A 57,671-nucleotide genomic window follows, 5' to 3' on the forward strand; every position below is an offset into this window, starting at 1 on the left:
CTCTACTAAGGGACGTCGCAAACTCATTCCCAAAGATATTCAACCGCGCCTTTGGGGATACATCGCCGCGATCTGCAAAAACAATGCGATGACCGTGTTCGCCGTTGGCGGAATGAGTGACCATATTCACATTCTCTTTCGCCTTCCGCCGGCGTTGTCATTGGTGCGGGCCGTGACGCTCATCAAATCCAACTCGTCCAAATGGATGAGGGAGACGAAAAAGACCTTTGCCTGGCAGAACGGCTACGGCGCGTTCAGCGTGAGCTCATCGAATGTGTCCACGATTCGGTACATCGACCAGCAGGAAGCACACCACAGGAAGAAATCGTTTGAAGACGAGTTTGTTGCCTTGTTGAAGAGACACGGCGTGGATTTTGATTCCAGGTATGTTTTCGATTAGGTCGTCTAGTTCGTGTCGCGCCCTTCGGGGCTCCCCTTCATACCCTTCCCCTACCCCGACCTCACGGTCGGGGCTAGGCTGTGTCGCGCCTTCGGCGCTTTGGGCGATCTTGTAGAAAACGTCCCGCCTGTCCCCGGGTTTCCCAGATTGAGGAACCCTGGTCAAAAGACTAAGATTTAGACCATGCCTCAAGATCGTGAAAGCGGTGCACGAGCGAGCGAGTACGGATTGGAGAATGCCACGGCGCTTATTAAGCATCTCCGTGGCAAGAACAGAAAGCGCGGAAGCAATGAGTTTGACCTCGACGGGGAACGTGTCACGATTCATTCTTCCCAGTACCGTGAAGGCCGTCCTCAAAGCGTGGGCGTGACTTTGGTCTGCTTAGTCACCGTCAAGTCTGTGCTAGGTGCGTTTCAGGACAATAATGGCTCGTACCAAATTATGAGTCTGCCAGCAGGTGAGTTCAAGAAAGCGTCTCGCTTGACCGCAAGTCATGGTCCGGCCAAAGACCGTGTCGTGATTGTCAAGAGATCGGTCTTTGAAGCGAAGGGCAAGCGGATAGCGGTCGTTCCCGCCAAGCAGTAAAATCCTTCCGCAGGGAGCCATTCCCTCACAGCTGGGTATCAACCCCCGCCGAAGAAATGAAATTGACTATAGATGGAGGGGAATTTTATGGCAGATAGATTTGATGAACTGGTAAACGAGATTAAGCGTGAAAAAGACAAAGAAGAGACCGACGATCAACAAGCGGCGACTCGAGCCGATCAAGAAGGTCAGGAGCGAGAAAAGAATGAGCTGCAGGACACGCTCAACAGGCTGTTTCCACGACTTCTACCGACATTGGAGTCGCCCGTCCTCGGCTATGCGAACAAACAAGCCTTCCTGGATTTTGCACTGAAGGGAATAAAGTTTCGGTTCTATGTACGCGATCAAAGTCGTCCAAACGCTGCGCCAGTCAGGATGTTAGCCTTGGCCCGTCAAGGTGAAACTGACAGAACTCGCGAGCTAGAGTCTTTGCCAGTTCCGAGGGAGAAGACTATATTGCCCGCAACAATTCGTGACTTTGAAGATAAATTTGTTGGTATTCTGTTGCGCGAAAGTCAGGCATAGCCGAGTACCTCACCCTTTCCTGTCCCTCCACACGACCGCGTGCCCTATCCTTTGCGGCCCGCTTCGCCGCATCGTGCATTCAACTGTCCTGGGCCGCCGGGTGCCCCATCTTTTGCGACGCAAGCTTGCGCGGTTTTTGCGCGAGCTTGGTGTTTAGTCGCAAAGGGTGGGATATAAAATCACGTTGTGTTCAAAATCTGCTTTGCGAAGATGGAGTGGTGTTCTGCTTCGCGCACTGAGAAAAAATGCAGTGAGGGCCGACGATGGATTATCTCCCACCCTTTTGCTCCGAAGAAAAACCGCCTTCCTCGCAAAAGGATGGGGCACCCTCGAGTATTCTAGGGAAGAACCTAGGAAGGCTGGGCCGCCCGCCCAATTAGAGCTAGGGGGCGACCAGCTCGGCGAGCTTGGCCGCGACCTGTGCCATCGGATTTTCTGCAGTACTCAGGCCGCTTCGCGAGCCGAGCAGGGGACTGACTTCGCGGAGAGCTTCGTATGTCGTGTTGTGCACGATGGGAACGAGCAGGTCACGTGCTAGGAGCGCCGAAAGCTCTTTGTCGGCAATGCCTTCTGCTCGGAGGCGGCTCAGCAGTGCAGGGGTCACCAGCACGATCCCGACCCGCGATTTCGCCAGTCCCCTATCGATTTCGCGGAGCAACGGCGTGCCGAGGACGACGTCCTTCTCGCTAAACCAGACCTTGACGCCGCGCGACTCGAGTTGATCGTGCAATTCCTTAGCGGCACCTGCCCGGTCGTCCCACGCATGGCAAAGGAAGACGTCCCGAAGGTCAGGCAGGGAAACTCGCTTTTCGACGCTCTCGCGGAATGGCGTGAGTGTCCTCACCTCGGTAGGCGTGTACACCACCGACGAACCGGCTGGCGACCAGCGCGGCCTTGCGTTGCTGACGGACCCGCCGCCGCTGCTCCCCGACGAGGAGTACGACGGGGATGAGTATGACCCGTAGGACGGGGATGAGTACCCGTAGCTGCCATAGCTGCGGCCATAGCGGCTACCACATGCAGGGCATTCCGCCGCAGCGCTCGCTGAGCGATGGCCTCTTACCGGTGCTGTGCATCTTGCCATGTGGCCGATGATACCGGATACCATCGCCGCTCTCAAGCAATACCTCAGGAATTCGAGCCCGGGTGCCCCTTCCTTCGCGATTTTTCCGAAGGGTGGGATTCGGCCGGGTGCCCCATCCTTCGCGGTTTTTTGCGAAGGGTGGGATTCGAGGATGCTCGCATCTTGATTTCGCGCGCTCCGCCTTCGGCTCCGCTCCCGCCTGCGGCAGCGCGGAAGGGAATTCATCTGTTCGTTACCCGGCACTTATTCCTCAGCTCGCACGCTCGCCTCGGAAACGTACCGGGCTACTATCGGCCGTCCCTGGCGGGACTTGGCGTCACCTGGCCTAGAGAGGTTGGTGCGAAACCCAACCTTTGTGCCCCGTAGCCTGCTCTGAGCGAAGCCGAATGGGTGACCTTTGTGGTTAATTCTTTTTTTCTTTCTCCGCGTCTCCGCGGTGCAGCAGAGCTCCGATCACGCGCGATGTCGGCGATGACGCGCGATCCCGGCGATTCTTTACGGCCTTACCGCCTGCTTCATCTCCGTCTTCACCTGCACCGACTGAAGACTCGCGGCGTCCCATCCGCCGCCCAGGGCCTTGATCAAGCCGACGGACGTTATCAATCGCTGCCGAAGAATCTGCGCCGCCAGACGCTGGTTGTCGAGAAGCGTTTGCTCCGCGGTGATCACGTCAAGATAAGTCACCAGGCCGCCGGTGTAGCGATCAGTCGCGATCTGCAGCGCGCGCTGGGCTGCGTCCACCGCTAGCTGTTGCGTGCGCGCGGCGTCGGCCAGAATGCGCAGACCGGATAGCCCATCTTCGACTTCCTGAAAAGATGTGAGAACGCTTTGCCGGTAGTTGGCGACGGCGGCGTCATATCCGCTTTTGGCAAAGTCCAATTGGGCTTTGCGGCGTCCGCCGCTGAATACGGTTTGGGCAACGTTGGCGCCCAGGGCCCAGAATCCGCTGGGCGCGGACAGCAGGTTGGCCAGGCCGATGCTTTCAAAGCCGCCGCTGCCGGAGATTCCGATGCTGGGAAAAAACGCGGCACGCGCCACGCCGATCTGCGCGTTCTGCGCCGCCATTTGCCGCTCCGCCTGGGCCACGTCGGGCCGGCGTTCCAGCACGTCAGACGGCAAGCCCGCGGGGATTACCGGAGGTTCCACGGTAAGCGGCTTCACCGGCACGGTGAACAGCGGCGCCGGCACGCCGACCAGCGCGGCGATGGCGTGTTCGAACTGCGCGCGTTGTTGTCGCAACAGCGTGGCTTGCGTGCGCGTGGCGTTCAACTGGGTTTCCTGCTGGGCCACGTCCAGGCCGGATGCGACTCCGCCTTCATGGCGATTCTGCACCAGCCGGAGCGCTCTCTGCTGGTAGTCAGTGGCGGACTCAACGACGGAAATTTCCACGTCAAGCTCGCGCAAGCTGAAGTAGTCCACCGCCAGCTCAGAGGTGATGAGCAGCCGGACATTTTCCAGCGACGCCGCTTGCGCCTGGTACAACGCGTTTGACGATTCCACCCCACGCCGCACACCGCCGAACACGTCGGCTTCCCAGCTTACATTGAAGGGAATGGTGAACGTATTCTGCGTGGCCGTGCCGGACAAGGGAACGCCGGACGCCGTGGGCTGGTTGGCGGAACTGCGCCCGCGCTGTGCGGCCGCGCCTGCCGTGAGTTGCGGGAACCATCCTGACTGGGTGATGCGGACGGAAGCGCGAGCTTGAGCCAGTTGATTGCGGGCAATTTCAATCGTCTGGTTGGCCTTGATGGCCTGGGCTTCGTAGCCGTTCAACTCGGGTTCGGCGAAGATGGACCACCAGTCGCCCTTGGGAAGCCCGTCCTGCGGGTTGGCCACGCGCCACGGCGGCTCTTCTTTCCACGCCGGCGCCAGCGGCACGTCCGGCCGGTGGTAATTGGGGCCAACCGTGCAACCGCTGATGCCAAGCAGAACGACGGCCGCAAGGAGCAGCCGGGAGCGAAGTTTCTTCACGAACGCGCTCCGCTGCCGGTTTTTACGTTGACCTGCTGGCCTTCTTCGAGCGAGTCTGCGGGATTGGAGATGATCTGGTCGTCGGGCCCGATGCCGCCCAGGATTTCAATGGTCAGTCCGTAATCGCGGCCAATGGTGATGGCCTTGAGGTGGACGCGCTGGTCCGGCCCGACTACAGCCACGCGCGGTCCTTCCGGCCGGAACAGAATGGTGTTCACTGGGATGGAAATCCGCGTGGTCTTCACCGCCACGGCGAAATATACCTGGGCAAACGAGCCCGGCATGAGGCGTCCGTTGGGATTGGGGACATCAATTTCCGTGAGCAAAGTGCGCGTTGCCGGATCAATCACGTCTGCGGTGCGCACCACTTTGCCGGAAAATTTCTGCCCGGGGTATTCGCGCAACTCGATGTGCGCGTCCATGCCTTTGTGAATATAAGGAGCATTGCTCTGTGGCACGCTGACGTATACCCGCAGCGGGTCCACCTGGGCCACATCAAAGAGTCCTTTGCTCACTCCCGCATTGCCTCCGTTGATCAAGGCTCCGGTGTCAACATTGCGCTTGGTGATCACGCCGGAAAATGGCGCGTAAATGTGCTTGAAAGATTCCAACTGTTCAAGACGTCGTACGTTCGCGTCGGCGGCGGCCAGGTTCGCCTGTGCCTGGGTGTATCCGCTGATCTGCTGGTCGGCTTCCTGTTGCGACACGGAATCGGTCTTGCGCAAGTTGATCCAGCGTTCAGCGGAAGACTTTGCCAGCTGCAGTTGCGCCGCGATCTGCTGCCGAGTGGCCTTGGCCTGGGAGAGTTCCTGATCAATTTCCGGGGTATCAATTTCCGCCAGCAGTTCGCCCTTCCTCACTTTGCTGCCAATATCCTTGTACCAGCGCAGCAGGTAGCCATTGGTGCGCGAGTAAATCGAGGCCTCCACGTACGCTTGGAGCTGCGCCGGCAAGGACAGCTCTTCGTTGGCGGGTTCGGTGACCGGTTTGATCAAGGAGACATAAGGTATGGCCAGCTTCTCCGTCTCCCGCGCCAGCACGCGCTTGTCAGAGTAGCGCCGCGCCACGGAAAAAGCGCCAGCCACCACCAGCAGAAGCAATATCGCCAAAACCGCGCCTGTGCGATGAGGCTTGGCCGCGGCGGTCGTGGACGCTGCTGGCGGTTCCGGTTGAGTGAGCTGTGTCATGATTTAAAAATTCCTTCTATCGCGACGCCGGCGCTTCTTGCGTCGCCGCACTGCGCTTTCCTCCGTGCATGATACTGAAAACCACCGGGACAAAAAACAGCGTGGCTACTGTGGCGAAGATCAGGCCGCCGATCACCGCCCGGCCCAGCGGGGCGTTTTGTTCGCCGCCTTCGCCCAGCCCGAGCGCCATGGGCACCATGCCGATGATCATCGCCAACGCGGTCATAATCACCGGACGTATGCGCGTGTATCCGGCTTCCAGCGCGGCGTCCCAGGCGCTGAGCCCCGCGGCCATGCGTTCGCGCGCAAAGGAGATCACCAGAATACTATTGGACGTGGCCACGCCCATACACATCACCGCGCCGGTAAGCGACGGAACATTCATCGTAGTATGCGTCAGCAGCAGGATCCAAACGATCCCCGCCAGCGCTCCCGGCAACGCAGTAATAATGATGAACGGGTCCAGCCAGGATTGGAAGTTGACCACAATCAGCAAGTACACCAGCACAATGGACATGATCAGGCCCATGCCCAGGCCGAAGAACGAGCTGGACATGGTCTCCACTTGTCCGCGCATCACCAGTTGCGTCCCGCGCGGCAGCTTCTTTTCGAACTCCCGCACAATCTGGCGGGTTTCGCGGGCCACTCCGCCCAGGTCGCGGCCTTGCACGCTGGCGTACACGTCCATCACCGGCTGTATGTTGTAATGCGATACCAAAGAAGGCGTCACTCCGGGCTTCACCGTGGCCAGGTTGGCCAGCACCTGTGGCGCGGGGGCGCGCGGCGCGTCCACCGGAGTGTTCATCAGCGCCTGCATGGAGTCCATACGGTATTCCGGTGTCTGCACGGTGACGCTGTACGAAACTCCATTTTCCCGGTTCAGGAAAAACGTGGGCGCTGTCTGGAAACTTCCGCTTAAAGACACCAGCAGGTTCTGCGCGACGTCGCGCTGTTCCAGACCAACCTGTTGCGCGCGCGTGCGGTCCACGTCCAGGCGGATGGCCGGAGCGTTCATCAACTGCTGCACATGCACGTCCGCCGCGCCGGGCACGTGACGCAAGCGGTTGGCGATCTGCTGCGCCAGCAGGTAATTCTGCGCCTGGCTCTTGCCGATGACCTGAATGTCAATCGGTGAAGGCAGGCCAAAGTTCAGGATCTGGCTGACAATGTCCGCGGGCTGGAAGAAAAACTCAACGCCGGGATAGCGTTGCGGCAGCTCTTCCCGCAAATGCTTCACGTACTCCGCCGTGGGGCGATGTTTGTCCTGGTTGAGTGACACCAGAATCTCCGCATCCGACGTGCCAATGGTCCCGCTGGTGCTGTACGAGTTGTTGATGGAACTGTACGCCAGCCCGATGTTGTCCAGGATGGTGACTAGCTCTTCTTTCGGGACCTCCTGGCGAAGCGTGTTTTCGATCTGGTCGCACAGCCGGGCCGTCTCTTCAATGCGCAAGCCGGCGCGCCCGCGGACGTGCATGCGGAAGATCCCGGCATCCACGTCAGGGAAGAAATCCTGGCCCAGGAAAAACACCAGGCCAGTGGACAGCACGCAAAAGCCCAGGAATGACGAAATGAACACCCGCCGGTTTTCCAGGCACGACGCCAGCATTTGGTGATAGCTGTCGCGCAGTCGGTCAAACGCTGTCTCAAAGCGGTGTTGCAGCCGCTTCAAAGAGGCGAACATGCCTTCGCGCTGATATTCGATGGAATCGTGCGTCTCATGTTCGTGCCCGCGCAGCAAGTACATCACCAGCGTGGGTACCAGCGTGCGCGAAAGCAGGTAAGAAGCCAGCATGGCGAAGACCACCGCTTCCGCTAGCGGAACAAACAGGAACTTGGCGACTCCGGTGAGGAAGAACATGGGCACGAAGACAATGCAGATGCAGAGCGTTGAAACAAACGCCGGAACGGCAATTTGCGACGCGCCGTCCAGGATGGCCGTCTTCAGTTCCTTGCCCATGGCCAGGTTGCGGTCAATGTTTTCGATCTCCACCGTGGCATCGTCCACCAGGATGCCCACGGCCAAGGCCAGTCCTCCCAGGGTCATGAGGTTGAACGTTTGTCCCAGCGCGGCCAGTGTGATGATGGAACACAAAATCGAAAGCGGAATGGAAACGGCAATCACCAGCGTGGTGCGCCAGTTTCCCAGGAAAAGCAGGATCATGGCCGCGGTGAGGCAGGCTGCAGTGAGCGCCTCCTTGACCACACCATTGATCGCCGCGCGCACAAACAATGACTGGTCAAACAGCGGCTTGATGGAAAGATCTTCCGGCAGCGTGGTAGCCACGCGCGCCAGGTTTTCTTTCATGTGCGCCACAATGTCCAGCGTGGACGCGCCGCCGTTTTTCATCACCGTAATCAGCGTGCCGCGTACGCCGTCCGCGCGGACCATGTTGGTCTGGGGTGAGAAGCCGTCGCGCACGTGCGCCACGTCATGCAGATACGTGGTGGCGCCGTTCTGGGTCTTGATCGGCAGGTTATTCAACTCGGCAATGGTGCTGGCGCTGCCGTTCATCTCCACCTGGTACTGCGACGACCCCATTTTGAAAGAGCCTGAAGGCAGAATCAGGTTCTGCAGGTTGAGCGCGTTCACCACGTCCACCGCGGTGAGTCCGCGGGCTTGCAACGCCGAGGTGTCTATGTCCACGGCCACCACGCGCTGCTTGCCACCGTACGGGAAAGGAATCGACGCGCCCTGCACGGTGACCATCTGCGGCCGGATGAAGTTCACGGAAAGATCGTTGAGCGCCTGTTCCGGCAGGGTCTTGCTGCTGATGCCCACCTGCATGATGGGCACGCTGGACGCCGAGTAAATAATGATCAGCGGAGGGTTGGTTCCTGCCGGCAGGCTGCGCACCGCCGTTTGCGAAATCGCGGTGACCTGCGCCATGGCCGTCTGCAGATTGCCGCTCGGCTGCAGGAAAATCTTGGTGATGGCGCGCCCGTCCATCGCCTGCGTTTCCGTGTGCTCAATGTCGTTGACGATGGTGGTGAGGCCGCGTTCCGTGTTGCTGACAATGCGGTCCGTCATCTCCTGTGCGGAGAGTCCCTGAAACTGCCAGATTACGCTGATGACCGGAATATTGATTTCAGGAAGGATGTCCACCGAGGTGCGGAAGATCACAATGGGGCTGAGAATGAGAATCAACAGCGCCATTACGACGAAGGTGTACGGGCGCCGCAGCGCCAGAGCAACAATCCACATCGGCTAGGACCCCTTCTGATTTCCCGCTTTTTCCGACGGTTTGCTTCGCAGCGATTCGCGGTCCGGCCGATCGCGAATTGAAACTGCGCCGTTTTCCTGGAACGGCTCACCCTGCATGACCCGTCCAAGGCGGGCTCTCAGCGTCGAAAAAGTTTCAGGATAAGCGCTTATTGTAGCAGCGTGTGGTGCGCTGTTTGCGCGGGTGTTTACACTTCTTAACCAACCTATACCAAAGAACACACCAAGCGTTTGCGCTGGGACTTGTGCGCTGTTGTGTTTCGAGCGGCGCTTTCAGCTTTGACCGTAAACCGGGACCGCCGCTCCGTGTACGACTTTGGCGTCGTCGCTCAAGAGAAACAGAATCACACGCGCGATCTCTTCCGGCTTGGGCCATTTGGAGAAATCGGCGTTGGGCATGGATTTGCGATTGGGTTCGGTATCAATGATAACGGGCAGAATGGAATTCGCGCGAACGCCGGTGCCCTTCAGGTCCTGCGCCAGGCAATCCAGCAGCGCCAGCGCCGCCGCCTTGGACGCCGCGTAGGCTGATCCGCCCGCCCAGTGGTCGTAGGCCGCCTTGGCCGCGATGTTCACAATCGCCCCGCTCTTCTGCTTCAGCATCGCCGGCGCCACCACGCGGGCCAGTGTGTATCCGGCGTTGGCGTTCAGGTTCATCATCAGCTGATAGGTCTTGGGCTCAGTCTCCCATAGGGATTTTCCGCCGGCGTAGCCGCCGATGGTGTTCACCAGAAAGTCCAGGCGTCCGTGGCGCGCTGTGATGCCATCTACCAGGTTGCGCGCGGCGGTCTCGTCGGTGGCGTCGAGCGGAAGGAGCTCCAGATGCGCGTTGGCGCCCACGGCGTCCCGCAGGGCGTCAGCTTCTTCCTTCTTTATATAGGTAGCGATCACCGAGGCGCCTTCATGCAGCAACGCCAGCGTGACCGCGCGTCCCAGGCCGCCGGTACCGCCGGTGACTAACGCTACTTTGTTGGAGAATTGGGGGTTCATCAGGTGTGCCTCCTTGCAGAAGTCAAGCCTCAGCATATATCACGCCAAATTTTTGGGCTTGATTTGCAGGCGACTCACAATCCATACCGCTGCGGTCTTGTATTCCGCCCCTGGGCCATTTAATATAATACTGGATTGGTATTGTATCCAGCTCCTGGTTCCACCTGGACGCTGGAGGAGTAATTTCGTCATGTTCAGACTCAACAAGCTTACCGATTACGGCATCGTGTTAATGGCCCACGTGGCGCGCAGCCCGGAAGATCTGCCGCACACCGCGCGCAGCCTGTCTAAGGCCTCGCGGATCCCGCTGCCCACGGTCGGCAAGCTGCTGCGGCAGCTTTCTGAGCGCGGACTGCTGAGCTCGCATCGCGGGGTCAAAGGCGGCTACAACCTGGCCCGTAAGCCCGAAGCTATCTCCGTGTCAGACATTGTTCTGGCCCTGGAAGGGCCCATCGGATTCACCGAGTGCAGCGTGGTGGCCGGCCTGTGCAACATGGAACGCTCCTGCGCCATCAAGATCAATTCCCAGATTATCGGGGACGCGCTGCGTGACGCGCTCGACCAGGTGATGCTGGCCGACCTGAACCATGAAATGGCGCCGCACCAGCGCCGCAGCAAAAGCAAGAGCAAGTTTGTTTCGATTGAATCCGCGGGTGTCACAGAGGGAGTGCGATGAGCACAACAGACCAGATCAAAGACATAGCCAAGCAGGAATACAAATGGGGCTTCATCACGGACGTGGATGAAGACCGCCTGCCGCCGGGGCTGAATGAAGACGTTGTCCGCGCCATCTCCGCCAAGAAAGAAGAGCCGGAGTTCATGACCGAGTGGCGGCTGAAGTCGTATCGCTATTGGGCCACGCAGGAAACCTCGCACGCTGAGCCCGAGTGGGCCAACGTGAAGTATCCGCCCATTGATTATCAGGGGCTGTCTTATTACTCCGCGCCCAAGCAGAAAAAGCAACTCTCCAGCCTGGAGGAAGTTGATCCCGAAATCCTGAAGACCTACGCCAAGCTGGGCATTCCTCTGCACGAGCAGAAGTTGCTGGCCGGCGTCGCCGTGGACGCGGTATTTGACAGCGTTTCGGTGGCCACCACGTTCAAGGCCAAACTCTCGGAACTGGGCATCATCTTTTGTTCGTTCTCTGAAGCTGTGAAGAACCATCCGGACCTGGTTAAGAAGTACCTGGGCACCGTGGTCCCGTACACTGACAACTTTTTCGCCGCGCTGAACTCCGCCGTTTTCAGTGACGGCTCGTTCGTTTACGTGCCCAAGGGCGTTCGCTGCCCCATGGAGTTGTCCACGTATTTCCGCATCAACGCGCAGAACACCGGACAGTTTGAGCGCACCCTGATCGTCGCCGACGAGGGCGCTTACGTCAGCTACCTGGAAGGCTGCACCGCCCCGGTGCGCGACGAAAATCAGCTCCACGCGGCCGTGGTCGAGCTGATTGCGCATGACAACGCCACCATCAAGTACTCCACGGTGCAGAACTGGTATCCCGGCGACAAGGAAGGCAAAGGCGGGATCTACAACTTTGTCACCAAGCGCGGTAAATGCCTCGGCAAGAATTCCAAAATCTCCTGGACGCAGGTGGAAACCGGATCAGCCATCACCTGGAAATACCCCAGTTGCATCCTGCAGGGCGATAACTCGGTGGGCGAGTTTTACTCCGTGGCGCTGACCAACAACTACCAGCAGGCCGATACAGGCACAAAGATGATCCACATCGGCAAGAACACCACCAGCACTATCGTGTCCAAGGGCATCTCCGCCGGGCACGGGCAGAATACCTATCGCGGCATGGTGAAGATCCTGAAGGGCGCCACCGGCGCGCGCAATTACACGCAATGCGATTCGCTGCTAATCGGCGACAAATGCGGCGCGCACACTTTCCCGTATATCGAAGTCAAGAACTCCACCGCGCGCATGGAGCATGAAGCGTCCACGTCGAAGATCGGTGAAGACCAGATTTTTTACCTGCAGCAGCGCGGCATATCCAAAGAAGAAGCGGTGGCCATGATTATCAACGGCTTCTGCAAGACCGTCTTCCGCGAATTGCCCATGGAATTTGCCGTGGAAGCGCAGAAGTTATTGAGCATCAGCCTTGAGGGGAGCGTCGGATAAACCAATGAGTCTTGTCGAAATCAAAAACCTGCATGCCAGCGTGAATGGCAATGAAATCCTCAAGGGGATCAACCTCACCGTCAATGCCGGTGAAGTGCACTCCATCATGGGTCCCAACGGCTCCGGCAAGAGCACGCTGGCCGGCGTTCTGGCCCGGCGTGAGAGTTATGCCGTCACCCAGGGCTCGGTTACGTTTAACGGCAAAGATCTCTTGGAGATGAAGCCGGAAGACGCTGCCTGCGAAGGCCTGTTTCTGGCGTTCCAGTATCCGGTGGAGATTCCCGGTATCAGCAACGCTTACTTCTTGCGCGCCGCGCTGAACGCAATTCGCAAATCGCGCGGCCAGGAAGAGCTGGACGCCATGGACTTCCTGCCTTTGCTCCGCGAAAAGATGCGCCTGCTGGAGATGGACGAAAAGTTCCTGAACCGTCCGGTGAACGAAGGCTTTTCCGGCGGCGAAAAGAAGCGCAATGAGATCGTGCAGATGGCCGTGCTGGAACCGAAACTCTGCGTGCTGGATGAAACCGATTCCGGCCTGGACATTGACGCCCTCAAGATCGTGGCCAAGGGCGTGAACGCCATGCGCAACAAAGACCGCGCAATGATCGTGGTCACGCACTACCAGCGGTTGCTGAATTACATTGTGCCGGATTACGTCCACGTTTTGGTGAACGGCAAAATCGTTAAATCCGGCGGGCCGGAACTGGCGCTGGAACTGGAAGAGAAGGGCTATAGCTGGACGGAAGCTGAGCCGGCCGGCGCGCGCCGCTAATCGGGGGACATAAGAAGAAGATGAGCAACGCCATGGCAACCCAAGCTCCCGAGAGATATCTGGAGGCCTTTGATCAATTCAACCGCCGCGCCGCCACGCAACTGAGCTGGCTGAAGTCGCTGCGTCAGGAGGGATTTGCCCGTTTCGCGGAGAGCGGCTTTCCCACCACGCATGATGAAGACTGGCGCTTCACCAACATCACCACCCTTGCACAGACGGAATTTCACGCGGCGCATCCTGGCGGCGTCAGCGCGCGCGACCTGGAGCAGTTCGGCACATCCGACTTTGCTTGCCAGTTGGTCTTCGTGAATGGCCGTTTCTTGAGCGAGCTTTCTCGAATTCCGTCGTTGCCGGGCGGAGTCACCATCGGCAGCCTGGCAGAGCAGCTGACCACCGATGCTGCTGAAGTCAAAGAGCATCTGGGACAGTATTTGAACTTCCAGCGTGACGCGTTTGCCGCGCTGAATACCGCTTTCATGGAAGACGGCGCTTACATTCACGTTCCGCGCAGCGTGGCGGTGGAGCAGCCCATCTATTTGCTGTTCGTGACCACCGGCGGGGCTACGCCCACCATGGACCATCCGCGCAACCTGATCGTCGCCGACGAAAACAGCCAGGTCACCGTGGTGGAAGACTACGTCGGGCTGGGCGAAGGCGTTTCTTTGTCCAACACCGTCACCGAACTGGTGGCCGGCGACAGCGCGGTGGTGTCGCACTACATGATCGTGCGCGAAGCCGGCGCGGCCTACAACGTTTCCACGCTGCGTATTCAGCAAGGCCGCAGCAGCAACGTGTCCACCCATTCGCTGTTGATCAACGCCGCGCTGGTGCGCAACAACGTGCATCCGGTGCTGGCCGGAGAAGGCGCGGAATGCCTGATCAACGGCCTGTTCATGGCCAATGGCACGCACATGGACAACTACATGCTCGTGGAGCATGCCAGCCCGCATTGCAATAGCCGGCAGTTTTACAACGGCATTTTGAGCGGCAAAGGACACGGCGTTTTTCACGGACGCATCATCGTCCACAAGGACGCGCAGAAGACTGACGCCAAGCAGACCAACCGCAACCTGCTGCTCTCCGACGACGCGCAGATTGACACCAAGCCGCAGCTGGAAATTTACGCCGACGACGTGAAGTGCACCCACGGCGCCACCATCGGCCAGGTGGACGAGAATGCTCTTTTCTACCTGCGCTCGCGCGGACTGGATGAAGCCTCCGCCAAGCATCTCTTGCTGCTGGCCTTCGCCAACGAATGTCTGGACCGCATGAGCTCCGAGCAGGTGCGCGATCATATGGAACGTCTGGTGACCGGAGCGCTGCCGGAGGCCGCGGCGTACTCGGCCGCTAAGTCCGCCGACGCGCCGAGAAACTGGGAGGAAGTGGGATGAGTACCGTAGTCAAAACGCCTCGTCAGGTCCACGCGGCCGGCGCCTATGACGTGAAAAAGATTCGCGCCGATTTTCCCATCCTCCACCAGGAAGTTCACGGCAAGCCGCTGGTGTATCTGGACAACGCCGCCACCACGCAGAAGCCGCTGGCGGTCATTGAGGCGATTGAGCATTACTATCGCCGCGACAACGCCAACATCCATCGCGGCGTGCACACGCTGTCAGAGCGCGCCACGGAAGCCTACGAGAAGACGCGAGTCGCGGCGCAAAAGCTGATCAACGCCGCCTCTTCCAGCGAAATCATCTTTCTTCGCGGGACCACGGAAGCCATCAACCTGGTGGCCCAGACCTACGGCCGCAAGAACGTCGGCAAGGGCGACGAAGTCCTCATCACCGCCATGGAGCACCACTCCAACATTGTTCCCTGGCAGATGCTGTGTGAAGAAAAAGGCGCCGGGCTGCGTGTGGCTCCCATCAATGACCGCGGCGAGCTGATTCTGGAAGAATTTGAAAAGCTGCTGGGACCAAAAACCAAGATCGTGGCCGTCGGGCATCTTTCCAACGCGCTCGGCACCATCAACCCCATCCAGCAGATTGCGCGCATGGCCCACGCCTACAACGCCGTGGTGCTGGTGGACGGAGCGCAGGCCGCGCCCCGCATGGCGGTTGACGTTCAGGCCTTGGATTGCGATTTCTACGCTATTTCCGGGCACAAGCTTTACGGGCCCACCGGCATCGGCTTTCTCTACGGGAAAACGAAATTGCTGGAGGCCATGCCGCCCTACCAGGGCGGCGGCGACATGATCGCCTCCGTTACTTTCGACAAGACGATTTACAACCGGCTTCCCTACAAATTTGAAGCCGGCACGCCGAACATCGCCGACACCATCGGACTGGGCGCGGCCATCGAATACCTAAACCAACTCGGCCTGGAAAACATTGAGCAGCATGAGTCCGAACTGCTGGGCTACGCCACCGAACAGGTCCAGAAGATTCCCGGCGTCAGCGTGATAGGCACGGCCCGGGAAAAAGCCGGCGTGCTTTCTTTCGTAATTGAAAACATTCACCCACATGACATCGGCACCATTCTGGACCATGAAGGCATCGCCGTACGCACCGGGCACCATTGCGCGCAGCCGGTGATGCAGCGCTTCGGGATTCCGGCCACGGCGCGCGCTTCCTTTGGGCTGTACAACACTCGCGAAGAAGTGGACGCGCTGGTCCGCGGCGTTCGCAAAGTGATTGAGGTGATGGGGTAATGTCTGAACTGCGCGAGCTGTATCAGGAAACAATTCTGGAACACAGCCGCAAGCCCAGGAACTTCGGGATTCTGGAGACGGCCAACCACAAGGCGGAAGGCTACAATCCCTTGTGCGGCGACCATTACACCGTTTTCCTGGACGTGAAAGACGGCGCTATCCAGAACCTGAGTTTTGAAGGATCAGGCTGCGCCATCTCCAAGGCTTCAGCGTCCATGATGACGCAGAGCCTGAAGGGCAAGACCACCGCGGAGGCCGAGGCCCTGTTTACCAAGTTCCATGATCTGGTCACCGGGCAGGGTGATGCGGCGGAAGAGATGGGCAAGCTGGCGGTGTTCGGCGGCGTGTCAGAGTTTCCGTTGCGCGTGAAGTGCGCGACGCTGGCCTGGCACACACTGCGGGCGGCCCTGCGGGGAGAGCAACAAGCTGTCTCCACCGAGTAACGCAAGACCGGTGGAGCGTACGGGTGTATCGTACGGGTTTATCGTAATACGACTTTAGCGAATCCGAACCTCTGACCGAGGCGGTTCTCGGGAGGCATGTTTTGAAGCCGGGCGAAAATCTGGTGCTCACTCGCGATTGCGCGGCCACGCAAATCCCCAGCGGGATTCCGTACCCCGTGCCCTCCGGCACGCGCGTACGGCTGTCGCAGGCCTTGGGCGGCAGTTACACCGTAATGACCGAACAGGGCTACCTTCTACGTATTGACTCCAAGGATGCCGACGCGCTGGGAATCACCGAGGAAACCACCGCCGGAGCCACCGCCGCCGCCCCCTCCGAATTCAGCGAGAAGTTGGTCTGGGACCAGTTGAAAACCGTGTATGACCCCGAGATCCCCGTGAACGTGGTGGACCTTGGGCTGATTTACGAGTGCCAGGTCGCCCCGGTGGAAGGCGGCAACAATATTGACATCAAAATGACCATGACCGCTCCCGGTTGCGGCATGGCGGATGTGCTGAAGTCGGACATCGAGAGGAAACTGGCTTCCTTGCCCGCGGTCAAGGCCGTCAACGTTCAGGTGGTACTCGATCCACCCTGGCATCCCGGAAGGATGTCTGAAGGCGCTCGCCTTCAGTTGGGCTTGGACTTGGATAGTTCTCCATTCCCGCTCTACAGCAGACCTTGATAGACCGCTGCGCCGTGCTGCCGTGCAAGAAGTGTCCCGGAAAAATATAGGCCGTCCTCCTAAATTATTAAAGAATCTGATAATTGACCCCCGTTTTGGCCTATGCCGGTACTTTTTTCCCTCCGTCAAATAAGGCCTATCTACCGCTCAATCAACCACTTACGATAATTCTTAAGAGTTGAAGTGCTTCTTGACTTGAAATTTGTTTGCCCCACAAAACTCGCGTGATATAGTCCACCCTGAACTTTCCGGGGACGGCACCCGTCCAAATTTATGGTGCAAAGACTTCGCCAACTCGTGCTCCTGATGATCCTGGGAATGGTGGTTTTCTCGCCATTCATGCAACTGGATAGCTGGGACGCGTTTCCGGTTGCCACCGGCGACCTGGAGTTGCACCTGATCGGCCTGTTCAGCGTGATCGGCATGATCCTGGTGTTCGTAGGAATCCTCCGGTGCTGCCCTTCACTCCTCCGCTGGAAGTTCACGGCTCCCCTTCTGTTCCTGGCGGCCTCGGCGACCAGTGAACGGTCAGAGTCTGTCCTGCTCGGTGTTTACTCGCCTCTCCGAATCTGATTCTTCCCTTCCCGTAAGCAGTAGTGTGCCCAATAAAAAGATCAAGTTTCTTGCGCCACTCATAGGTCTTTTGACGGGCTCAAGTTTCGCTCTTGCTTGAAATCAGCTTGATGCGAAACCCACAACACATGCACGGAACCATAAGGACAAGGGAATGGACCATGAAATCCACAGAGACGTACGCCACTCCTCCAGACGTGGAATTGGCGGGAGCCGAACCGGCCCTGCTGCTGGACAGTATTGATAGTGTTGAGAACGTTGACACTAACTTAGAATTAGAAAATGACAGCTTGGAGAATGATGATTGCACGGCGCGGTGCGCTCGTTGCCTGCAACCCATTGAAAGTGAAGATGGGCGTTTGGTGCAGGGCTGCTTGAACGGCGACCAGCAGGCCTGGGGCCGGCTGATTGACAAGTACAAGCGCCTGATCTTTTCCATTCCCTTCAAGTACGGGGCCACCGCGGAAGACGCGGCCGACGTGTTCCAGGCCGTCTGCATTGAAGTGTTCAACAGTTTGCCCCAGCTGAAGAACCCTGACTCCCTGCGCTCCTGGCTGATTACCGTAGCGGTGCGTCAGTCGTACCGCTGGAAGCAGAAGCAATCCAACCACGTGGAACTGGATGCCATGGAGCCGGAGTTGGCGGAAGAGATCGCCACGGCGCCGGAAACTATGATGCAGATCCAGCAAGAGCAGATTGTCCGCGACGTCGTGGACCAGCTGCCGCCGCGCTGCGCGGAACTGGTCAAGATGCTGTTCTTTGAACAGCCGCCGCTGCCTTACGCGGAGGTTGCGCGCCGCCTGGGCCTGGCTACCGGCTCCATCGGATTTGTCCGTGGCCGCTGCCTGGTGCGCCTGCGCAAGATCCTGCTGGAAGCCGGGTTCAATGGATTTCGTCCTAGCGCGCTGGCTCGCGATCGCAGGCCCGGGTATTCGGTCCCGGCGGCGGGAAAGCACGCAGAATTCTAGGCGGGAGCGCGCCGGGATCGGGCAGGTTTTACCCGGCGCGCATCTCAGGCACCCTAGAAGCCCAGATTGCATAGGAGCGGGCCCCTAGGCGGTCTGATCTCCGCAACGGCGCCTTTTGTTCAGCAATGATGAACGATTTCGGAAGGAACGCGTTTGTCTTACAGACGCGGACGGGGCTTGGTGTGTAATGCCAGGTCCAGGCGGTAGCATTCCAGCGGGTCCATCTGGCTCAGTTCGCGATGCATGGATTGTACGCGCGAGATTTTTTGCGCCAGGATTGCAATCCGTGTGCGCAGGTCTTCCATGCGGAAAGGCTTGGTCAGGAAGTCATTGGCGCCGGCCCGATAAGCCGACCGGATGCGCTCCGGCTCTCCCTTGGCGGTGAGCAGAATTACGTACGGCTGAGTGTTCAAATCGGCAAACCGGATCCACTGGCAGACTTCCAGCCCGCTCATCTTGGGCATTTCCCAATCCAGAATGCACAGATCAAAGGGCCCGGTCTGAAGCGCCAAGCAAGCTTGCTGGCCATCGCTGGCGGACACCACGTCGCAGCCCCAATAGGCAAGGGACGATTTCAGCAGGCTGCCTGATACGGATTCTTGTTCGGCAATCAGTACTCTCAGCTTCTTCGTCATCATCATCGTCCTTGGCCCTTTCAGTGCGTCCACCTTAGCATGCCAGTTTGAAGTCATAGCGCATGTCGGTGGAAACCTGTATTTCTGATCCCTGAAATTTCGTTCTTATGCAGTAAAGATCATCTGGATTCGGCCAACGCACCCCAGTCACGGCGTTGCTCTTGTAAAGAGCCAGAGCGATCCGCAGCTGTTCCAGGTCCTGCTTCTGCAGGGAATCTCCCAGGTATTCAATGTCCTGGGCGATCTGTGCCGCGGCTTCGAGCCATTTTTGATAGTCATCCATGATCTTCTCTCCAGCTCGGGGGTGAATTATTTACATTCAGCAGCTTGCAAAAACTACTCAACACAGCGGCTTTGCCGGGGGCTTGCCCATCCCGAGTCTGCGGCCTGAACTCCATTACTTGCCATTACTTACTTAGAGCTAAGGCCTTAGAACGTTCAATCCTTGGTCGCTGTCTATAAGAGTGTGAATCCTTTTGCGAAATATAGGTGTGCAACCCTGTGACCATACAGAGCATGGTTTTCCCGATTGCGGTGTGGCTCCTATCTGCCTAACAAGAAAGCACTTTTAGGTGTTGTATGGCGGGCGCCGCAGGCCCGTGGCGAAAGAGTTACTTCAGTAACAATCTATGTGGGTAAAAAACGGCAAGGCAGTGGGGTCTTCCGACCCAGGTGTGCAGCGCCCGGCCATCCAGGACTGGGTAGCCATGCCGATTAAATTAAATTGTGTGCGTGGAACTTCTTTCGGCTCTTGGACAAATTGATTGGGGTCAAGCCCGCGCAAAATCAATGTACCCGCGCTGGGGGTCGGCGCTGATCAATTTCACGCGCAGCCGGTCACCCACATCCACGCCTTGCCCGTGGACCAGCAGTCCTTCCACGTGCGGCTGCAACACGCGGACGAAAGTCCCATGGTCGCCTGTGCCGGTCACAATGGCGTCAAACACTTCACCGATCCTGCGGCTCATGCTCACGGCGGCGATGCGCTTGGTCATGGTCCTCTCCACCTTGCGCGCGGCGTCTTCTTTCTCCGTGCAGTTGCGCGCGTTGGCGGAGAGATCGTCATCGGAGTACGGTCCCGGCCTGCCGGCCAGCACGGACTTGATCAGCCGCTGCGTTATCACATCGGCGAAGCGGCGATTCGGCGCCGTGGAGTGCGTGTAATTTTCCACCGCCAGTCCAAAATGGCCGGGTGAAGGCTCGCCCGGCCGCTCCAGAACGTATTCGCCCGGACCCATAAGCTTGATGACCGCCAGCGAGAGATCAGGAAAATGGTCGGGGTCGGCCGCTTTGCGCGTCTGCAAGAAATCGTTGAGCGACTTGGAGTCCGGCTGCGCCGGCAGCTTCCCGCCTTGCTGTGCCGCCAGCGCGACGATGCGGTCCCATCGCTCCGGCACCTTGACCACCCGCCGTATGGACGAGACGTTCTTTTCTTCCAGCATCAGCGCCACCGCGCCGTTGGCGGCGATCATGAAATCTTCAATCAGCTCGGTCGCGCGGTTTTTCTCCTGCTGCTCCAGAGAGACCACTTCCTGGTTCAGCACCACGGGGTGTACTTCCGCGGTGTCAATGTTCAGCGCGCCGTGCCGGTGCCGCTCGTTTTTTAGGGCCTGGGCGATTTCGTCCTGGAGCCGGAGCTGGGCCTGCAGTTCGGGCGAACTCGCCACCTTGGGTGGCGCCGGACCGCGGTCTTCCAGCCATGCTCCCACGGCGTTGTAAGTGAGCTGGGCCTTGTTGCGCAGCAGAGCGCGATACACGCTGTGGCCGCTGAGCTGCCCGTCAGAGTCGGCCAGAAATTCGGTGACCACTCCCAGCTTGTCGCCGCCTTCGAGCAATGACGTAGCTCCGGTGGAAAGATCTTCCGGCAGCATGGCGAAGTTGCGCACGCCGGTGTACACCGTGGTGGTTTCCTTGGCGGCGTGCAGATCGAGCGGCGTGCCCTGGGCGACGAAGGCATCCACATCGGCAATGCCGATCATCACCTTCACCTTGCCGTCAGGCTGCTTCTCCGCCACTTCAATCTGGTCCAGATCGCGCGAAGTGTCATTATCAATGGACGACCACAACAGGCTGCGCAGATCGCGCACGTCCGCGCCGGCTGCCACCTGCGGAGGCGCGGCTTTGATTTGCGCCAGCTGTTGCAGCGCTGCCGGCGGGAAGTCAGGCTCAAATCCATTGTCCAGCATCACCTGGCGGGCGGCGGCCTGAAGGTCCATGTGCGAGACTTGGGTGTTGTTCATAAAGTTCGGTGAGCGACCTGAAAGACTAACACGGGAGAGCGATGGGAAACGCCGAGTTCGCGCATCTTCTTTTATTGGTCAGTTCTTCGCTGAGATCTGCGTTCATCTCGCCGCGCCGGAAGAGGAGATGACCGCCGCAGCCGGCGCCGCCGGTTTTTCGCGCACCAGAATGGGCAATCGCGGGAAAGAGAATGTGCCGCCGGCGTCGTCAATCACGTTGACCTGGCAGGTGTACAAACCTGGTTTGAGTTGCGCCAGGGGTACATCAAACTGGAACACCGCGGCCTTGCGGTCCGGCGCCGTCAACTCGCGGGCTTCAATCAGCGGCGTTTCATAGGTCTTTATTTTGCCGTTGAAGAACTCAATGCTGGTGAGCACATGGATGGGATTCTTCACCGCGGGGGCTTTGCTCTTGGCGTCAGCCGGTGCAGGCGATTTGTCTTTGGCCGGTTCGTACACTTCATAGAAAAGATAGAGATGCTGGTCTGCCGTAAACACGTGGGCGATGTTGGGGACCAACTCGTTGCCGTCGCGCACCAGCGGATTCCGGGACTTCTTCGCATTGGGCTGGATCTGGCTGGCCAGCACCACGGAACTCATCTTGAGCGGCGCTTTCCTGATGTCCGGGACGGTATAGTCGGTTTCAAACGATCCCATTCTTCCTGACTGGTTTTCCCGCACCACGAATTTGAAATGATATTTGCCCGGGAACAAAAGGAATCCGGTGCTGTACTGCACGTTCTTGCGCCGCACTTCCTGCGATGCGTCGAGTGAAAGTTTCACGGTCTCGCGCACGCTGCCGACGGGGCGCTTCAGTTCGTCCACCACCGCGCCGATGATGTCCAGTGACGCCTTGTCTTTGTCGCCGCCTTTGGTGAACGGAATCTGCGATCCCGGCACCACCAGCGCCACCGGCACGTAAAAGCGCCGGTCGTCGAGGCGGAAGTATGAAGCTGCCATGTACAGCGCCACGTCCGTGCTGGAAAGCTCCGCGGCCAGCTCTTCTTCCATCTGCTGTTCTTTGTCTTCGGCGTTGAAGTGCTGGAAGTCCTTGGGCGCGTAATAGCCTTTGCGGAATTCAATGTTCAAACCCGGACGGTTGATCTTGACCTGTATGCGGCGGTACTTGCCATCTTTCAGCGGATTGCTGCTCTTGAATCCGAGCACGTAGTACGCCGAGGTGTCTCGCTGCACGCGATCGAAAACCGTGCCCAGGTCATTGGTGTCCAGGAAGGCCTTGCCTCCGGTGTCCGCTGCCAGGGTGGTGAGGGTTTCCTGGCTGGCGAAGTTGGCGTCCAACTGGTTCTGTACCGCTGCGCCGGAATACATGGCGGTGCCGCGCAGGCTGGCGGTTGACGCGGAGCCTCCAGGGGGCATGGCTTCCAGGCCGCGTGAGTCCATCGTATAGATGGCCACGTCCGCCTTCACCGCGGCGTTGATGGCCGCGCGCAACGCCGATTCGTTCTCAATCCCCGTCTGCGTCATGCCGCTGGAGAAGTAGATGACCGATTTCTTCTGATTGAACTTGGCCAGCACCTGGCAGATGGACTGCAGAGCCTGCAGCTTGCGGTCGGTGTTGAACTGGTTGTACTCGGTTTCGTCCGGCGTGTAGGCGTTGCCGCTTTCTTCAATGCCGTCGGCGTCGCCGGTGGGCCCGGCGTCCATGCCCTGGCCTTCCGAGTGCGTGAACCGGTTCAGCACGCGCAGAAGGCGGGAGCGGTCGGCAGTGAAGTCCTGGTCCAGGCGCAAAGACGACGCCAGCGACACAATGGCGATCATGTCCGCGGCGGTCATCTTGGTCTGGACGTATTTGCGCGCGGCGTCCACGGAGCGCTGGGTCTCGTCCGGCCCCAGGGAACTGAGATCAAAAAAGAGGACGATCACCCGCTTGTTGTTCAACGCTTCTTCCGCGTCTTTGCGGCTCAGGATGGGTTTGGCCGGGGCTTCGTTTACGGACGTCTGCGCTGGGCCGCCCGTAGTCAGTGGCGCGGTATCAAGACTTTCAAAATCGAAGCTGGAGACCTGCTGCGGCTTGCCGTCTTCCAGCAGGGTGAAGTCTTCTTTCTTGAGTCCCATCACCGGCTGGCCTTGCTTGTCGCGTACGACCACGTTCACCAGAACCAAATCGCTTTCCACCCGGAATTTGAGCAGTCCCTGTGAGCTTCTGGGCGGCTGCGGCTGTTGGGTTGTTGAAGAAGAAGTCTGGGCGCCGGATGGCGCTGCGGCCAGTGCGGCGACTATTCCCGCTGCAACCAGTTGCCGCCAACGCGCGAATTCCGTTCTCAATTCCATAGACCTAGAACCTGTACCGCGCGGAGAGCTGGGCTTTGCGCATGGAGCCCGCGCCCACGACCTGTCCAAAGGTCGGCGAGCCGAAGGTGGAGTCAATCGAGGTGAAGCGAACGATGTTGAAAACGTTGGTCGCCGTCAGCCGCACTTCCAGCGCCTGCATTTCTTTCACCTGAATATTTTTCGAGAGCGACATGTCCGCGCTCACCGTTCCCGGCCCAATGATGATGTTGCGTCCTGCGTCGCCAAAGACGCGGGTTGGCGAAGTGAACGCCGCGGTGTTGAACCATTCTCCAATGGATGGGTTGTTCAACTTGATCGCTTGGCCCGGCGCCAGATCAGGCCGGGTGGCGCCGGTGGTCCCGCGTCCCAGGTCAGACGCGCTGCCAAAGACGCGCGGCGAAAAGGGAAGTCCCGATGCCAGCATCACGTTGCCGCTCACGGCAATTCCGCTGAAAGCTTTTTGCGCCCAGCCGTCTTTATGCAGCCATTTCTGTTCTTTGCCGAAAGGCAGTTGGTAGATGTAGTCGGCGGAGAAACGGTGCCGCTGGTCAAAGCTGGAGAGGCCGCGTTCGGCGGCGATGTCCAGATCGTTCTGTGCCACCACCGCCGCGCCTCCGCCGATGGAGGAGGCATTGTCAATGGACTTGGAGTAGGTATAGGTCCCGCCCAGCGAGAAGCCGTGGCGCATGCGTTTGCGCACACGCAGGCTACCGGAATGCAAAATGGACGAGCCTTGCGACGATTCAAACAAGAACGGCGCAACGCAAGACGTGCCCGCCGGCGTGAGCGGCGTGCAGGGAACAAAGCGCGGTCCGCCCGTGGCCAGCTGGTCCGGCGCGCGCACAATGTCCAGGTGCGTTCCTTTAGAACCGGTGTAGCCGATATTGATCACCAGGCTGGTCTTCACTTCCTGCTGGATGTTCAAGTTCCACGACTGCACGTACGCCAGCCGGTAGTCGGGGTCCACAGCGTAACTGTTGGTGATGTGGTTGGGGCTTATGACGGGCGCAGGGAAGCCGTTCTGCAGCGTGAGCGACGTAGGCGTCGCCGCAGGATTGGTTTGGGCCACGGCGAACGGCGGCTGGAAGCCGAGCTGCGTCGCCATTTGCCCGTACTGGCCAAGGTTGTAGTTGATCCCGTATCCGGCGCGGACCACAGTTTTGGGAAATGGCTTCCACGCAATGCCCACGCGTGGCGCAAAGTTGTTGCGGTCCGGCCGCAACAGGCCTTGGGGAAACCGCTTGCCGGTAATCGGGCCGGTCTGGCCGGGCTGGACAGGGGCCACCGCGCTGAAGTCGGACGCCACGTCCAGGTTCACCTGCTGGCCGTTCAATTCTGAAAACGGCAGGATGAATTCATAGCGCAGCCCCAGGTTCAACGTGAGGTTTTTGCCGGCGCGCCAGTTGTCCTGGAGAAAAAGATCGAAGGAGTTGGAACGGAAACGGTAATCTTCGGCGCCAAACTGGATGGACGTTTCCTGGGCAAAGCCCGCCAGAAAGTCCGCAAAAGGCTGGCCGGTGGCCGCGCCGGTGAAGATGAACGTTCCGCGCGCGTTGGCGGCATTGCGGGTGTCCAGCATCTGGCGGCGGAAGTCGCCGCCCCAGGTCCAGGAATGCTTGCCGTGCGTCAGACTCATGGAATCGCTGACGCTGAATGTCTGGTTGGTGCGGAATTGCGGCGTTAGGTCCTGCAGGCTGCTGAATTCCGGCGCGAAGCTCAGCGTGGGCAGGCCGAAGTCCGCGGGCAACTGCGAAACCCCGGTGATTCCCAACTGGCCTTCAATATTATTGCTGTTGGTGAAGTGGTTGAGGGTCTGCGCGCCGGCGCGGTTGTAGTTGAAGCGCAGAGAATTGATGAACAAGCCCTTCACCGCGGAGTGGCCGACGTTGAAATTGTAATTGTGGATCGCCTGGTTGCCGCCCAGCCCGGGGAACGGATTCAATACGGTATTGCGAATGTTGTTGTAAACAAATCCGCCGCTGATGCTTTGCGACCAATGCGTCTTCTCCTGCTTCTTGCCGGCACTTTGTTGCTGCCGCTGCTGCTGGCGTTGCTGTGCGCGTATGCCCAGAGCGCCCAGGAGTCCTTGGTCGGCGCCAAAGCTGTGATTGAAACGCACGAACGCCGTGTCCGAGTGGCTGGGGCTGGCGGAGACAAAATGAAAGTTCCTGACGTCGCCGGGAAGATTGGGCTCAGGAATGAAATTCAGGATCTGGGCCGCGGCGGGATTGATGTTCGCCACCTGGAAAGTCTGGAAATTGCCGGAGCGTTCGGCCAGCGTGGGCACGGTGGAGAAAACGTCGTAAGGATTGGTGCTGCGGCTGCCAGTGTAGCTGCCGAACAAAAATGTCTTGGCGCCGCCGTGGTAGATGTGGGGAATGTTCAGCGGTCCGCCGAGCGTGACGCCAAAGCGGTTCTGGTTGTAGTCGGCTTTGTTTTCCGGCTGGCCGTTCAGTGAGTACGGCTTGGCGTCCAGGAGCGAGCCACCGTAATTGAAGAAGATGGAGCCATGCGGTTTGTTCACGTTGAAGCCGCGACCGCCGCGTCCACCACGGCCTCCTCCTCCGCCGGGGCCTCCACCCATGATGAAGACCATCGGCCCGCCACCGCCCATGCCACCGCCGCCGAAGCCGCCTCCGCCGAGGATTTGGATGTTGGCGGTGCCGCCGCCAAAGTTGATGGCGCCGCTTCCGCCACCCTGCTGCTGCAGTTGTTCGCGAAGATCGGAGATTCGGTCCTGCATTTCGCCGGGATCAAACATGTTCTGTTCCGCGCGTCCCATGGACCCGGAGACGGCCACCGATTCGTTGCCGCCTTCCGCCGCCAGTCCGGCGTTGGGCAATCCGGCGCCGGCCAGAGAAGCCGCGTCAGTGTTGGCGGAAGAGAATCCGCCTCCCAGATCGCCGCCACCGGAGAGCGCCAGTTGCTGCATGCCCTGGCGTCCGGCGGCGCTCATCTGCTGCGCAACTTGCTGTCCTTGCTCCTGATCTTCTTTCTGCACACGCGAAAGCAAAATCATGGCCAGGTCAGCTTTGCCCGCGCGGTTCTGCTCGTTGATGACGATCTCCTGGGTCACCGGCGCAAACGCCGAGAACTCCGCCTTGACCACGTAACGGCCTTTACCGCCAACGGAGATTTTGAAACTGCCGTCCACTTCCGTGGACGTGATGTATCGCTTGCCGGTAAGAGTGTTGGCCGCGCTGACGGTCACGCCAGGAAGCGGAATGTTGCCGGACTTGACGGTGCCGGAGATTTCGCCATACGCCGTTGACGGGCTGGCCGCGGACGGCGCCTGCGCGGGCGATGATGACGATGAAGGAGCCTGCGTTGCGGGTGGCCCAGGCTGCGGCGCTGGCGAAGAGTGCGATGCTGGCGTTGGTCCTGGTTCTTGCGCAATCACGCGCACGGGCAGGAGCAGCAGCGCGAATCCCAAAAGAACCAAGAAACCGTTAAACCACTGTTGGCAAATCTTCATCTTGATGGGTTGATCTTGAACTCTAGTTGTTGGGCGGACCCTCGCTTGCGGGTTTGCCTGCGTCCGGCTTTTTCTGCTGCGGCTGGCCGCCTTCGCCGCCGATCACCATGGTCCGCCTCCGCGGGTCGCCAACATTCAACGTCTGCGGAACAAAGATGGCGTTCTTCAACTCTCCGCGTCCAAACACGAAGTCGCCGACCTTGATGTCCGGCAGCGTGATGCTTTCCCGGCCTTTCCTGAATGAAGTGTTTTCGTCCACTTCAATGTCCTGGGTCTGGCCGTCAGGGCGGGCGATGGTCAGCTTGGTTTCGTTGATGGCCTTGACTTCGCCGGCGATGAACTTCTTGCCCATATCTTCGGGCTTGAACTGCTCGCCCGGTCCTCCGCGGCCGCCAGGCCCGCCGAACATCATGCCTCCACCGCCCTGGCGCATTCTTTCCACGGCCTCCGGCGGGACCACGCTCACCAGCAGCGCCTGCATGGTTTTTTCTTTGAGTTCGCCGCGGGCAAAGACCAGGTCATCATTTTTGATTTCGCTGAACGCGATGGGTTCACGCGCTTTGAGGACGCGTGTGCTGTCGCCGACTTTGATCGTAATTGGATCGCCGCCGGTCACCGGTGCGACCACCAGCGAGTCCTTGCTGACCGACGTAACTTTCCCTACGACGTTGTCTCCGGGAGGAAAGTTCCTGCGCCCGCCTTCCGGGCCTTGTGCCTGAACGCCGGCAAGACCCATGCTCAGCAGCGTGGCCAACAGCAAAGTTTTTTTCGTCTTCACGAGCATCTTCATCCCAATTTCCTCATCCCAATTTCCTCAATCCAGGTTCCTCAACCGGGATTTGATTTGACCTGAAGTCACGACCGGGCTGCAGGAAAAAACGACGACCGCCAGTCGAGAAAGGTGAGTTCCACTCGAGGCGAACAACCTTGACTGCGAGTATAGCCAGCCTTCATCCAAGACTACGCGTTAAGAAGGATCAAGGCTGTCAAAACCGCGTAAAAACTCGATTCGGCAGAGCATGGCTGGTTTACGGCTTTTTCTCGCTGGGCATGGCGGCCGCAGGGGCAGCCGCTTGGGCCACGATGAGCTTGGCATTGGCCGTCCCTATCAACCCGGTGCTGTCATCGCGGACCGCCAGCCGCAGGCGATAGCTGCCCGCCGGCAAGTCAAACGCTAACTGGCAGGGAAAGATGGTCCTCATGGCCCTGATGTAAGTGTCCTGCTTCAAGGCGGCGTCCACGGTCTGCGCCGCGGTCTTCACCAACTGGCCGGTGTCCGAGTACGCCTGCACGGCGCAATCCACTTTGGCATGGTGCAGACCGTCACTGGGGACTTCAAAGCTGATGGCGTGGGGATCAACGCCGAAATTTACCATCACCTTGTTCTGCGTCGCGTCCGAGGGGGCGATCACGCCGGCCTTGAACGTCAGCGCCGTGGCCACCGGAGAATTCAGGCTGAGCGCCTCTCCCAAAATAATTGCCTGCCGTTTCGGGTTGTGCTCGGCGAAAGTCTTGGGGTCTACGGCGTAGTATCCCAGCCGGTGGCGCAGCTTTACGCCGGGACGGTCTAACTTGACCTGGATCTTCCGGAACTTGCCGTTCCAATCCTTGTTCTCAGGATAGTACGCCAGGATGTAATAGGTGGAACCGTCATCCATGCTGCGGCGCATGGCGCCGTCCAGGTCATTGCTATTGTAGAAAGCCTTGCCTCCGGTCCGCTCCGCCAGGTCTTCCATGGTGCCGTGGGAGTCGGTGACCACGGCTGATTCAGCGCTGAGCACGGAACCCATCCGCCCCGGCCGCGCGCCCACTGACCGTCCGAACTTGTCGCGGCCGGTGCTGGCGGCGCTGAACGTTGATGAGGTCCACAGCCCGCGGGCGTCAATGGGATAGACGGCCACCTGGGCATCAATCAGCGCGTCCGCTGCTGCGGCAACCTCTGAGGCGTAGTTGCGGGTGCCGGCCATGATGTCGCCAGTGAGTTCCGTGTTGGGATTGATGGTGAGAGGGAATGCTTCTGACACCCAAAGCAGGTTCTTGCGGCCGGGATATCCGGCCAGCAGGCGGGAAAGCGCCGTCAAGGCGCTCAGGGTGATGGCCTTGCGGACGTCGGTCTGCACCGCCTCCTCTTCCTGCTCAAACTGCATGATGGATTGCACCATTTGCGCGGGAAGTGCCCCGGCGTCCACCGCGCCGGCCGGAAGAATCTCCTGCTCCGGGCCGCCCGTGGGGTTGGCCAGCAGCGGCGAGGTGCGGCTCTTGAGCTTGCTGATCACCTCTTTCAACACCGCCGGATCGGTGGTGAAATCCTGCAGCAGAGCCAGCCGCGTGCCCAGGGTATACACCGCCACCGGCCGGCCTTCCGGCATTTTCTGCAGGAAGCGGATCATCTGGTCGCGCGCGTACGTCTGGTTGGGCGTGAGGGTGTTCAACGCGTCCAGCAAAACTACATTGAGCGCGTTGTTGGGGTTGTAAGAGGGAGCGTTGGTGTAAACATTCTCCGGCAGCTTGGCCGGCGCCGGGGCTGGCGCCGCATTGGCGGCGACAGGCGCTGGTTGCTGGAAATTGAAGACCCGGACCTTCTGTTCCTTACCGTCTTCCAGCACTTTGAAGTCGGACTGCTTCAGGTCGGCGACCGGCTCGCCTTTCTTGTCCACGGCCACCACGTCCACCACCACCAGACGGGTGACGGCCTTGAGTACGGTGGCAGATTCGTAAACCGGGGCGGCGTTTTGCTTTTGCGCCGGCGCCGGGCCCTGGGCAGGCGCAGGTGACGGCGAAGCAGTCTGTGCGGGTGGCGGGGCTTGCTGCGGCGCAGCCCCCGCGGACTGAGCTTGATGGCTAGCGGACAACAAAGGGACGACAAAGAGTGCGAGGAGATACGACCGCGCGCGAAGACTGGTCATGGGGGAGCTCCCGAATCAGTAGGATGGTATCAGGTTTCCGCTGTTTTCGTTGTTAGTCTTATGGCTTGACTGCCGTTAGTTACTTCCTAGGTTAAGGCTGGCCGGATGGCGGAAGCATCACAGTTCGATGAATCATCCTTCGTGATTAAGGCGATGAACGTCTGCCTAAAGGCCCGCGATTCGCAAGCGACTCGCTGGACGCTGATACGGGCGGTGGGCCAGTCAAACTGACCCGCTACCCCGCGCTCTTCTGTGAAGACACGCGCCGCGTTTAAGAGTTACAATTTCCAGTTTCGCATCGCGCTGTTGTTCCAAGCTGACAGCCATGGAGGCACCTGTGGACGACCTGCCTGAAAAGAAGAAGCCCAACAAGACCAAGAAGACCTCATCCTCAAACGGCCCCGGAGTCTCGCGGCGTGACTTCCTGAAGATTTCCGGCGTCACCGCGGCCGTGCCGCTGGTGGCGCAAGCCACGGCGCTGGCGGAAGCGGAAGCCGGCGTCGCCGTGCACGGACCGGGCAAGGTCCCGGTATCGCTCAGCGTGAACGGCAAAAAGCTGAACGCGCAACTGGAGCCACGGGTCACCCTGCTGGACGCACTGCGCGACCAGTTTGACCTCACCGGCGCCAAGCGCGTGTGCGACCGCGGCACCTGCGGAGCGTGCACCATACTGATGGATGGCAAGACGGTTTATGCCTGTTCCATTCTGGCCATTGACGCTCAGGGCAAGGCCATTACCACGGTGGAAGGCCTGGGCGAGCCCGGGAAACTCCATCCCATCCAGCAGGCTTTTGTGGACCATGACGCGCAGCAATGCGGGTTCTGCACCCCGGGATTCGTCATGGCGACCAAGGCTTTTCTTGAGCAGCATCCTAATCCCACGCCGGAGCAGATCAAGACCGGCCTGGGCGGAAACTTCTGCCGCTGCGGTACCTACGCCGGCATGCGGGCTGCGGTAATGCAGGCAGCCAAAGCCGGGAAAGGAGCCTGATCATGGCCGACGAAACTACCAAATACTCTTGGCCCGCAGCGGAAAAACGCACGCTGATCGGCAAGCGCGTTTCGCGCGTGGACGGCCCGGACAAAGTCTCCGGCCGCGCCAAATACACCTATGACGTTCATCGCCCCGGCATGTTGTACGGCAAAGTGGTGCGCTGCCCTTACGCCCATGCCAAAGTCGTAAGCATTGATACGTCCGCAGCGGAGAAGTTCCCGGGCGTGGCTGCGGTGCACGTGATTCAAGGCCCTGGATCAGAGATTCACTGGGCAGGCGACGACATTGTCGTCGTGGCTGCCGCCGATGAAAACGTGGCGGCGGACGCTGCCCGCTTAATCAAGATTGAGTATGAAAAGCTGCCGCACTGGGTAGATGACCATTCTCATCCGGATAATGTCGCGGCGGACACCGGGCCCATGGCCCTGGGCGACCTTGTCGGATTGTTCCGCAACCAGGTGCCAGAGCCGCAGATCATCGAACGCGTCAAGAGCCGGGGCATCAGCTTTGCGGTCAGCGAAGACATGCTGGCCCAGATGCGGGAGAACCACATCGGCGAAGACCTGATCAAGACGCTGCAGTCGTCGCCCGTCAAGCCGGCGGCAGAGAAGACCGCGTCGCACTACAGGAAGGAAGACGAACGCACGGAAGGCGATCCGGATGCCGGCTTCAAAGATTCAGAAGTCATCTCCGAGGGCGTGTACGGCTGCCCGACGATCACCCATTGCTGCATGGAAAGCCACGGTTCCATCGCCGAGTGGGAGAACGATGATCACCTCTTTGTCCATCTTTCCACGCAAAACGTTTCCGGCGTTTCCAACGAATATGCCGGCGCGCTGAAGATTTCCGCGGCCAACGTGCGCGTGCATCAGGACCACGTGGGCGGAGGCTTCGGTAGCAAGTTCGGGGCCGATCGCTGGGGAATTTACACGGCGCAGGTTTCCAAAAAGGCCGGCGGCAAGCCGGTGCGCGTAATGCTGGAGCGCGACGCGGAACTCACCTTGGCCGGCGCGCGGCCCTCGGCGTTTGCGCGGGTGAAAGTCGGCGCCAAAAAAGACGGCACGCTGCTGGCCTGGCAATCTGATTCCTGGGGCACCGGAGGTCCGGGCGGCGGCGGCGCTCCGCCTATGCCGTACGTCGTGAGAATTCCCAACCAGCGCAAGAACCACGTGGCCGTGCTGACCAATACCGGGCCGGCGCGCGCGTGGCGGGCGCCCAACCATCCGCAAGGCTGCTTGATCACCATGGCTGCAATTGAAGACTTGGCCGCCAAGCTCAACATGGACCCGCTGGACTTGATGCTGAAGAACATCCAACTGACGGCGCCGCCGACCAATCCGTTCCATCGCGATGAGACCTATCGCGACGAACTGCTGATTGCGGCTGATCTGATCGGCTGGAAGAAGAATTGGCGTCCTCGCGGACAGAACGGATCAGGCCCGGTCAAGCGTGGGCTGGGTCTGGCCATACACACCTGGGGCGGCGGCGGGCATCCCAGCGCTTGCTCGTTCAGCATTCGTCCGGACGGTTCGGTGGGACTCAAGATGGGCACGCAGGACCTGGGCACCGGGACCCGCACGGCCATCATGATGATTGCCGCGGACACGCTGGGGCTTAAGTTGGAGCAGATCAATTTAAAGATCGGCGACACCCAATATCCTGCGTCCGGCGGCTCCGGCGGCAGCACCACGATTGGCGGCGTGAGCTCATCCACTCGCCGCGCTGCGGTGGACGCCCGCGACCAGCTCTTCGCCAAAGTCGCATCGGCGCTCAAGGCCAAGCCGGGCGAACTGGAAGCGGTGAATGGGACCATCCGCGTGGCATCGGCCCCCGCGCGCAAGCTGACGTGGAAGGAAGCATGCATGCGCCTGGGCACGCAGCCGATTGAGGTGACCGACAAGAACAAAGTCGGGCAGATCGATCCCAACGATCCCACCAAACGGCTGACGGAAGAACTCATCAGCAGCGGCGTGGGCGGCGCGGTGATGGCCGATGTTTCGGTGGACGTGGAAACCGGCATCGTCAAAATGAACAAGATGGTGTGCGCGCAGGATTGCGGCCTGGTCATCAACCTCAAAACTGCGGAGAGCCAGGTTTACGGCGCCATGATTATGAGCATCGCTACCGCACTTTATGAAGAGCGCGTCATGGACCCCGTCACCGGCATCATGCTCAACCCCAACATGGATTTCTACCGGCTGGCCGGCATCGGCGACGTGGGCGAGCTGGTGGTGCACATGATGACCGGCAAGGGATACGACGAGCGCGGGCCCATCGGCCTGGGCGAACCACCGACCGTGGGACCCATGGCCGCCATTTCCAATGCCGTGGCCAACGCCATCGGCGTGCGCGTGCCGTTCATGCCGATTACGCCGGACCGCGTTATCGCGGCGCTTAACCAATCAGGAGGCAGCCATGCGAGCGTTTGATTACGCATCTCCCGCCAAGCAAGAAGAAGCCCTGGCGCTGCTGGGCGAAAGCTGGGGCGAAGTTGAAGTCCTGGCCGGCGGCAGCGACTTGTTGTCCTTGATGAAGGATGAAATCGTCACGCCCAAGCGCCTGGTGAACATCAAAGGCATCCAGGAACTGCATGGCGTGCACATGGGGAAGGACATGTTGACCATCGGCGCGCTGACCACGCTGGCGGAGATCGCCGGCAACGCCGAGGTGAAGCAGAACTTTCCCGTGCTGGCGATGGCCGCTGGAGAAGCTGCCAGCCCGCAGATCCGCAACGTGGCCACCCTGGGCGGCAACCTCTGCCAGAGGCCGCGCTGCTGGTACTTCCGCACCGGTCACGGGCTGTTTGCGCAACAAGACGGCAAGTCGCTGGTGCTGGAAGGCGACAACCGCTATCACGCGATTCTTGGCAACAACGGCCCCGCTTACTGGGTGAGTCCATCCACCGTGGCTCCCGTGCTAATCGCCTACGGGGCCATCGTGCACATTCAGCGCGAGCGGCTCATGCGCGAGCTCCCGCTGGAGAAGTTCTTCATGGTCCCGGAGATCGAAGGCGACCGGGAGCACAATCTGCGGCCGGACGAGATCGTCACCGGCGTCTCCATTCCGATGACGGCACCCAATGTCCGCGCCGGGCACTATGAAGTCCGCCAGAAAGAAGCCTTTGACTGGCCCTACGCGACTGCAGCCGTCGCGCTGACGATGAACGCCAGCACGGTGCAGAACGCCAAGATCGTGATGGGACACGTTGCGCCGGTGCCGTGGGTATCGCTTGAAGCCGCACAAGTCTTGATGGGCAAAGCCGTCACGCAGGCCACAGCCGAAGAGGCCGCACAGACGTCCGTCATGAGGGCCAAGAGCCTGGGACACAACCAACACAAGATCCACCTTGCCCGAGTTGCCGTGAAGCGGGCCATTCTGGCAGCAGCAGGGGCCACGGCAAAACACGCCGGTGTGTCGCGCAATGGGGCCGAAGGAGGCGCCGCATGAACAAGATTTCTGACCGCTTTAACACTGATCGCCCTGGCCTGTGCTCGGCGTTGCATTGGAAGAGCCAGTACGTGTGGATCGACCAGGACCCCAGCGTGCCGCGCTCCGGCGACGGCCTGTTCTGGTGCGCCCTGACCCAGACCTGCATTGGTCCGGACAACCAGCTGGCCGAGCCGGGCAACTGCTGCTCCGGCGAACGCGGCTGCCATTGCGGCGCCAGCAAGTAAAGACCGTTCGCCGCAGAGCTGCGCTGATCACCGCGAATCGGGAAAGGCTTGCAGTTCCCGACAAGGGCTTGCCAATCGGGATTACAATATTGGGCAGGAGTTCCCCCATGCGTAAGATTGATTTCCTCTCCTTGTTGCTCTCGTTTTCTCTGGTGTGTGTTTCCGCGTTTGCACTGCAAGCGCCGGCTCCCCAAATCAAAGGACAATACCTGGAGACGCGCAGCGCCGACGTCTACGTGGGCCAGTGCTTCGCCAACGGCGAAGTCAATCTCACGGGCAATGAAGCCATCGTGGCCTGGCACGTGACGGAAGGGAAGTGGGACGGCGTTTCGCTCGCCGGGCTGACCGTGGTCGGCGCCATCAAAGCGCGCGCCACGCTGGGTGATCCTTACAACTCGCCGTATCCCGCCAAGTCCGTTCTCTTTGTGGACCAGCGGGCCACGGCGCAACAGCGCCAGGCGCTGATCAACTTTGCCCAGGAGATGGGCGGCGAACTGCTGCACAACGTGGTCCACGTGGTGGACACGCAGATTGACATGGAAGTGCTGGCGGGCCACGACAGCCGCGCCAGATTGCAGGCCGGGAATTTCGTTACCGTGGAGACCCGGGCCATCGGCGAGAAAGACCACCTGTGCGGCAATGAGAGCACCTTGTATCCGCCGTTGACGCGCACCACGCACGCCATGCCCGCCGTGGCCATGACCGATCAGTATCGCGGCAACGATCTCAACATTGTGTGGGAACTCCACAACAAGCGCAGCGCGTTTGTGGGCACGTTCGCGCGGTAGCTTAGTTAGCCTTGAACAGGAAGGCTGTTACGGAGCGGCCTTGCTATTCCTTAAGAGGACTTAGCCTTCCTCTATTTATTCTTGTTTATTCTTATTGTGACGGGGAGCATGAGAGTGTGAGAATACCTTGTCACTCAAATAAGTCGTTTAGTCTCTTGAAGGAGAACTATGCGTATCGCTTATCGTTTTTGGGCCATGGTCCTATGCGTAAGTTTGACCAGCTATGTCGCTTTTTCCGAATCAGAAGGAAATAGCTGGCACAAGGTCCGTTACAACGGTGGAACACTGCAAACCAAGGTGGATCCCAAGGACTGGGACAACCAGCTCACAGTCACCTCAGACTCGATCACGTTGAAGTTGAAAGATGAGCAGCAGGTTGTGATACCCGCAAAGTCGGTCACCGGCCTGAGTTACGGCCAGGAAGCCCACCGCCGAGTGGGTACCATGATTGCCCTGGGCGTTCTGATTACGCCGCTGGCCCTTTTTGGGTTGATGCACAAGACCCGTTTGCATTTCATTGGCATCGAGTACAGCACGGTTGACGGGAAAAAAGCGGGCCTGCTGCTGCAAGGAGACAAAAGCAACTACCGGGCGATTCTGACTGCGCTGGAGGGAGCGACAGGGGCGCCTCTGTCAGTCTCCGAAAAAGACCGTGAGTACGTGCCTGGATTGACCAATACCAAGGTCGTGAAGGAGAAAGAAAAGGAGCCGAGCACGGAGGCGTCTGGTTCGACCGCGGCAGAGAACGGAACGGTCTCCGTAAAATCTACGCCGGACGGAGCCGACGTCGCAGCCGACGGCAATTTTGTGGGCAACTCTCCGGCTTCGTTGAAGCTCAGTGCCGGCAAGCACACGGTTAAGGTATCGCTTGCGGGTTACAAGGACTGGACGCGCGAGATTACTGTGAATGCCGGATCAGAGGTGCAATTGAACGCAACACTGGAAAAGCAATAGCTGGGAATCACACTCTTAAGCCTTGGTAGCGAGTAGGCCGCCGTACAAGGCGGCCTACTTTGTTTGCACAGTTGTAGGCATCTAGCCGCTAGCCGTTAGCGCGATCACAAATGTTAACCGCAACACTTGATCTTGATCTGCGTGAATCAGTGTAATCAGTGTCATCAGCGGTAAGGTTTCCCGCTAGTGCGCTGACCTCTTCAGCAACTCCTCCAAATGATTTCCCCAAATCGCCGGCCAGGTGTGCGTTCCGTGGCCGCGGGTTTCGTCGGTGATGGGCAGCAGCACGAACTTGCCGTTCTTCACCTGCTGTATGTCTTTCTCCAGGATCTTCAGCTCGGGCGGATTGATCTGGTCATCGGCGGAGTTCACGGCCGTAAGCGGCGTGGCGATTTTGCCGAGCTGCGGCTCAGGGTTGTAGTTCCGCGACGCGTCAAAGTAATAAATCATGTCGTTGGCGTCCGTGGTCTTCATGCGCGCGGCGATGAAGTCTTCCAGGAACTTGTCGGCCTGTTCGCGCGTGGGAAGTTCTTTTTGCATGCGCAGCGGCGCGCTGCCCATCATTAGCAGAATATCCAGCGCGGCGGCCAGGCCGTGCGGCGGCTGCTTGTACTCGCCGTTGTTCCAGTCAGGCGAGGTGCGGATGGCGTCCATGATCATGCGGCGGGTCATGCGGTTGCGTCCGGCAATCTCCACGGGGAGACTGGCCAGCGGCATGGCGGCGTCCATGAAGTCCGGATGCTGTTCCGCCCACAGCCAGGTGTGCATGCCGCCCATGGACGTGCCCATCACCAGCCGCAGATGGTCCACGCCCAGGCCTTGGGTCAGCAGGCGATACTGCAGCTCGATCATGTCGTCATATTCGTAATGCGGGAAGCGCATGTGCATGCCGTCACTGGGCTTGCTGGATTCGCCGTGGCCCACGTTGTCGGGCAGCACGATGAAATATTTTGTGGCGTCCAGAAGTTGTCCAGGTCCGAACAGCACGCCGGCGAAGTTGGGCGAAAGGAACTGGCGTCCGCTGCCGCCGGTGCCGTGCAGCACCAGCACAGCGTTGCGCACACGGCCACTCGCGTCTTTTTGCGGCGTGCCCAGCGTGTAGTAATGCAGCTTGACTTCACCCAGCTTCTCTCCGGATTTGAATTGAAAATCTTTTACGACGAAGTTGCCCGGCGTGGGCGCGGGGTAGTCAGCAGCGTGAAGGCACGCGGCTGCAAGCGCGATGAGGAGTCCCAAAACGGGAAAGCGAGTTTTCATCTCAATCTCCTAAGAACGGAAAAGACTAACTCATGCAAGGCTGCAAGGAAAGCCGCTTCGACAATGTTCATGCGCTTTGCAGCGCCGCAAGCGGAGCAGAGTTGGACTTGCCCGAGTCGGTTTCCAATAAATCGTTACACGATATTTGTTTTCCCGCCTGCGTAACTCCGCCGTTGTCCCGGACTCGATGAATGGCACAGGGCCCCATTCACACAGTTTGATCTCTACTTCCGGAGAAAAAGGTTCCTTATGAAACAGAATCGTGCTTTCACAATGATCGCGGGGCTGGCAGCAATCCTGTTGTTTGCCCTCGGCGCCTTTGCTCAATCCAGCAACGGAAACACCGTTCGACCCCTGAACGTCAACCAAACCGAAGGATTTGCTCAAGGCACACTCCTGGTGTTTACGTATTTCCAGAATTTCGATTGTATCCACGAGCCGTTTGACGACCTTGATCACAACGGACAAGTAGCAGCGGTGGACGCCAACGAATTTCAACGGCCCATCTGCGCGGTGGGACGCGAAGCGTCGCTTGATCCGACCGGTGGACCAATCAAGAACACCCTGAAGCTGTATGTGATCGCGCCGTTTTTTGGCAACGACACGAATATCAACGATGCCTTCACCCCGGCCCTGGGACAAGCGCTGATCGGCTTGTTTGGGTTCATTCCAGAGGCCTTTAAGACCCATCCCACCGTACCGGTGCAATGCCCCGAGCCTGGCCTGCCAGTGACCCAGCACACCGGCATGCCCAGCACCTGCACCATGCACACCATGCAGACTGATCTGGGTCCCGTGCTGGCCAAGCTCGGCAAGGTCCCGCCCAACACCAGCGTGATTGTGCCCACACTCAATCACAGCCACATCATTGACGGCAAACATTTCGGGCCGGTGTGGTGGGAGGTAATCTCGGTGCTGGTGACCGACCCCAGCGCGTGGCCCAGCGCCGACGGGACCACCGGCATCAACTCCCTGGACGCCTTGCGTGCCGCGCAAGCCGCGGGTAAGGCCGCCCCGGACCAGCCAACCAACTTCTTCCTGTTCTTTGATTCCCAACCGGAGACGCACAACTAACTTGCTGCCTTTGCCCTCATGGGCGCGCGAACCACGCGCCCATGACCTTTTTCACGGCATCGGTGAAAAGGGGCCTGCAACCACGGTTCTCCTTCAAACGCGTTTGGCAAAACCGGCCCTGCGGCTATAATGGCCAGCCATTCTTAATCGCAAGGAGCCGCCAATGCTGGACCGCAGAAAGTTTCTGGCCGTTTGCTCGAGCCTGGGACTCACGTCAACTTTGCTGCCCGGCGTTCTCTGGGCCATCGCTGAAGACAAGCCCAAGATCACGCGCGAGATGATTGACAACGCGGCGGCCATCGCCGACGTGAAGATCAGCGATGAATACAAAGACATGATGCTGGAGGACCTGAACGGTTTCAAAGAGAGCTTTGACGCGATCTACGGCCTGCACATGAAGAATGAGGTGGCACCGTCAGTGATGTTTGATCCTGTGCTGCCAGGGATGAAGTTTGAGACCGAGCGGCGTCCGCTGAAAATGTCGGCGTCGGCCGGCGCAGGCGGCGTCCCCAAGAACCTGGAAGACGCGGCGTTTTATTCCGTGCGCCAGCTGGCTGATCTGGTGCGGACCAAGAAGGTTTCTTCTTCGGCGCTGACGGAGATGTATCTGGAGCGGCTCAAGCGTTACGATCCCACGCTGCACTTTGTCATCACCTTGACGGAAGATCGCGCCAAAGCCCAAGCGAAGGAAGCCGACCGCGAGATTGCCGCAGGAAAATATCGCGGGCCGCTGCACGGACTCCCCTGGGGCGCCAAAGACCTGCTGGCGGTGAAGGGCTACCGCACCACATGGGGCGCAGGTGGGTTCGAAGACCAGAAGTTTGACGAAGACGCCACGGTGGTCAAGCGGTTGGACGAAGCCGGCGCCGTGCTGGTGGCCAAACTCACGCTGGGCGCTCTGGCGCTGGGCGACAAATGGTTCGGCGGGATGACGCGCAATCCCTGGAATACCAAACAAGGGTCGTCGGGGTCTTCGGCCGGGTCGGCGTCGGCCACGGCGGCGGGCTGCGTGGCGTTTGCTATTGGCTCGGAAACGCTGGGATCGATTTCATCGCCATCCACGCGCTGCGGCGTCACCGGCTTGCGGCCGACGTTTGGTCTGGTCCCGCGCACCGGGGCCATGGCCCTCTCCTGGACCATGGACAAGCTTGGCCCGCTCTGCCGCGCCGCAGAAGACTGCGCGCTGGTGCTGAGCGCCATTTACGGCCCGGACGGACGCGATCGCACGGTGCACAACGCCGCGTTCAACTGGGACGCCGGCGTGGACTGGCGCAAGCTGAAAATCGGCTACCTGAACAAGGATTTTGAGCTTCCGTCGCCACCGACTCCGCCCGCGGAGCCGCCGAAAGAAGAAAAAGATCTTTCGCCGGAAGAGAAGAAGAAGCGCGACGAGGACGCCGCCAATCGCGCGATGGGCCGCGCCCGTCGCGAGTATGACCACAAGTACGATGAAGCGGCGCTGGCCAAGTTGCGCGCCATGGGCGTGAACCTGATTCCGCTGGAGTTGCCTAAGTTGCCGTATGGAGCCATGCGGTCCATGCTGGAAGCCGAAGCAGCGGCGGCGTTTGACGAGTTGACCCGCTCCGGCCGCGACAAGCTGCTCACCGCACAAACCAAAGACGATTGGCCCAACACCTTTCGTACCGCGCGGTTGATCCCCGCGGTGGAATACATTCAAGCCAGCCGGGCGCGCACCCTGGCCATGGAACAGACGGCCAAGGTCTTTGAGCAGGTGGATGTGATCGTGGCGCCCACGCAGAGCACGCAGTTGCTGGTCACCAATCTGACCGGGCATCCGGCGCTGATTCTGCCTAACGGCTTCCGCGGCGATGACGCGCCCAAAGCGCGCGTCCGCGAGAATGGAGAAGTGGACCCTGGCGGTCCGGGAACGCCTGTAAGCCTGACCTTCCTGGGCAATCTTTATGGCGAAGCCAAGCTGCTGGCCGTGGCCAAGGCCTACCAGGATGCAACGGGTTTCCACTTGAAGCGCCCGAAACTGGAGGCTGGACTGTAAATGAGGCGAAAGATGAAAATGGGTACACCAAGAGAATGAGAATTTCCTTAGCACCGCATATTCGAAGCATGTTCCAATAATAGGAATTGTGCATTTCTACGGATACAAAGGTTCTGATTTTGTGTTGAATAGACGGTAATCATCGCAGTTTTCGCTCGGGGCTGGAATCACCAGCCTGACGGGGTTCTGCTGAAGTCTGCGGTAAAGGTTTTTTTTGGAGCCAAACGAAGAAAACAAATCTGGAGGAAATAAGACATGAGGATCACTCTGCGTGTAGTGTTGTTGGCGGCGATGTTGTGTGGCGCGGCTGCGAGTTCCTTTGCCGGTGGCCCTGGACCTGTACCGCCCCCGACAGAGCCGCCAAGCGCGGTTCGTTAGAATTTTATTGTTGAAGGGCCAGCACAAAGTTTAGGCTTGTTGCGTTGCCCTCAACGATAACAAGCTGGCTTTGGGAAATAATCCAATGGCTTTCGCTGCCGCTGCTCGGCTGCCTGGCAATTGTTCTTGTCCGGCGAAAGCTCTATCGTGATTTTGCTTTGTTTTTTGCCTATGTTCTCATTGTGTGCTTGATTGGTTTGGTGCGCTTTGCGGTTTACAGGGAATTTTCCGCGAAGATATATTTTCGCGTCTATTGGGTTTCGGATTTTCTAATTTATCTTGCCGCTCTTCTGGCGATTTATGAGACGTTCCTGCGACGGCTGTTCCCCCGCGCACTCAAAGTGCGGTTTTTTCGCTATCTTTTTCCCGCAGTTACTGCGTTTGTCTTCCTTCTTACGTTTCTAACCGCCCTCGATTCTCACAATAGACGTGCTGTTCTCTTTATCACTTCGCGGACCCTGGACTTCCTGTGCTCGGCGGTGATCGCTTTTTTCGTTCTGCTGCTTCTGGTCATGGGAAGGCGGCTTTCACGGATCGAATTCAATGTTGCCTTGGGGTTCGGAATACAGGCTGCCGTGGTCCTGGTTTCAGCGGCGCTGACCACGCGAGCTGACTACACTGCGAACGCCTTCGCGCGCTTCGAGCCGGTTTCCTACGACATTGCCTGCCTGATCTGGCTCATCACTTTCTGGAAGGCTGAACAGCCTGCGCCGGTCTCATCGGACAATCGGATTTCCCCGGAGATGGTGGAACAAGCCAGAGGCTGGGAGTCATCGCTCAAGGATTTCTTCCGTTCAAAAAAACCGAAGTTGTAAGCCGGAAAAACTTAGAGGCTCTGCGTCAGCGCGTCCTGCAGGCTGGAGAACTTGAGGATGGCCAGGTTGTCGGCTTTGCTCTTGAGCAGTTCATAGGCAGGGACCAGGCTGGAGGACATCATTTCCTGCAGTTCGGTGATGCGGGCCGTGGACAGCAGCGGAATGGCGATGATCAGCAAGGCTTTCCATCCATACAGCACCGCCAGCCCTAACAGCGTATACAAACGAACGTGGACGCCGGCATCAATCATCTCCTGCGCCAGTGAGCCGATGAGCTGGTTGCCGTTGTTCAACTGGCTGTAACCCAGGCGTTGCAGCAGCGCGGCGTTGTGGGTCATGCGCCGCAGGCAGTCAATGCACCGCTGAACGCGCCGGCGCTGAAGTTCGGCCAGCTCTTTGGGCGTACCCTGAAAAGGCGTGGCCGCGGGCGCAGGCCCGGACACATCATTCAGGACGTCAAGATTGACGGGAAGAAAAGACGGGATCAACTCGCCCAGCTCAACCGGGAGCGAGCGCCGCTCGCGAAAGTTGACGATGGCGGTAAAAAAGAACAGCAGGAGAAGCCCTGCTGCCAAACCGATCCATACTAGAAATAAGGCGTCGTGCATTTTTCCGTCCGGAAGAACTACGTTGAAGACTCTACCTTTCTGGAGAATCAAGGTCAACGCAAAACCGAGGTCCGGAAAACTTTCGTCATCGCCTGTTGCCGGTTAAGGGAATCCTAATCTTGGCCGTCACGGCAACAGGGAGAATGGCTATGATTTCAATGGCTTGCGGCCTTGTCCTCGGCTTCTCCCGGCGGCGCCAGAATGATGGCCGGAACCTCCTGTTTGCGCACGGCGTCGTCATAAGCGGGTACATCGGTAGTTAGGATCAGCTTCCATTTGGCCAGCTGTTCGTCGAGCTGTCTGCTGAGCATGTCATACACATCATAGGAAGCTTGCGTAGGGGCCGAATCCGCGCTTCCTACTACTCCGCCTAGCGCAACCAAATAGTTGTTGAGCCGGATTGGATAGTTCAACACGTCCTGGTTGCTCTTGGCTTTGGTCTGGACCAGGACTTCTTCTACTTCGGTCATTTTCTTGTCCAGTTGTTTGCCGGCGTCGGCGACGGCTTTGGCCTGGGGCTGGCCTTCCAGGCGTTTGTTGAGCGCGGTGATCTGCGCGCGGATGTCGCGAATCTGGTTGATGGTGTCATGCGCTTGGGTGACGGCGTAGCGGATCTTGATCAGCAGATCAAACTGCTTCTCCAGGTCCTGTTGCGAAACTTGCAGCCGCGGGTCAGGGACGATCTCCAGCGGCGCCGTGTACTGCTTGCCTTTCACGGTGATGCGGACTTGATACGCGCCCGGTAGGGCTTCCGGCCCGTCCGTGTTGCCGGCCCACAGCGGCGAGCGCGGCACGCGGCTGGCGCCTTCGTATTGCAGGTCCCAAACAAATCGGTTCAGGCCGGCTTCTGTGGGAAGTCCGCGCGGAGGCGGACGAAAGCCACCTTCGTCGTCCGCTGCTTCTTCACCCGGCTGGCGCTTGGGCGGATACTTGCGGACCACCTGGCCTTTCTGGTCCAGGATTTCCAGCGTGATCAGCGGAGCTTTTGCCGAATCGGAGTCAGCCGCAGCGCCTTCAGGCTTTGCGGGACTTGCCGGCGCGGCGGCAGCAGCGGGTTTTTCTGCGGAGGGAGTTGCATCGGCGGGCTTTTTGCCGCCATCGGCCTTCAACGCTGTCTTGAGCGAGTAGTAAATCACCGCGCCGGAAGGTGGATTTTGTCCGGAGTTCGGCCCGCCGCCGAAGAAGCCTCCGCCAAATTGCGTGTGGTTGGCGGGGCTGGGCGCGTAAAGATGAACGTCTTCACTGGCTAGCTCAGGTTTGTACTGCTGCAGCGGAGCGATGTCATCCAGAATCCAGAAGGAGCGGCCGTGCGTGGCCGCGACAACATCATTGTTATGGGTAACCAGGTCCCACACCGGCGCCGGAGGCAGGTTGTTCTGCAACGCCTGCCAGTTGCCGCCATCGTCAAAGGAGACGAAGACACCTTTTTCTGTCGCCGCGTACAGGAGACCTTTGCGTTTTTTGTCTTCGCGCACAGCGTGGACGTAGGCTTCCGCGGGGATGCCGTTGGTGATGCTGGTCCAGGTCTTGCCGAAATCGCCGGTCTTGAAGGCGTACGGCGCAGAGTCATCCATCCGGTGGCGCTCCACCGCGACGTACGCGGTGCCGGCGTCATATTTTGACGCTTCAATCATGCTCACCGTGCCCCACTCCGGCATGTTTTTGGGCGTGACGTCGGACCAATTCTTGCCGCCGTCGGTGGTCACCTGGATGAGCCCGTCGTCTGAGCCGGTCCAGATCATGTCTTTCTGCAGCGGCGATTCGGTCACTGCAAAAATCGTGTCGTAGACTTCCACACCGGTGTTGTCTTTGGTGATGGGACCGCCGGAAGCCACCTGCTTGCTCTTGTCGTTGCGCGTAAGGTCCGGGCTGATGATCTGCCAGTGCACGCCTTCGTCGGTGGTCTTGAACAGGACCTGGGCGGCGAAATACAGAGTCTTGGGATCGTGCTGGGAAAAGACGATGGGCTCGGTCCACTGAAAGCGGTATTTCTGGTCAGCGGCGGCGGCGCCGATGGGGTTGATGGGCCAAGGCGTGACGTTCTGTTCCTGGCCGGTGTGATGATCATAGCGGGTGATGTCACCGCCGTAGGAACCGGCATAAACAATCTCCGGGTCGCGCGGATCAGGAGCAATGTAACCGCTCTCTCCGCCGCCCACGGCATGCCAACTGGCGCGGCCAATGCCGCCTTGCGACGCGCTGGCAATGGCGACGGACGAATTGTCCTGCTGCGAGCCGTACAGCCAGTAAGGAAACCGATTGTCGGTTACCACATGGTAGAACTGCGCTGTTGGCTGGTTGTCCTGGCCGGTCCAACTGGCGCCGCCGTTGGTGCTTACGTTGGCGCCGCCGTCGTTGGATTCGATCATGCGATTGGCATCGTTGGGATCAATCCACAGCCCGTGGTTGTCGCCGTGCGGTACGCGAATCGGACGAAAACTCCTGCCGCCATCATTGGAGCGGAACATTCCGGTGTTGAGCACGTACACGCCGTCAGCGGAATGGGGATCAGCGAAGACGTGCGTGTAGTAAAACGCGCGCTGGCGATATTGGCGATCGCTGTTGGCCAACGTCCAGGAGTCGCCGCCGTCGTCGGAGCGGAACAGGCCGCCTTTGTCAGCTTCGATCAAAGCCCACACGCGGTTGCCGCTGTAGCTCACGGCCACGCCGATCCTGCCGATGGGGCCGTCAGGCAATCCGTGTCCGCTGAGATGTTTCCAGGTTGAGCCGCCGTCAGTGCTGCGATACAGGCCGCTGCCGGGGCCGCCGCTGTCCATGCCCCAGGGCGAGCGGCGCGCCTGCCACAAGCCGGCAAAAATGGTGTTGGCATTGTTGGGATCAAAAGCCAGATCAATGCCGCCGGTGTTTTCGTCTTTGAACAGTACCTTGGCCCAGGTTTTGCCGCCGTCAGTGGTGCGGAAGATGCCGCGTTCGGGGTTTGGACCGAAGGGATGTCCCAGCGCGGCCACCAGAACAACATCAGGATTTTTGGGATGAACAATGAGCCTGCCGATGGCCCGGGTGTCGCGCAGGCCAACGAAAGTCCACGTCTTGCCCGCATCGGTGGATTTGTAAACGCCGTTGCCGGAGACGATGTTGCCGCGGATGCAGGCTTCGCCGGTGCCGGCATAGATCACGTTGGGGTCAGAGGGCGCGACGGCGATCGCGCCAATCGAAGGCGACATGTCTTTCATCTTGTCGGTCACGGGACGCCAGGTCAGGCCGCCGTCAGTGCTCTTCCACACGCCGCCAGCCACGCTGCCAAAGTAGTACGTGTGCGCGTCGCCCACCACCCCGCTTACGGCCAGGGCGCGTCCGCCACGATATGGCCCAACCAGCCGCCATGTGAGCCCGTGCCAGGGCCCCTTGGGCTCTTCTTCTTTTTCTGCTGCTTCTTCACCGGCGGGAGCGGCCTGCGTGGCTTCGGCTTTGGCCTTTTCGGCTTTCTCCGCAGCCGGAGACGTCTTGGCAGGTTCCTTGCGCTGCTTGGGGCTAGTCTTCTTATCCTGCTGGGGCGCTGCAGCCTGGAGCGAGGCTGGACCGAAAAGGGCTGCGCCGATCAGCGCGAATGTCAAAACCAGCGGCAGGCCGCATTTGAAGACGTAGTTAGAGCAACGCATGGAAAAAGTCCTCCGGGAGGCAAGGATGTGCGCGATTTTTTGAACCGCATATCCTAACACTTGATCCGTCGAACTCCCCGGGTAAGGACCGCAGTTTGGCTTGATGTACCAATACATTGGGCAGGTTTCGTTTCCGCCGCGCGACAGCGTTTTGTTGCCGCCGACCTCCGAATAGGGGACCGTTGCGGGCTCCAGGACGAAACGAAGTGAATTATTCTGCAGACAGTGCCAAAACGGAACCCTCCCCCAAAACCCTTTCTTCCTCAAGCCCGCTCCGCCCCGGGCCGCATGATTGTTAAAAGTAGTCGGAGGAATGCCAGCCAAACCTAAAGTACCTGGATAACAGCAAGTTAGGAGCGATTGATTAAGACATTCTAACCGTGTTGACTCCTGGTTGGAACTTGCAGTACTTTCTTGCCCGCGTTCGGGTCGTACGGGGAGACATTCTCGTACGATCTGGCGCAAACGGTTTTCCTTCCCGTCCACCTTTGGCAGACAGCTCCCAATCGTCTGCAGTACGGCTGAGTTCACAAATCCACAAATTCTCGAGAAAAGAATTGCTAGGAGGAACTCGCATGGCGAGTCGGAAATTTCCCTTTTTGACGCTTACCCTTGCAGTGCTGTTCATGGCCGGAATGGCATTTGCGCAAACCGATCCCGGAGTTCGCGGTGGCGCGGCCGGCGCCGGCGGGCCGCTGGCTTCTGTAGCCGCCAACAACCCTGCAGGAAGCTTGGCGTTCTTCAACCAGACCCTGGCCACCTTTAGAGAGGTGGACTCGGTTTCCGGAACCATCGAGGCTGGTTCCGGTCTGGGACCGCGCTTCAACTCCCGAAGCTGCGCGTTCTGCCATGCCCAACCCGCCACCGGCGGCAGCAGCCCATCGGTCAACCCGCAAGTGACGGATGCCACTGCTGACGGCGCCAAGAACACTATCCCGACGTTCATCACAGCCAGCGGCCCGGTGCGCGAAGCCCGGTTCCCGTTCTTCTTTGATCAGTTCGGCAACCCTGACTTCAACAACCCGAACGGCGGCGTGGAAGACCTGTTCACCATCACGGGTCGAACCGACGCCGGCACTTGCAGTCTGCAACAGCCCAGCTTTGCCCAGGCCCAGGCCGTGGGCAACATCATTTTCCGCATTCCCACGCCGACCTTTGGCACGGGCCTGATGGAAAACATTGATGAGACCACGCTGTTGAACAATGCCGCCGCCAACTCCGGCTCGTTCGGCACCGGCGGCACGTTCAACCGCAACGGAAATGACGGCACCATCACCCGTTTCGGCTGGAAGGCGCAGAACAAATCGCTGCTGATCTTTGCCGGTGAGGCCTACAACGTGGAACAAGGCGTGAGCAACGAAGTGTTCACCCAGGAGCGCCCGCTTCCGGGCGAAGGCCAGACGACCGGTCTGCCGGCGAACTGCAAGATCAATGCCACGCCGGAAGACATCACGCACTTCAACGCCACCAACCTGGAAACGTCGAGCGATGCGGTGCAATTTGCCATCTTCATGCGCTTGACGGCCCCGCCGACTCCTTCCACCACCGTACCGGGTGGCGCAACGTCCATTGCGAATGGCCGCGCCGTATTCACGGCCATTGGCTGCGCCGCTTGCCACACCGTGTCGCTGACCACCGCGGCGTCCAACGTCACTCCGAGTTTGGGCAACGCCACGGCCAACCTGTTCAGTGATTTGGAAATCCATCACATGGGTAACGGCCTGAATGACAACGTGGGTCAGGGCGGCGCCGGCGGCGACCAGTTCCGCTCGGCTCCGCTGTGGGGACTGGGACAGCGTATATTCTTCCTGCACGACGGCCGCACCAGCAACCTGATTACGGCCATTACCCAGCACGCCAGCAGCGGCTCGGAAGCCAACGGAGTCATCGCGAACTACAACGCGCTCTCCGCCACCAACAAGCAGAACCTGTTGAACTTCCTCCGCTCGTTGTAATGGTTGGTTGAACGATGTGTACCGGCGGGACACGAAAGTGTCCTGCCGGGTCTTTGGATTGAGAAGGGCCTCGCAGGCGAATCGTCCATGAAGATGTTTTGCGTAATCAAAGTCGTCATTTTTCTTGGCTGCTTGAGTGCAGCGTCTGGATTTGCTGCGGACACCATCAGCGGCAAGGTGAGCAACCAGACAACCAACCGTCCCGCCGCGGGCGATGAAGTCATCCTGCTCCGCCTGGGAGAAGGCATGGAAGAAGCGGCGCGCACCCGTACGGACGCGCAAGGCGCGTTCAGCTTGCCGGTCGCGATGGCCGGCGCCCAGCACTTCGTGCGCGTCCTTCATCAGGGAGTGAACTATGACCAGCGGGTAGTCGGCGCAGCTCCGCTGGAGATCGCCGTCTATGACGTAGTGGCACAGGTCCCCGGACTGACCGGCAGCATGGGCATCGTCCAGGTGGAATCCGACGGCGAGTTGCTCAAGGTCACAGAAATGTACGCCATCATCAACGCGTCCAGTCCCCCGGTGACGCAGGCGGGCCCAAGCAATTATGTATTCACCCTGCCGGCCAAGGCCACGCTGGATTCGTTCGAAAACCGGAAAGCAGGCGGCGCATGGGTGAACGGAACCGCCGCTCCGGTCCAGGGGCAGCCTGGCCGTTACGCAGTGGACTTTCCGCTGCGTCCTGGAGAGACGCATTTCAAGTACGTGTACCATCTGCCGTACGCAGGCCCAGTCACGCTGCGCCTGAAGGTGACGTATCCCATCAAGAATTTCGCGGTGGTCCATCCTCCTTCCATGAGCTTCAAGGCCCTGCGCCCGCAGGCTTTCGCCAGCGTGGGATTGGTGCAGGGCTTGCAGCTTGAGCAAGCCGTGAGCCAACCAGTGGTGCGGGAGGTTCCAGCGTTTGAGGTTTCGGGCATTGGCACGGCTCCGCGGACTGAAGCGCGGGCCAAGACAGCGCCACCATCGTCGTCGTTGCCCATGGCGCCTGCAAGGATGGCAGCTGCCAATCCCGCGGCCGCGGGTCCAGCCACCGCACCGGAAAATTCCAACGACGAGATGTGGGCGATAGGCTCTGGCCTGGCCGCGCTGTTCGCCGCGGGAGTGTTTGCGGCCTGGCGGAGGAGACAAATGCTTGCCGCAGCGACGTCCGCCAAAGGGAAACCGTGATGCGCTTCCCAGGAGGTACCTTGAGAGCAAAATTTCTTATCGCCATATTCACCGTAATTCTTTCTATTCCCAGGTTCGCGGTCGCGCAGGATGAAAGCCCCAAGGACGTCCCGCCTCCGCAGGGTGGAGATTTTTCCAGCAATCCTGACGCGAAGAAGGTGCCGCAGGACGTGATCCTGGTAAAGGGCGCCGTGCCCAGCGCCAGCGATTCCACCACTCCGCTGCCGGAAGGCGGGACCATCACCGAGAAGATTTATGCCAACGCGTATTTCGGCATGGCCTATGCCCTGCCTGCCGGCTGGCGGCAAAAGTTCGTAGGGCCGCCGCCCTCGGACAGCGGATACTTCGTGCTGGCGCAGATCGAGCCGGGCAAAACTTTCAAAGGCGCTGCGCCGGGCGCCATTCTCATCAGCGCGCAGGACATGTTCTTCAATCTCTCGCCTGCCACTACGGCGCTGGACTTGATCAACTTCCGCAAGAGCCGTTTGCTCACCGACTACAAAGTGGAGCGGCAGCCCACGGAAGTCAAAATCGCCAACCGTTCGTTCGTCCGCATGGACTACATGTCGCCGATTGCCGAGCTGCACTGGTACACGCTGGCGACGCAAATCCGTTGCCATGCGGTGGAGTTTCTGCTCACCAGCCGCGATCCCGCATTGCTGGAGAGCCTGGTGAAGGGCATGGACACCATGGTGCTCCCGGAGGAAGCCGCGCCGGCCACGGGACGCGGCGGCGGCGCTTTCCCGGTGTGCATCAAAGGCTACGCCAGTCCGGACAACATGGTGCACAAGGTTGATCCGGTGTTTACCGAGCGCAAGTTCAATTCCATTCCGGTGCGCATCGTGATTGACAAATACGGCAAGGTAAAACACGTGCACGTGCTCAGCGCGTTTCCCGACCAGAGCAAGGCCGTCACCGACGCGCTTCTGCAATGGGAATTCCGGCCACACCGCGTGAACGGCCAAGCGGTGGAAGTGGAGACCGGCATCGTGTTCGGGGCGCCGCAACGTCCCGCGATCGCGGCCCCGCGCGCCACGGCAGCGAGAGATTAGCCGGAAAGTTTTCGCGACACTCCGCCGCGCTTGACCCCGTGCTGCGCGGCAGCGTATAACTCTCGTCACCTGGGAATGGGAAGAGCGGTGCGAATCCGCCACTGCCCCGCAACTGTAATCGCTCCAGGACCTGAGCAAATGCCACTGGGAAACCGGGAAGGCGCTCAGGCCCGCAATGGCGTAAGTCAGGAGACCGGCCGGGTAACTCGTAACTCGTTTTTTCTTCCGAGGGGAAGGAGACCTGCCATGACGTGTCTCTATCGTGCCGGCTTTGCGCTGGCGATTGCCTTCACCGCAGTTTTCACTTTTGCCGCCGGCGCTGCAAGCATTCACGGAACGGTGCGCGACCCTCTGGGCGCCGTGGTCCCGCAGGCCCAGGTGGAACTTTTTCGCGACGGCGTGCACGTGGCCACGGTGGCCACCGATGCGCAAGGCAATTATCGTTTCACCTCCATCGCCCCGGGACGTTACCAGGTGCGCGCGCAGGCGCCCAACTTCGCCGCGCAGACCAGCGACTCGTTCTACGCCGGCAGCGGCGCGGCCACGGCTGATCTCACGCTGAAGATCGGGGCCGTGGCGCAGCAGATTGTGGTCTCCGCCACCGGCACGCGCGTGCCGGAGTCGCAAGTAGGCGCGCCCGTGAACGTGATTACCGCCGGCCAATTTGAAAACAAATTGGAGACCCTGGAGCCGCTGCGCCAGGTCCCCGGCGTGCAAGTGCTGCAAAGCGGACAGCGGGGTGTGAGCACATCGCTGTTCATTCGCGGCGGCAACAGCACAGCCAACAAAATCCTGCTGGACGGCGTCCCGGCCAGCGAGATTGGCGGCACCGTGGATTTTGGCAACGTCTTCACCACCGGCATTGACCAGATAGAAGTTCTGCGCGGACCCAACAGCGTCCTCTACGGCGCCGACGCGCTGGCCGGCGTCGTGAACCTGACCACGCGCCGCGGGACCACGCGCCTGCCGCAAATCAGTTACGCGTTTAGCGCCGGTAACTTCGGGTCGCTGAATCATGACGGCTCGGTTGGCGGCACCTTCAAACAGTTTGATTATTTTGGCGAGTTCTCGCGTTTTGATACCCGCAACAGCGAGCCCAACGCCACCTTTCACAACGCCACCTTCGCCGGCAACGCCGGTTGGACGCCAAACGCGTCCAACGATCTGCGGCTGACGGTGCGCCGCGTGGCCGCCACCACCGGCGTGCCCAACGCGATTGAGTTCTTCGGCATTCCTGACGACTCTTTCCAGTCGCAACACAACACCTACATCAGCGCCACGTATCAGAATCGCACTACCGAGAACTGGCACAACCTGGTGCGCTACGGCGCGGTGCGCGTGAATTCAGAGTTCGTGAACCCGTCGCCGAGCGGAACGTTTGATCCCATCTCCGGCAACTTCCTGGGAAACACTTTGACCATCCGCGGCGCCAACGGCTTCAGCACCACGGGGCAGGCGATCCTGGACTTCGCCGGGCCGTACCCGCAGCAATTCTTCATCCCCACCAATCGCGACTTTGTTGACGTGCAGTCCGACTACGCGTTCAGCCACAAGCTGACCGCACTGTTTGGCTTCCGCTATGACAACGAGCGCGCCGGCACGCTGCAGCGCGGCAACTTCAGTTACACCGGAGAAGTCCACGGCAGCTTGTGGAACCGTTTGTACGGCACGCTGGGCGTGGGCCTGGAGAACAACGCGGTGTTCGGCACGGCGGCCACGCCGCGGGCGTCGCTGGCGTATTACCTGGTGCGTCCGCGGGCGACGGGCCGGTGGAACGGCACGCGGCTCAAAGCCAACTATGGCCAGGGCATCAAAGAACCGGACGGCTTTTCCCAGAACTTCTCGTTGTTCGCGCTGCTTTCGCAACTGCCCGGCGGCGACCAACTCATTTCGCAGTTCCACATCCGGCCGATTGGTCCGGAACGCGCGCGAAGTTTTGATTTGGGGCTGGACCAGTTTGCCTGGAACAGCCGGGCGCGGCTGAGCGCGATTTTTTTCTACAACCGCTTTACCGACCAGATTGAAGACGTAAGCGGCAGCGGGCTGCTGCAATTGGGCGTTCCGCAAGCGGTGGTGAACCAAGCGCCGCTGGGCGCCACCGTAAACTCTGAAGCCACGCGCGCCTTTGGCGCGGAGACCGAACTGGAGCTGGACCTGGGCCGCGGCCTGACCGCGCGCGCCGCCTACACCTATCTGGACGCCGTGGTGCAGCGGTCGTTTTCCAGCGACGAACTGTTCCCCTCGTTCAACCCGGCGTTTCCCACGATTCCGATTGGAGCATTTTCGCCGCTGGTGGGGAACCGTCCGTTCAACCGCGCGCCCCATACTGCCAGTTTTGTTCTGGGCTACACGCGGCATAAGTACACGCTCACGCTCAGCGGCAACATTGTGACCCGCCGCGACGGCAGCACCTTTCTCTTCGACCCCAACTTCGGCGCCACCATGCTGCTGCCCAACCACAACCTTGCTCCGGGCTACCACCGTATTGACTTCAGCGGGACGTATCGCGCGAGCCGCCGGCTGGAGTTTTTCTCCGGCGTGGAAAACCTGGCGAGCCAGCACTACGACGGCATCGTCGGTTTCCCGGCGCTGCCGCTCAACTTCCGCGTGGGAGTGAAGGTGACCGTGGGTGGGGAGGGGTGGAAGTGAGGGGCATCTCTGGAAACCGTGAGATACCCGCTCCTCCTAGGGTACTGTGATTGGGGGAATATCAGTATGGGGCTCCGCAACCTTAATCGTATGCCGTATCGGAGGAGCTCCGGAGCTAAGTGATGTCCAAATCTCAAGCTGGTAGTCACCCGGGGTGATGTTCGACAAGTAATACATACCCTGAGAATTACTGCACGCTCGCGCCGACCTCGCTCCCCCTGGCTTGTAGACCGTAACGCAGATACCAGCTGCTGGCGAGGCGCTAGTCCCATAACGGCGATTCAACTGGCCCCGCACTGTTGCGGCGTTCGCTGTTCCTACCGTTAGAAGGAAAAGCGTGCAGTACGTCGTAAGCCGGCGCAAACTGAAAGCAGAAATCAGCTTTCTCATGGTTGAGTTCCTTTCGTGGCAATCATTTCTTTCTCCGCATGTGCACCCGCGAAATATTCCGGAAGCCGCTTGAGGTGAATGGTAGGAATCCGAATTTGGTGGTTTGTTTCGTCCCTCACCAGTCCCACATGGGCCGCTGCCGCATCAGAGGGATCCAGAGGAATTGTCGTGGTTTGAAAGTTCGGATGACCGACCATAACGCGCGGGAATGCCGTACCGCCACCCTGCGTCGGCGTCGTTGGAACTGTGAGGGTAAATGTGCCGTCGGCGTACGCATTGAAGCTGCGCGGGATCACTCCGATATCCTTGGGATCGAGTGGCTGAAGTACAGCCCCGTCTTCATCGGCCACCGTCCCGGATACCTCCCATACCTGCCCAGAAGGGGCGGGGTTCCAGATATTGTGCGTGGAGAAGACAAGGACGAGCAGCGCAAAGTAGCCAGCGAAGGCGCCGCCAAGTTTGATGTTCAGGCCCTGTAACGGTCCTGAGACCGCTGCCGTGCCCGGCAATGCCTTAAAGAGCACGTACGCTGGCGCCATTGGCAGAAGGATTACCAATGCCAAGTTTAGAAATCCCCTAAGTTCGTTCATAGTAGACCTTTCATGTTGTGGTTCCAGCGCATGCCAGGCCAGCCTACATCGGCGTGCCTACGGCGAAAGTCCCGCCGCCGAGCATGGGCCGGGCGGCGGAAGTGTTAAGGATCTGCTGGACCTGAAACAAATCTACTTTCGAGATTTGCGCAACTCAGCCATTAACCTCGAATGTATTTCTGCAGGTGCTGTAACGTGGAGGATGTCCTCAGGCACGTCAATCACATGCAATTGTTGACCAGGTCCAGCGAGGAGTCCTGCTCGAAAACCAGACGCCAATGACGGCTCCTCGAGCGGGTGCGGTTGAGGTGTATGACCAAGTGCGGCTGCCACCAGCGAGCCATCCTTGTTGGCGACGACTGTCATTTTCATGAAACGCCTCCCCCTTGCAGGTTATGCCAGCAGCCTGTGGTTTCAACGTTAGTAATGGTTACGTAGTACTGCGTGTAACCACTGTTGAACTTTGCTTTGCCCTGATCGGTCGCGTTGTGCCGTGCACCGCCGCTTGGGATCTTCACGTCAGCACCAGCCAGCTGCAATCCAAAGTCCCCGCCTCCTCGGTCGTACCACCAATAAACGGACTGACCTGGGGCGAGAAATGTGAGTGGACCAACATTATTGAAAGCCATCTCTAGTTGCCTTTCGCTTTTCAAGAGTTTGCAGATAAGGCCGGCGGCAACAGTCCGCCGGGTTCAGTCACGAGAATCGCGCACCTTCTTGCTAACCGCAATCCCTGGTCGGCCCTTTAACGTCCCTATGTTGATCAGTTACTAAGTCCCTGAAGGAAAAGATAGTTGCGCGAGCAGATACTCATTGACGAGGAGTCTCTAAGTTGGTTTAATTCGGATAGTAAGTGAATAATCTGTGGAAGCTCCCCTCCAACGACCGCGCGCGCTCAAGTTCGGAATTTTCGAAATGGATCTGGACTCCGAAGAACTACGAAAAAACGGTCTTAAGCTGAAGTTGCGGGGGCAGCCTTTTCGCATGCTTGCCGAGATTGCTGGACGTTCTGGACAGGTAGTTACATATGAAGAGTTGCGGTCAAGATTTTGGCCTGAAGGGATATTTGGCGGCCACAAACATAGTTTGGGTAACGCGCTTCTAAAGATTAGAAAGGTATTGGGTGATTCTGCAGCTAGCCCGCGGTATGTTGAGACAGTTTCCCGTGGTTATCGGTTCTTGGCTCCTGTCGAGTTCGTTTTCAAGTGTTCAGCCAATGGAAAGGGTCCGCCGGTCCCCGTAGCGGATGATTTTGTGTTGGAAATGCAGCTGATTCGACAGCAACTTCCGATCACATTGCGCGGTCGAGATTTAAAATTGTTACTGTATCGGTGCGAGGGCCTGAGAGAACAACATGTGCAACATCCCAATCGCCACGAGTTGCAGCTTCTTATCGACGAGATCAAATTGGCCATCGACCATGCGGCCCTGATTGAACCGAACATGACCAAACCTAGCGTGAGTTTCGAAACTGCCGCCGGCGTCTTCGATGACCAGAACGCACTCAGCATCCAAGATAGTTTCAGTGGGGAACGCTGGAAGACACTGGGACTCGTTCGTGGAGCCCTATTGCTGGTGGTCGACCATGCGGTGCATGAGGAAAACGGACAGAAGGTCGTTCGGATTAATTCGGCCCGCAGAGCAACGCTGCAGGAAAGGAGGTTCTATGAGCAACGTCGCAAATGAGAAGTTACTGCGAGAAGTCACCTTTCTTGTTGCACTGAATGAAGCTGAAGCCGACATCGATACGTCGGAGATCCCCGAAATTGAGGACTGGAGCGGTGCGAGTGTAGGAAAATTTTATCGCGCTTCAGTCAAGAAGCCTTCACGGAGGGAATTCCTATCTGGATTGAAGCGATTCTTTGGGTTGTCTGAATCGCGCCGGAATGATCAATTAAGGGTAACCGCTCAGGGTGACAGCCCAGGCAAAGAGGAACTGCTCAGCGGAGTTCTTGCCACTGGAGGGATGTATTCTCGGATGAGCGAACCTCAATTGGTCACAGAATGCGCGTTAGGAGTTACTGAAGAGGCGTGGTCAGAGTTCGTGCGCCGCTTTAACCCACTAATTGCCGGCGTGATTGAAAAAGAGGCGCGCCGTTTCGGGAAGGCGTCGCCCACGCTCATCGATGACCTGGTGCAGGATGTCTATCTCAGGCTTTGCGCAAACGAGTTCCGCGCATTGAGACAACTCAACGTGCTGAATGAACATTTATTATTTGGCTTTCTCAAGCGCATAGCCTCAATGGTAACAGTGGATCATTTTCGTCGATCTGTGGCGGCAAGAGGGGCGACTAGGCCGCTGGAACAACTGGGAGCTGCGGAACCAATTGGGAGGTCTGGTGTATTTGAAAGGGAGAGGAATATTCTGCTTGAAAAAGTAGACCGGTATTTAAAGACACTTTCGCACGAGAGTAACTTTCAACGGGATTACGAAATCTTCTGGTTATATTACCGGAAAGGGCTCACAGCCAAAGAGATCTCCATGCAGCCAACCGTGAAATTGACGACAAAGGGTGTTGAAAGCGTCTTGTTAATACTCACGAGGCGGATCGCCTCTGCCCTGAAGGAGAAAATTGGGGAACGTTCTTAGAGCGAGCCATCGGGTTGTCGGATGATCGCCTCATCGGGCGAACGGAACAGCCTCTAATGCCAACGACCACTGGAACCGCCGATCCTACTTCACCACCAGGACGATTGTCTTACTGTGGCTGATGTTGTTGGAGGTGGCGTTCACTGAGATTGAGTAAGTGCCGGCCGGGGTAGGTGATGGCGGGCCGCTGCTACTGCCACCGCCGCAAGAGATGGTTAAACCCAAGCCTAAAACGCACGCGAGCTGCGCAACCCTCTTGAAGCGCTTTCCCGAGGCGGCCAGAGCCAGGGCAAACACCGCTGCCGCGGAGTACCAGAGCTTCCCAGGACCATGCAAGGAAGCAGCCGGCCGGGCGGTGGTGCTGATGTTCAGACCAAGGTTCTGAAACTCAATGCCAGGGGCCAGGTTCACCGCGTTGGGGGAAAACGTACAGCTTGCTCCCGGCGGCAGACTGCTGCAGCTAAGGATAACGACGCCGGTGAACGCGGTGGGGCCAGGCGGAATTGCCGCGCCGGTGACGGACATGGTGTAAGCGGCGAATTGGCCGGCGGTGACGGTTTGCACGTTGGAAGCCGTCAGAAACATGTTCAGGCCGAAGTCGGCGAAGCCGGTCCCGCTCAGCGTGAAGGTTTGCGGACTGCCGGGCGCGTCGTCCACAAAGCTGAGTTGCGCCGTCTTGGTCCCGGCGGCGGTGGCGGTAAAGTTAAATCCTACGATGGCGATAGAACCCTTGTTAGGCTGAATGACAATCGGAAACGCGTTCGCGGACCCGTCAAAATCCGTGGTGGAAACTGTGGCGGCGCTCAAGGTTACGGTTGACGCTCCGGTATTCACGATGCAGATTCCGGCGCTGATATTCTGGCCAACTTGTATCGAACCTGCATCAATAGTGGCATTGGCAGGATACGGGTCGCTATTGCATCCCAGAACCAGGCCGCTGAACGCAGTGAACTGAAGCTGAGCGAAACTACAGCATGAACAAGATAGCAATAAGATGAAACAAAACAACCTACTAAGCATGGATAGCCTCCGGGCTCGGCTCTTCTTCCGAATGCTAATCGGCGATGAAGCTTCAGGTCAATGCGGAGATGGAGGGAAAGCACCGCCGAAGGCGGCGGTGCCACACGAGGAGTCGTTAATCAGGCTTAAGCGCGAGGGGAACTACTTCTTCGCGGGCTTGGCTGCTGGTTTCGCGGCCGCGGGTTTGGCAACGGGCGCTTTGCCTTTGAGTTCGATGACGATCACATCCATCCCGGCGTCGCCGGTATTCTCCGGCAAGTGGGCGCCGGCTGCGCTGTATTGCGAATCGCCGGCCTTGACAGCGAAGTCCTGCTTCTTGCCGTCAGGGAAAGTGAACGTGCCCTTGGCGT

At 59.3% G+C, this 57,671-nt stretch carries 46 protein-coding genes, 1 pseudogene and 1 riboswitch (1 of these 48 running past the window's edge); of the genes and pseudogenes, 28 read left to right on the forward strand and 19 right to left on the reverse strand.

Features of this window, described 5'->3' with window-relative positions; all coding sequences use genetic code 11:
* The 3 genes from tnpA to LAO20_19680 all read left to right on the forward strand — a co-directional run.
* The coding region (gene tnpA / locus LAO20_19670; GenBank protein ID MBZ5533655.1) for an IS200/IS605 family transposase at positions 1–400 on the forward strand (400 nt) is incomplete at its 5' end.
* A 183-nt stretch (positions 401–583) separates the two neighbouring features.
* Positions 584–985, forward strand: a complete 402-nt coding sequence (locus tag LAO20_19675; GenBank protein MBZ5533656.1) for a hypothetical protein — start codon at positions 584–586, stop codon at positions 983–985.
* A gap of 87 nt (positions 986–1,072) precedes the next feature.
* Positions 1,073–1,510 carry a hypothetical protein gene (locus tag LAO20_19680; protein MBZ5533657.1) on the forward strand — a complete coding sequence of 146 codons (438 nt, stop codon included), beginning with the start codon at positions 1,073–1,075 and terminating at the stop codon, positions 1,508–1,510.
* Between the two features lie 382 nt (positions 1,511–1,892).
* Here LAO20_19680 and LAO20_19685 read toward each other — a convergent pair whose 3' ends face one another.
* From LAO20_19685 to LAO20_19705, 5 genes are all read right to left on the reverse strand, one after another.
* A complete protein-coding gene (locus LAO20_19685) occupies positions 1,893–2,594 on the reverse strand; it encodes a toll/interleukin-1 receptor domain-containing protein (protein ID MBZ5533658.1) in 702 nt (233 codons plus the stop codon).
* 495 nt (positions 2,595–3,089) lie between these two features.
* Complete coding sequence (locus LAO20_19690) at positions 3,090–4,565, reverse strand: efflux transporter outer membrane subunit (protein MBZ5533659.1); 1,476 nt, start codon at positions 4,563–4,565, stop codon at positions 3,090–3,092.
* The gene (locus tag LAO20_19695; protein ID MBZ5533660.1) at positions 4,562–5,752 is read right to left on the reverse strand and encodes an efflux RND transporter periplasmic adaptor subunit; all 1,191 of its coding nucleotides are present in this window, start codon (positions 5,750–5,752) and stop codon (positions 4,562–4,564) included. Before LAO20_19695 ends, LAO20_19690 begins: the two co-directional genes overlap by 4 nt.
* Before the next feature lie 16 nt (positions 5,753–5,768).
* Entirely contained in the window at positions 5,769–8,957 is a 3,189-nt protein-coding gene (locus LAO20_19700; protein MBZ5533661.1) for an efflux RND transporter permease subunit, read from the reverse strand.
* 291 nt (positions 8,958–9,248) lie between these two features.
* Positions 9,249–9,965: an SDR family NAD(P)-dependent oxidoreductase gene (locus tag LAO20_19705; GenBank protein ID MBZ5533662.1), complete on the reverse strand. Its 717-nt coding sequence runs from the start codon at positions 9,963–9,965 to the stop codon at positions 9,249–9,251.
* 190 nt (positions 9,966–10,155) lie between these two features.
* Between LAO20_19705 and LAO20_19710 the strand changes: the two genes are divergently transcribed.
* The 9 genes from LAO20_19710 to LAO20_19750 all read left to right on the forward strand — a co-directional run bounded on the left by LAO20_19710 (position 10,156) and on the right by LAO20_19750 (position 18,181).
* Positions 10,156–10,641, forward strand: coding sequence for an SUF system Fe-S cluster assembly regulator (locus LAO20_19710; protein ID MBZ5533663.1), 486 nt, complete (start codon positions 10,156–10,158; stop codon positions 10,639–10,641).
* On the forward strand, positions 10,638–12,092 hold the full coding sequence (gene sufB, locus LAO20_19715; protein ID MBZ5533664.1) for a Fe-S cluster assembly protein SufB: 1,455 nt from the start codon (positions 10,638–10,640) through the stop codon (positions 12,090–12,092). Before LAO20_19710 ends, sufB begins: the two co-directional genes overlap by 4 nt.
* 4 nt (positions 12,093–12,096) lie before the next feature.
* Positions 12,097–12,864: a Fe-S cluster assembly ATPase SufC gene (sufC, locus tag LAO20_19720; GenBank protein ID MBZ5533665.1), complete on the forward strand. Its 768-nt coding sequence runs from the start codon at positions 12,097–12,099 to the stop codon at positions 12,862–12,864.
* A 32-nt stretch (positions 12,865–12,896) separates the two neighbouring features.
* Positions 12,897–14,255, forward strand: coding sequence for a Fe-S cluster assembly protein SufD (gene sufD / locus LAO20_19725; GenBank protein MBZ5533666.1), 1,359 nt, complete (start codon positions 12,897–12,899; stop codon positions 14,253–14,255).
* Positions 14,252–15,514, forward strand: coding sequence for a cysteine desulfurase (locus LAO20_19730; GenBank protein MBZ5533667.1), 1,263 nt, complete (start codon positions 14,252–14,254; stop codon positions 15,512–15,514). The genes sufD and LAO20_19730 overlap by 4 nt, the downstream gene beginning before the upstream one ends.
* Positions 15,514–15,957, forward strand: coding sequence for an SUF system NifU family Fe-S cluster assembly protein (locus tag LAO20_19735; protein MBZ5533668.1), 444 nt, complete (start codon positions 15,514–15,516; stop codon positions 15,955–15,957). The genes LAO20_19730 and LAO20_19735 overlap by 1 nt, the downstream gene beginning before the upstream one ends.
* Positions 15,958–16,058: 101 nt before the next feature.
* Positions 16,059–16,640, forward strand: coding sequence for a putative Fe-S cluster assembly protein SufT (gene sufT, locus LAO20_19740; protein MBZ5533669.1), 582 nt, complete (start codon positions 16,059–16,061; stop codon positions 16,638–16,640).
* Positions 16,641–16,913: 273 nt separating this feature from the next.
* Entirely contained in the window at positions 16,914–17,213 is a 300-nt protein-coding gene (locus tag LAO20_19745; protein ID MBZ5533670.1) for a hypothetical protein, read from the forward strand.
* A 161-nt stretch (positions 17,214–17,374) separates the two neighbouring features.
* Positions 17,375–18,181 carry a sigma-70 family RNA polymerase sigma factor gene (locus LAO20_19750; protein ID MBZ5533671.1) on the forward strand — a complete coding sequence of 269 codons (807 nt, stop codon included), beginning with the start codon at positions 17,375–17,377 and terminating at the stop codon, positions 18,179–18,181.
* A 158-nt stretch (positions 18,182–18,339) separates the two neighbouring features.
* Here LAO20_19750 and LAO20_19755 read toward each other — a convergent pair whose 3' ends face one another.
* The 7 genes from LAO20_19755 to LAO20_19785 all read right to left on the reverse strand — a co-directional run bounded on the left by LAO20_19755 (position 18,340) and on the right by LAO20_19785 (position 29,729).
* Positions 18,340–18,822: a response regulator gene (locus LAO20_19755; protein MBZ5533672.1), complete on the reverse strand. Its 483-nt coding sequence runs from the start codon at positions 18,820–18,822 to the stop codon at positions 18,340–18,342.
* A 28-nt stretch (positions 18,823–18,850) separates the two neighbouring features.
* The gene (locus tag LAO20_19760; GenBank protein MBZ5533673.1) at positions 18,851–19,099 is read right to left on the reverse strand and encodes a hypothetical protein; all 249 of its coding nucleotides are present in this window, start codon (positions 19,097–19,099) and stop codon (positions 18,851–18,853) included.
* 487 nt (positions 19,100–19,586) lie between these two features.
* Positions 19,587–21,056: an RNB domain-containing ribonuclease gene (locus tag LAO20_19765; GenBank protein ID MBZ5533674.1), complete on the reverse strand. Its 1,470-nt coding sequence runs from the start codon at positions 21,054–21,056 to the stop codon at positions 19,587–19,589.
* A gap of 102 nt (positions 21,057–21,158) precedes the next feature.
* Positions 21,159–23,348: a VWA domain-containing protein gene (locus tag LAO20_19770; GenBank protein ID MBZ5533675.1), complete on the reverse strand. Its 2,190-nt coding sequence runs from the start codon at positions 23,346–23,348 to the stop codon at positions 21,159–21,161.
* A gap of 4 nt (positions 23,349–23,352) precedes the next feature.
* Positions 23,353–26,823, reverse strand: coding sequence for a TonB-dependent receptor (locus tag LAO20_19775; protein MBZ5533676.1), 3,471 nt, complete (start codon positions 26,821–26,823; stop codon positions 23,353–23,355).
* A 22-nt stretch (positions 26,824–26,845) separates the two neighbouring features.
* Entirely contained in the window at positions 26,846–27,613 is a 768-nt protein-coding gene (locus LAO20_19780) for a DUF5666 domain-containing protein (GenBank protein ID MBZ5533677.1), read from the reverse strand.
* A 238-nt stretch (positions 27,614–27,851) separates the two neighbouring features.
* Positions 27,852–29,729, reverse strand: coding sequence for a VWA domain-containing protein (locus LAO20_19785; protein MBZ5533678.1), 1,878 nt, complete (start codon positions 29,727–29,729; stop codon positions 27,852–27,854).
* A gap of 325 nt (positions 29,730–30,054) precedes the next feature.
* Between LAO20_19785 and LAO20_19790 the strand changes: the two genes are divergently transcribed.
* From LAO20_19790 to LAO20_19815, 6 genes are all read left to right on the forward strand, one after another.
* Positions 30,055–30,720, forward strand: coding sequence for a (2Fe-2S)-binding protein (locus tag LAO20_19790; GenBank protein MBZ5533679.1), 666 nt, complete (start codon positions 30,055–30,057; stop codon positions 30,718–30,720).
* 2 nt (positions 30,721–30,722) lie between these two features.
* Positions 30,723–33,152, forward strand: coding sequence for a xanthine dehydrogenase family protein molybdopterin-binding subunit (locus LAO20_19795; GenBank protein MBZ5533680.1), 2,430 nt, complete (start codon positions 30,723–30,725; stop codon positions 33,150–33,152).
* Positions 33,139–34,170 (forward strand): FAD binding domain-containing protein, encoded by a 1,032-nt coding sequence (locus LAO20_19800; GenBank protein MBZ5533681.1) that lies wholly within the window; start codon positions 33,139–33,141, stop codon positions 34,168–34,170. The genes LAO20_19795 and LAO20_19800 overlap by 14 nt, the downstream gene beginning before the upstream one ends.
* Positions 34,167–34,397 carry a hypothetical protein gene (locus tag LAO20_19805; GenBank protein MBZ5533682.1) on the forward strand — a complete coding sequence of 77 codons (231 nt, stop codon included), beginning with the start codon at positions 34,167–34,169 and terminating at the stop codon, positions 34,395–34,397. Before LAO20_19800 ends, LAO20_19805 begins: the two co-directional genes overlap by 4 nt.
* Positions 34,398–34,504: 107 nt before the next feature.
* On the forward strand, positions 34,505–35,185 hold the full coding sequence (locus LAO20_19810; GenBank protein MBZ5533683.1) for a DUF1326 domain-containing protein: 681 nt from the start codon (positions 34,505–34,507) through the stop codon (positions 35,183–35,185).
* A gap of 168 nt (positions 35,186–35,353) precedes the next feature.
* On the forward strand, positions 35,354–36,139 hold the full coding sequence (locus LAO20_19815) for a PEGA domain-containing protein (protein MBZ5533684.1): 786 nt from the start codon (positions 35,354–35,356) through the stop codon (positions 36,137–36,139).
* A gap of 183 nt (positions 36,140–36,322) precedes the next feature.
* Here the strand turns inward: LAO20_19815 and LAO20_19820 are convergent, their stop codons facing one another.
* The gene (locus LAO20_19820) at positions 36,323–37,396 is read right to left on the reverse strand and encodes an alpha/beta fold hydrolase (protein ID MBZ5533685.1); all 1,074 of its coding nucleotides are present in this window, start codon (positions 37,394–37,396) and stop codon (positions 36,323–36,325) included.
* A 249-nt stretch (positions 37,397–37,645) separates the two neighbouring features.
* Here LAO20_19820 and LAO20_19825 point away from each other — a divergent pair, with 249 nt between their 5' ends.
* The 3 genes from LAO20_19825 to LAO20_19835 all read left to right on the forward strand — a co-directional run bounded on the left by LAO20_19825 (position 37,646) and on the right by LAO20_19835 (position 41,677).
* The gene (locus LAO20_19825) at positions 37,646–38,470 is read left to right on the forward strand and encodes a hypothetical protein (protein MBZ5533686.1); all 825 of its coding nucleotides are present in this window, start codon (positions 37,646–37,648) and stop codon (positions 38,468–38,470) included.
* 163 nt (positions 38,471–38,633) lie between these two features.
* On the forward strand, positions 38,634–40,484 hold the full coding sequence (locus LAO20_19830) for an amidase (GenBank protein MBZ5533687.1): 1,851 nt from the start codon (positions 38,634–38,636) through the stop codon (positions 40,482–40,484).
* Positions 40,485–41,341: 857 nt separating this feature from the next.
* Positions 41,342–41,677 carry a hypothetical protein gene (locus LAO20_19835; GenBank protein ID MBZ5533688.1) on the forward strand — a complete coding sequence of 112 codons (336 nt, stop codon included), beginning with the start codon at positions 41,342–41,344 and terminating at the stop codon, positions 41,675–41,677.
* 11 nt (positions 41,678–41,688) lie between these two features.
* Here the strand turns inward: LAO20_19835 and LAO20_19840 are convergent, their stop codons facing one another.
* Together LAO20_19840 and LAO20_19845 are read right to left on the reverse strand one after the other, a co-directional pair.
* A complete protein-coding gene (locus LAO20_19840; protein MBZ5533689.1) occupies positions 41,689–42,285 on the reverse strand; it encodes a hypothetical protein in 597 nt (198 codons plus the stop codon).
* A gap of 155 nt (positions 42,286–42,440) precedes the next feature.
* Complete coding sequence (locus LAO20_19845) at positions 42,441–45,905, reverse strand: glycosyl hydrolase (protein MBZ5533690.1); 3,465 nt, start codon at positions 45,903–45,905, stop codon at positions 42,441–42,443.
* A 575-nt stretch (positions 45,906–46,480) separates the two neighbouring features.
* Between LAO20_19845 and LAO20_19850 the strand changes: the two genes are divergently transcribed.
* The 4 genes from LAO20_19850 to LAO20_19865 all read left to right on the forward strand — a co-directional run bounded on the left by LAO20_19850 (position 46,481) and on the right by LAO20_19865 (position 52,731).
* Positions 46,481–47,860 carry a thiol oxidoreductase gene (locus LAO20_19850; GenBank protein ID MBZ5533691.1) on the forward strand — a complete coding sequence of 460 codons (1,380 nt, stop codon included), beginning with the start codon at positions 46,481–46,483 and terminating at the stop codon, positions 47,858–47,860.
* Between the two features lie 87 nt (positions 47,861–47,947).
* Positions 47,948–49,030: a carboxypeptidase-like regulatory domain-containing protein gene (locus tag LAO20_19855; GenBank protein MBZ5533692.1), complete on the forward strand. Its 1,083-nt coding sequence runs from the start codon at positions 47,948–47,950 to the stop codon at positions 49,028–49,030.
* 20 nt (positions 49,031–49,050) lie between these two features.
* Positions 49,051–50,082, forward strand: coding sequence for an energy transducer TonB (locus LAO20_19860; protein ID MBZ5533693.1), 1,032 nt, complete (start codon positions 49,051–49,053; stop codon positions 50,080–50,082).
* Positions 50,083–50,111: 29 nt separating this feature from the next.
* A riboswitch (cobalamin riboswitch) is annotated at positions 50,112–50,299 on the forward strand.
* A gap of 29 nt (positions 50,300–50,328) precedes the next feature.
* The gene (locus tag LAO20_19865; GenBank protein ID MBZ5533694.1) at positions 50,329–52,731 is read left to right on the forward strand and encodes a TonB-dependent receptor; all 2,403 of its coding nucleotides are present in this window, start codon (positions 50,329–50,331) and stop codon (positions 52,729–52,731) included.
* 386 nt (positions 52,732–53,117) lie between these two features.
* Here LAO20_19865 and LAO20_19870 read toward each other — a convergent pair whose 3' ends face one another.
* Together LAO20_19870 and LAO20_19875 are read right to left on the reverse strand one after the other, a co-directional pair.
* Entirely contained in the window at positions 53,118–53,711 is a 594-nt protein-coding gene (locus LAO20_19870) for a hypothetical protein (protein ID MBZ5533695.1), read from the reverse strand.
* Positions 53,712–53,843: 132 nt separating this feature from the next.
* A complete protein-coding gene (locus tag LAO20_19875; protein ID MBZ5533696.1) occupies positions 53,844–54,083 on the reverse strand; it encodes a hypothetical protein in 240 nt (79 codons plus the stop codon).
* 543 nt (positions 54,084–54,626) lie between these two features.
* Between LAO20_19875 and LAO20_19880 the strand changes: the two are divergent.
* The 3 genes and pseudogenes from LAO20_19880 (at position 54,627) to LAO20_19890 (ending at position 56,301) form a co-directional block, all read left to right on the forward strand.
* Positions 54,627–54,905: pseudogene (locus tag LAO20_19880) on the forward strand (winged helix-turn-helix domain-containing protein).
* 249 nt (positions 54,906–55,154) lie between these two features.
* Positions 55,155–55,397, forward strand: coding sequence for a BrnT family toxin (locus LAO20_19885; GenBank protein MBZ5533697.1), 243 nt, complete (start codon positions 55,155–55,157; stop codon positions 55,395–55,397).
* Positions 55,378–56,301 carry a sigma-70 family RNA polymerase sigma factor gene (locus tag LAO20_19890; protein ID MBZ5533698.1) on the forward strand — a complete coding sequence of 308 codons (924 nt, stop codon included), beginning with the start codon at positions 55,378–55,380 and terminating at the stop codon, positions 56,299–56,301. Before LAO20_19885 ends, LAO20_19890 begins: the two co-directional genes overlap by 20 nt.
* A gap of 84 nt (positions 56,302–56,385) precedes the next feature.
* Here LAO20_19890 and LAO20_19895 read toward each other — a convergent pair whose 3' ends face one another.
* Both LAO20_19895 and LAO20_19900 read right to left on the reverse strand, forming a co-directional pair.
* Positions 56,386–57,135: a hypothetical protein gene (locus LAO20_19895; GenBank protein MBZ5533699.1), complete on the reverse strand. Its 750-nt coding sequence runs from the start codon at positions 57,133–57,135 to the stop codon at positions 56,386–56,388.
* 327 nt (positions 57,136–57,462) lie between these two features.
* On the reverse strand, positions 57,463–57,671 hold the 3' portion of the coding sequence (locus LAO20_19900; GenBank protein MBZ5533700.1) for a hypothetical protein. It continues 208 nt past the right edge of the window; the window shows 209 of its 417 coding nt (coding positions 209–417); the start codon falls outside the window, past its right edge; its stop codon occupies positions 57,463–57,465.

It is taken from the genome of Terriglobia bacterium (assembly GCA_020072815.1).
GTDB lineage: Bacteria > Acidobacteriota > Terriglobia > Terriglobales > Acidobacteriaceae > Angelobacter.

What these genes read in the sequence shown, in the direction of transcription:
- LAO20_19845 (MBZ5533690.1), bottom strand. Translation starts at nt 45,905, where the DNA reads ATGCGTTGCTCTAACTACGTCTTCAAATGCGGCCTGCCGCTGGTTTTG.
- LAO20_19825 (MBZ5533686.1), top strand. Translation starts at nt 37,646, where the DNA reads ATGAAACAGAATCGTGCTTTCACAATGATCGCGGGGCTGGCAGCAATC.
- LAO20_19680 (MBZ5533657.1), top strand. Translation starts at nt 1,073, where the DNA reads ATGGCAGATAGATTTGATGAACTGGTAAACGAGATTAAGCGTGAAAAA.
- LAO20_19820 (MBZ5533685.1), bottom strand. Translation starts at nt 37,396, where the DNA reads ATGAAAACTCGCTTTCCCGTTTTGGGACTCCTCATCGCGCTTGCAGCC.
- LAO20_19890 (MBZ5533698.1), top strand. Translation starts at nt 55,378, where the DNA reads ATGAGCAACGTCGCAAATGAGAAGTTACTGCGAGAAGTCACCTTTCTT.
- LAO20_19885 (MBZ5533697.1), top strand. Translation starts at nt 55,155, where the DNA reads ATGACCAAACCTAGCGTGAGTTTCGAAACTGCCGCCGGCGTCTTCGAT.
- LAO20_19800 (MBZ5533681.1), top strand. Translation starts at nt 33,139, where the DNA reads ATGCGAGCGTTTGATTACGCATCTCCCGCCAAGCAAGAAGAAGCCCTG.
- LAO20_19775 (MBZ5533676.1), bottom strand. Translation starts at nt 26,823, where the DNA reads ATGAAGATTTGCCAACAGTGGTTTAACGGTTTCTTGGTTCTTTTGGGA.
- LAO20_19710 (MBZ5533663.1), top strand. Translation starts at nt 10,156, where the DNA reads ATGTTCAGACTCAACAAGCTTACCGATTACGGCATCGTGTTAATGGCC.
- LAO20_19870 (MBZ5533695.1), bottom strand. Translation starts at nt 53,711, where the DNA reads ATGAACGAACTTAGGGGATTTCTAAACTTGGCATTGGTAATCCTTCTG.
- sufC (MBZ5533665.1), top strand. Translation starts at nt 12,097, where the DNA reads ATGAGTCTTGTCGAAATCAAAAACCTGCATGCCAGCGTGAATGGCAAT.
- LAO20_19760 (MBZ5533673.1), bottom strand. Translation starts at nt 19,099, where the DNA reads ATGGATGACTATCAAAAATGGCTCGAAGCCGCGGCACAGATCGCCCAG.
- LAO20_19750 (MBZ5533671.1), top strand. Translation starts at nt 17,375, where the DNA reads ATGAAATCCACAGAGACGTACGCCACTCCTCCAGACGTGGAATTGGCG.
- LAO20_19765 (MBZ5533674.1), bottom strand. Translation starts at nt 21,056, where the DNA reads ATGAACAACACCCAAGTCTCGCACATGGACCTTCAGGCCGCCGCCCGC.
- LAO20_19700 (MBZ5533661.1), bottom strand. Translation starts at nt 8,957, where the DNA reads ATGTGGATTGTTGCTCTGGCGCTGCGGCGCCCGTACACCTTCGTCGTA.
- LAO20_19755 (MBZ5533672.1), bottom strand. Translation starts at nt 18,822, where the DNA reads ATGATGATGACGAAGAAGCTGAGAGTACTGATTGCCGAACAAGAATCC.
- LAO20_19865 (MBZ5533694.1), top strand. Translation starts at nt 50,329, where the DNA reads ATGACGTGTCTCTATCGTGCCGGCTTTGCGCTGGCGATTGCCTTCACC.
- LAO20_19705 (MBZ5533662.1), bottom strand. Translation starts at nt 9,965, where the DNA reads ATGAACCCCCAATTCTCCAACAAAGTAGCGTTAGTCACCGGCGGTACC.
- LAO20_19795 (MBZ5533680.1), top strand. Translation starts at nt 30,723, where the DNA reads ATGGCCGACGAAACTACCAAATACTCTTGGCCCGCAGCGGAAAAACGC.
- LAO20_19790 (MBZ5533679.1), top strand. Translation starts at nt 30,055, where the DNA reads ATGGAGGCACCTGTGGACGACCTGCCTGAAAAGAAGAAGCCCAACAAG.
- LAO20_19830 (MBZ5533687.1), top strand. Translation starts at nt 38,634, where the DNA reads ATGCTGGACCGCAGAAAGTTTCTGGCCGTTTGCTCGAGCCTGGGACTC.
- LAO20_19675 (MBZ5533656.1), top strand. Translation starts at nt 584, where the DNA reads ATGCCTCAAGATCGTGAAAGCGGTGCACGAGCGAGCGAGTACGGATTG.
- LAO20_19730 (MBZ5533667.1), top strand. Translation starts at nt 14,252, where the DNA reads ATGAGTACCGTAGTCAAAACGCCTCGTCAGGTCCACGCGGCCGGCGCC.
- LAO20_19805 (MBZ5533682.1), top strand. Translation starts at nt 34,167, where the DNA reads ATGAACAAGATTTCTGACCGCTTTAACACTGATCGCCCTGGCCTGTGC.
- LAO20_19695 (MBZ5533660.1), bottom strand. Translation starts at nt 5,752, where the DNA reads ATGACACAGCTCACTCAACCGGAACCGCCAGCAGCGTCCACGACCGCC.
- LAO20_19770 (MBZ5533675.1), bottom strand. Translation starts at nt 23,348, where the DNA reads ATGGAATTGAGAACGGAATTCGCGCGTTGGCGGCAACTGGTTGCAGCG.
- LAO20_19810 (MBZ5533683.1), top strand. Translation starts at nt 34,505, where the DNA reads ATGCGTAAGATTGATTTCCTCTCCTTGTTGCTCTCGTTTTCTCTGGTG.
- LAO20_19780 (MBZ5533677.1), bottom strand. Translation starts at nt 27,613, where the DNA reads ATGAAGATGCTCGTGAAGACGAAAAAAACTTTGCTGTTGGCCACGCTG.
- LAO20_19875 (MBZ5533696.1), bottom strand. Translation starts at nt 54,083, where the DNA reads ATGAAAATGACAGTCGTCGCCAACAAGGATGGCTCGCTGGTGGCAGCC.
- LAO20_19840 (MBZ5533689.1), bottom strand. Translation starts at nt 42,285, where the DNA reads ATGCACGACGCCTTATTTCTAGTATGGATCGGTTTGGCAGCAGGGCTT.
- LAO20_19815 (MBZ5533684.1), top strand. Translation starts at nt 35,354, where the DNA reads ATGCGTATCGCTTATCGTTTTTGGGCCATGGTCCTATGCGTAAGTTTG.
- LAO20_19850 (MBZ5533691.1), top strand. Translation starts at nt 46,481, where the DNA reads ATGGCGAGTCGGAAATTTCCCTTTTTGACGCTTACCCTTGCAGTGCTG.
- sufB (MBZ5533664.1), top strand. Translation starts at nt 10,638, where the DNA reads ATGAGCACAACAGACCAGATCAAAGACATAGCCAAGCAGGAATACAAA.
- LAO20_19735 (MBZ5533668.1), top strand. Translation starts at nt 15,514, where the DNA reads ATGTCTGAACTGCGCGAGCTGTATCAGGAAACAATTCTGGAACACAGC.
- LAO20_19685 (MBZ5533658.1), bottom strand. Translation starts at nt 2,594, where the DNA reads ATGGCAAGATGCACAGCACCGGTAAGAGGCCATCGCTCAGCGAGCGCT.
- sufD (MBZ5533666.1), top strand. Translation starts at nt 12,897, where the DNA reads ATGGCAACCCAAGCTCCCGAGAGATATCTGGAGGCCTTTGATCAATTC.
- LAO20_19785 (MBZ5533678.1), bottom strand. Translation starts at nt 29,729, where the DNA reads ATGACCAGTCTTCGCGCGCGGTCGTATCTCCTCGCACTCTTTGTCGTC.
- LAO20_19745 (MBZ5533670.1), top strand. Translation starts at nt 16,914, where the DNA reads ATGGTGCAAAGACTTCGCCAACTCGTGCTCCTGATGATCCTGGGAATG.
- LAO20_19855 (MBZ5533692.1), top strand. Translation starts at nt 47,948, where the DNA reads ATGAAGATGTTTTGCGTAATCAAAGTCGTCATTTTTCTTGGCTGCTTG.